Here is a 56673-nt window from a genome sequence, read left to right on the forward strand (position 1 = left end):
GCCAGAACACCACGCCGTAGCGGCGCAGCAAGGTCATCGCCACATGCTCCAAGGTCTCTGCCGAGTGCGCGCCGGCGGCGGTCGCGGGGCGCCGGATCAGCGCCCAGCGCCCGGCATCGTCCATGCCGCCGACAAACGCCCCACGCCCGCGCCGGCTGCTGCGCGCCTGGCGTTTGCTCGCCGGCGTGGTCAACGCCCGCAGCCCGGCAAAACTGTCGGCATTCACCAGGCCGGCACCGACCAGTTCCTGCAAGGCGCTTTCCAGCTCGCTGCGCAGCAGATGGGCTTCGTGCACCAGCTCATCAAAAAACAGCGCGCCATGTTCGCGCAGGGCCAGGTGGACTTTCTGCGCCTTGGGCGACAGCGTCGTGCTGTCGGTGAGTTCGGTCAGCCCGCTCCACAGCGGCACCTGGCTGCGCGGCAACAGCACCACCGGCGTGCTGCGCAGGGCGATGGCGCTGGCCTTGTTGCTCAAGCGCGTCCACACCAGCTTGCCGCTGCGGCACAACTCATCGAGCCAGGTGGAGGAATAATCCTTGAGCCGCGCGCTGAGCAAATCAGTGTCCCAGGCGGACGTGGCAGCGGCGTAGCCTTCGAACTGCCCGACGATCTGCGCCAACATCGCGCTGCCCTGGCCTCGGGTGCTCTCGGACAAGTGCTGCCAATCGAACAGGAAACGCATGAAGTCCTGCAGCGCCACCGGCTCGATTTCCCGGCGCAGGCGCTTGACCGTGTAGCGATGAATGCGCGCCAGCAGGTGGCGTTCGCACCATTGCTCTGCGTCGGCGCCAGGGCTGAAACGCCCACGCAGCACGTAGCCTTCCTGCTCCAGGCGGGCCAACGCCTGCGTGACATCAGCCACCGGCAAGGCCAGGGGCGCGGCGATCTCGATCAAGGTCAGCGGACCGAAGCCGCCAAGGCGTGCGCGCAGCACTTCCACCAGCGCTTCGTCGTAGGTCCAGGGCTCATCGAAGCCGGGGAGCAGCGGCAAGCCGTTGGGATAAATCGCCTGCAAACAGCTCAGGCGCTCGACCGCCACCCACAGGCCGTTGTGCAATGCAGAGGCGCGCCCACCCTTGGCCAAGGCGTGCAGCCACTCGGCCCATTGCGGCGTGACTTCGTGAGCGGCGATGCAGGCCAGGCTCATTAACGCCTCATGCATTTCATCCAGGCTATGGGGCGCAGGCCAGGCTTCTTCGCGGACCCCGGCGATGGCATCCGCATCCAGTGCGCCAAGGTCGTCGGTGCTCTGCGGGTCGCTCCAGCGCCGGTTGAGCACGGCCTGGGTGCGGCGTTCTTCCAGCGGGGCATCGTCGAGAAAAGTGTAGGGGCGCGCGCTGAGGATTTCCGCGGCCATCGGCGAGGGCGCCGGCAGGTCACGGCTGATCAAGCGCACGTCGCCGCCCTCCATGCGCCGCAGCAGGGCCAGCCAACCGTCGCTGTCCATGGCTTCGTGCAGGCAGTCATCGAGGGTTTGTTCCACCAGCGGATGCGCGGGCACTTCGCGTTCGCCGGCAAGGTTTTCCAGGCAGGCGATCTGGTCGGGGAACACGCTGGCGATCAGGTCTTCGCTCTTCATGCGCTGGATTTGCGGCGCGACCTTGCGCCCGCCGGTATAACGCGGCAGCGCCAGGGCCACGCCGGCATTCCAGCGCCAGCGCACGCCGAACAGCGGCGCGTCCAGCACCGCCTGGATCAGCAGGTGTTCGGCGCTGTGGCTGTTGAGATAGCGCCACACTTCGTCCAGCTCGAAACTGTGGCTGGTGGACAGCGACAGCACGATGGCATTTTCGCTGGCCGCCGCCTGCAGCTCGAAGTTGAACGTACGGCAAAAACGCTTGCGCAGGGCCAGGCCCCAGGCGCGGTTGATGCGGCTGCCGAACGGCGTGTGGATGATCAGTTGGGTGCCACCGGACTCGTCGAAAAACCGTTCCATGATCAACGTGTCCTGGGACGGCAACGCGCTGAGGGCCAGGCGCGCACGGGCCAGGTAGTCGAGGATCTGTTCGGCGCTGGCGCGGTTCAGGCCGAGGGTGTCGGTGAGCCAGTCCTGCGCCGGTTGCAGGTCACCGGGGCTGGCGCTGAGCAGCGAGTCCAACTGCCCCTGCAAACGTGCCACGGCCGCCGACAATTCATGGCTGCGCCCCGGTGCCTCGCCGAGCCAGAACGGAATGGTCGGTGGCTGGCCGTGGGCATCCTCGACGCGCACCTTGCCGGCCTCGACCCGCAAAATCCTGTAGGACGTATTACCGAGCTGGAAGATATCCCCGGCGATACTTTCCACCGCGAAGTCTTCGTTGACGCTGCCGATGTTCAGGCTTTGCGGCTCCAGCAACACGCTGTAGTCGGCATTGTCCGGAATGGTGCCGCCGCTGGTCACGGCAGTCAGCCGGGCGCCCCGGCGGCCGCGCAGGGTATGGGTCACGGCGTCGCGGTGCAGGTAGGCGCTGCGGATGCCCTGGCGACCGTTGTAGCCGTCGGCGAGCATCTGCAGCAGCGCCTGGTAGTGGCCCTGATCCAGTTCTGCATATGGCGCGGCGCGGCGGATCAGCGCCAGCAGCGCCGCTTCCGACCACTCCTGGGCGCTGACCTCGGCGATGATCTGCTGGGCCAGCACGTCCAGCGGCGCCACGGGAATGTGCAACGTGTCGAGTTCACCCCGGCGTACGCAGTCGAGCAGCGCGGCGCATTCGATCAGGTCATCACGGGTGGTGGCGAACAGACGGCCCTTGGGCGTGCCGCCAACCTGGTGGCCGGAGCGCCCGACCCGTTGCAGAAAGCCGTTGATGGATCCTGGCGAGCCGATCTGACACACCAGGTCGACGTCACCGATATCAATCCCCAGCTCCAGCGAGGCGGTGGCGATCAGCACTTGCAGCGCGCCGGCCTTGAGCCGTTGCTCGGCGTCCAGGCGCAGTTCCTTGGCCAGGCTGCCGTGGTGGGCGGCGACAGCGTTCTTGCCCAGGCGCTCGCTCAAGTGCCGGGCCAGGCGCTCGGCCAGGCGCCGGGTGTTGACGAAAATCAGCGTGGTGCGGTGTTCGCGGGCCAGCGCAGCGAGGCGATCGTAGACCAGCTCCCAGACATCATTGGCCATCACTGCCGACAGCGGCACCGGCGGCACTTCGATATCCAGGTCGCGGGGGCGGGCATGGCCGATGTCGACGATGTCGCACGAGCGGCCCGTGCCGACCAGAAAGCGCGACACGGCCTCGATAGGTTTCTGCGTGGCTGACAGGCCGATGCGGGTCAGCGGTTCGCCGCATAAACCCTGCAGGCGCTCCAGGCTCAAGGCCAGGTGGCTACCGCGCTTGCCGGCGGCGATCGCGTGGATTTCATCGACGATCACCGTGCGCGTGCTGGCCAGCATTTGCCGGCCGGAGTCCGAGCCCAGCAGGACGTAGAGCGATTCCGGGGTGGTCACCAGGATATGCGGCGGGCGCTTGCGCATCAGCGTCCGGTCTTTTTGCGGGGTGTCGCCGGTGCGTACGGCGGTGCGGATCACCAGCGGCGGCAAGTCCATGGCCTGCAGGTGCTCGGTGATTCCGGCCAGCGGGGTTTGCAGGTTGATCTGGATATCGTTGGACAGCGCCTTGAGCGGCGACACGTACACCACCAGCGTTTCGTCCGGCAGCTGCCCGCCGTGGGCCAGGCCCTGATGGACGAGGTCGTCCAGCACCGCCAGGAACGCGGTCAGCGTCTTGCCCGAGCCGGTAGGTGCGGCGATCAGGGTCGAGCGGCGTTGACGGATCAGCGGCCATGCCTGGGCCTGCGCGCTGGTCACCGAGGGGAAGGTGCTGCGGAACCAGGTGCTGACGGCGGGGTGGAAGCCGTCCAATACCGTGTCCGTTGATTCGGGAAGGTTCATGACTCTTATATGCAACCCATGAGGTCAAGTTGCAACCCCCGCACTTTATCCGTGACGGTTGCGCTACAAACCCGCAAAATGCAACGATTCTGGAATACACCTACGGCTGGCTCACGGGCCTGCCGACAATAACCATCGTTCCAAACAGACCGGGCCTGCTCAATCTATGCGAATGCGCCTTATGTTACTGGGCGGCGGGAATGCCCTCGGGCAGGCGCTGATTCGCCTCGGTGCAGAGGAAGACATTGGTTTCCTCGCACCCAAACCGCCCACCGACGGCTGGGATGCCGCAAGCCTCACCCAATTGCTCGACGACACCCGTCCCGATGCGTTGATCAACCTCGCCTACTATTTCGACTGGTTCCAGGCCGAGGCTGTCAGCGAAACCCGCCTGGCTGCCCAGGAGTTCGCCATCGAACGCCTGGCCGAACTGTGCCAGCACCACAACATCACCTTGCTGCAACCGTCCAGCTACCGCGTGTTCGATGGCTCCCGCGCCACCGCCTACAGCGAAAAAGACGAGCCGGTGCCCTTGGGCCTGCGCGGCCAGGCATTGTGGCGTATCGAGCAGAGTGTGCGCGCCACGTGCCCGCAGCATGTGCTGCTGCGCTTTGGCTGGCTGCTGGATGACAGCATCGACGGCACCCTCGGGCGCTTCCTCGCGCGGGCCGAGAAGCCGGATGAATTGCTGATGGCAGATGACCGTCGCGGCAACCCGACGCCGGTGGACGACGCCGCGCGGGTGATCATCTCGGTGCTCAAGCAACTCGATTGTGCCGCGCCGCTGTGGGGCACTTACCACTACGCCGGGCATGAGGCGACCACACCGCTGGCGCTGGGCCAGGCGATCCTGACCGAGGCGCGCAACTTCCACCCGCTGGCTATCGAAGCACCCACCGCCCAGGCCCATGCGGCCCGGCCGGATGCCGGCGACGAACCGCAGCACGCGGTGCTGGCCTGCAAGAAAATCCTCCACACCTTCGGCATCAAGCCACGGGCGTGGCGGGCGGGGTTGCCAGCGTTGCTGGATCGGTTCTACCGGCACGGCTGACCCAATCCCAAAACCAACGTGGGAGCGGGCGGGTGTGGGAGCCGGGCTTGCCCGCGATAAAATCGCCTCGGTCTGTCAGTTGCACCGAGGCGATGCTATCGCAGGCAAGCCAGCTCCTGCACCCGCCCGTTCCCACATAGGTTATGCAGCGTGAGTGGAACCTGAGTTAGAACTTGTAGCCGATGCCCACCATGTACACCATCGGGTCCACATCAACGTTTACCTTGGCGCGAGTGCCAGGTGCCACGGCGTTGTTTTCCACGGTCGCCTTGGTGCTGATGTCGATGTAGCGCGCCTGGGCGTTGATCATCCACTTGTCGTTGATCATGTAGTCCGCGCCGATCTGCGCCGCCCAGCCCCAGGAGTTCTCGGCCTTGAAGTTGCTGAAGCCTTCGCCCTGTGCGCGGCTGCCGACGTGTTCGTCGTAGATCCAGGTGTAGTTGATACCGGCGCCCACATACGGTTGGAACGCAGACTTGTTGTCCAGCGGGTAGTACACGACGCTCAGGGTCGGCGGCAGGTGTTTGAGGGTGCCGAGCTTGCCGTTGGCCGGGCTCAGGGCGGTGCCTTTGATCTTCACGTCGTGCTCGAACGGGGTGGCCGCCAGCAGCTCGATGCCCACGTGGTTGGTCAGCATGTAGGCAAAGTTCAAGCCCAGCTGGGTGTCGCTGCTCATGGTCGCCTTGCCGCCCAGGTTGGTGCCCGCCAATGGACCCTGGTCAACCTTCACGTGACCGCTGTCGGCTTTCGGGTTCACGGTGATTGCACCGGCGCGCACCAGAATATCGCCCGCTTCGTGAGCGTGGACGACCGGGGCGGCGAGGGCGAGCGCGAAGAGGGACGCGCCGAGCAGAGACTTGTTCATGGGAGCTCCAAAAGGACGTTTAAAAGTTGTACGTCCAATGGTAAAGATCGTTCCGCTCGATCTTTTGACTCAGCTCAATGAAAGGTCGATCAGCGCTATTGCGGCAGTTCGTAGATGTAAATCTTCTCGGCGTCCATCTGGTAGCCGGCGTCGGCCAGCTCGCTGGTGGACGGTTTGACCTGCATCGCGCCTTCGATCCAGTACGGCTGGTACAGTTCATCGAGCTTCACGCCGACTTCGCTTTTCACATGCACGATCTGGTTCGACGGCGGCGGCGGCACATGGATGCACGCGCCGAAATACGGCACCAGCAAGAACTCGGTGGTGCGGCCCGCTTCGCTGACTTCCAGCGGCACGATATACCCCGGCAGACGAATATGCTGGCCATCGAGGCCCTGTACCACCGGCGCGTGGGGCATTTCCTGCTTGGCCGCTGGCGCCGACTCCAGCGCGTCGGCCATCCCGGACAAGTTGTGCAGCGGCTGCATGTTCGGTATTTCCGGTTCGGCATCCGGCGGGATCAGCTCCGACCAGGTCAGCTCTTTAGGCTCAGCGGCCCAGGCCGGCAGGGCCATCAGCAGAAACAGTGCAAACAGGACGCGACGCATCAAAGCCTTCCTCATAAACGTATGGACAGGCCATCGGCCAGGGATTGTCGATAGGCGCGCCACGCGGGCACGCTGCCCATCAACAGCGCTGCGCCGAGGATACCGGCCAGCAGCGTCCATTCATATTCGCTCGGCCACGACATCGGCAGGTCCAGGCCGTAATTGGCCTGCAGATACCCGCGCGACGCGGCGATGCACACGTACAGCAGGCCGACCCCCGCGATCACGCCGGACAAGGCCAGTGCAAAGGCTTCGAAGATCAGCAAGGTCGCGATATGCCAGGGCCGTGCGCCCACCGAACGCAGGATCGCCATTTCGCGGCGGCGTTCGTTGAGGCTGGTGAGGATCGCCGTGAGCATGCCGATCAGCCCGGTCAGCACCACGAACAGCGAGATCACGAACAAGGCTTTTTCGGCGGTGCCCATCATGCTCCACAGCTCCTGCAGCGCCACGCCCGGCAGGATCGCCAACATCGGCTCGCCACGGAACTCGTTGATCTCGCGTTGCAGCGCGAAGGTGGAAATCTTGTTGTTCAGACCGAGCATGAACGCGGTGATGGCCTGCGGGGTGAGGTCCATGTTGCGCGCCTGGTCGGCGCTGATGCGGCCTTTGCCCTGGGCGGGCACGCCGTTGTGCCAGTCGATGTGGATCGCTTCCATGCCGCCCAGGCTGATATGCAGCGTGCGGTCCACCGGTGTGCCGGTGCGCTTGAGGATGCCGACCACGGTGAACGGCTTGTCATCGTGTTTCACCAGGCTGACCACTGCCACGCCGTGGGCCAGTACCAGCTTGTCGCCGAGCTTGTAATGCAGCGCATCGGCGACTTCGGCGCCGAGCACCACCTCGAACGGGTCAGTGGCGAAGGCGCGGCCGCTGGCCAGTTCAAGGTTCTGCTTGCGGCCGTACTGGTAGTGCTCGAAGTAGGATTCGTTGGTGCCCATTACGCGGTAGCCGCGGTGGGAGTCGCCCAGGGAAATCGGGATGGCCCATTTCACCTGGGGGCTGGCGGCGAAGTGCTCGTAGCTGTCCCAGCGGATGTTGTTGGTGGCGTTGCCGATGCGAAACACCGAGTAGAGCAGCAGGTTGACCGAGCCGGAGCGCGCGCCGACGATCAGGTCGGTGCCGCTGATGGTGCTGGCAAAGCTGTTGCGCGCCTCAACGCGCACGCGTTCCACCGCCAGCAGCAGGCACACCGACAAGGCGATGGCGAAGGCGGTGAGGATCGCGGTAAAGCGGCGGTTCGCCAGGCTGGCCATGGCTAGACGGAACAAATACATCTCAAACCTCTGCGGGCGTGGCGGCACGATTGAGTTCGGCCAGCGACAGGTTGCGGTCGAACAGCGGCGCCAGGCTCTGGTCATGGCTGACAAACAACAGGCTGGCGCCGGCCTCGCGGCATTCGGCGAACAGCAACTGGATGAAGGCTTCGCGGGCGTCGTAGTCCAGGGCCGAGGTGGGCTCGTCGGCGATCACCAATTCTGGCTGGCCGATCAACGCACGCGCGGCGGCAACGCGTTGTTGCTGGCCGATCGACAGCGAGTCGGCGCGGCGCTCCAGCAAGTCCCGGTCCTTCAAGCCCAGGTGCGCGAGCAGGGTGGCAGCAGCCTGGTCGACACTGCCGTGGCGCTGGATCGCCCGCTGCGCACGCAGCTTGGAAAAGTGGCAGGGCAGCTCGACGTTTTCGCGCACCGACAGGAACGGCAGCAAGTTGAACTGCTGGAAGATGTAGCCGGTGTGGTCGACGCGAAAGCGGTCGCGGGCGCCGGCCGAGAGTGCGGTCAGCTCCTGGTCGAGCAGGCGAATACTGCCGCGGCTGGGCTTTTGCACGCCGCCGAGCAGGCCGAGCAAGGTGGTTTTGCCACTGCCGCTCGGGCCCTTGAGAAACAGGGTTTCCCCTGCTTCCAGGCGGAACGCGGGGATGTCCAGCAACTGTGGGTGGCCGGGCCAGTTGAAGCCCAGGTCAGACAGTTCGATTAACGCTTGGGTCATGGGGAGTCAGTGGTCTGGTTTGATTTGGATGATGACACCGATCAGGTGTGGAAGCTGGCTTGCCTGCGATGCAAGCGACGCGGTGTGGCAGAAACACTGCATCGATGCTATCGCAGGCAAGCCAGCTTCCACCTTGACTGAGGCATGAACTCAAAATTTCAGGGTAGCTGCCTGTGCCGTCGCTTCCACACCTTGCTGGCCACTCGGGCCGATCAGTTGTACCTGGATTTTCTGCGTGGCAGGGAAAGTCTTGAACACCTGGCTCAGGTCCAGGTTGCTCAGGGCTGTCGGCGTGGCGCAGGTGAATTGGTAATGCGCGTGGATTTCGCTGTGGTCGTGATGATGCTCGTGGGCGCCGTCTTTGGCGTCGTGATCGTCATCATCGTCGTCGTGGTCAACTTCGGGTTTGTCGCCGAACAGTGGGCTGTTGAGTTCCTGGGTGCTCACGACGCAACCGGCACTTTTGGGCAGGTTGAACAGGGCGACAGGGTTTTCCAGCTGCTTGCGTGCAGCGGCGACCTTGGCCTTGTCTGCAGCGGTGGTGGCCTGGTGTTCGAAGCCCACCAGGTTCATCGCCGGGCTGTCCAGCTCAAGCTCCAGGGCCTGGCCGTCGAGTACGGCATTGAGGCGACCGACGCCGTGTTCGTGGGCACCCAGGCTGCCGTGCTCGTGTTCATGGTCGTGCTCGTCGGCAGCATGGGCGATGGCGAGTGGCAACAGGGCAAACGGCAAAGCAAGCAGCAGACGGCGCATGAGAAGGCTCCAGAACATGAAAGTTTTGTTATGTGATCTTATAACAATAGTGCCGAGAGTTTGACCGCCCGCTTGGCGTTGCGCAAGCCGCATGGGAGCATGCCCGTCAGAAAAGTGCAGGAGTAAGGACGATGTTGCGAATTCGTGGAACCGTCGGCGACCTGCCGGTGGACTTGACGCTGGAACTGGATGACGGCGATTGGGCGCGACTCGGCGCGCAGTTGCAGGCTGCGCCCGTGACGAGTGCGGCTGCCGCGCCGGTGGCGCCGGCCAAGCACAATGACGACCAGTGGCAGGGCGCCCAGGACCTGTTGCGCAACGCCGGCCAGCTGAACGGCCTGGAGTTGCTCGACCAGCTTGAAGGTTTGGCGGGCGACGCGTCGGCGGGCAAGCGCCTGCTGGTGCGCCTGCGCCATAGTGCCAAGGTCAAGGTGAGCAGCGGCGGGGATACGCCGCTGTACAGTTGGATCGGCGATTAGTACAGCGCGGCAAACAGCTTGCGGCGGTACGCGGTCACCAGCGGGTGATCATTGCCCAGCAGTTCGAACACCTGCAGCAAGGTCTTGTGCGGCAAGCCTTCGCTGTAGCTGCGGTTGCGGATAAACAGCTTGAGCAAGCCTTCGAGCGCCGCGTCGTACTGCTGGCGCGCCAGTTGCTGGATGGCCAGTTGATAAGCCGCTTCGTCGTCCTGCGGGTCTTGCGCCAGGCGGCTTTTCAAGTCGGCAGCGTCCGGCAGGTCGGCGGCCTGGCGCAGGAAGGTGATTTGCGCCTTGGCCCCGGCGAGGGCGGCCTTGTGATCGTCGCTCTTGACCGCGTCCAGCACGGTCTGGGCTTCACCCAGCTCACCGCGCTCGGCCAGGCAGCGCGCATACAGGATCAACGCCGCGGCGTTGGTATTGTCCTCGCCCAGCAGCGCCACCAGCACCGCTTCGGCATCGCTGATGCGGCCGTCGGCAAACAGCGCCTGGGCCTGCTCCAGCGGATCTGCCGCGGCCGGTGGTGGCATCTGCACATGCGGCTCCAGCATCGCCCGCACCGCCGACTCCGGCTGCGCCCCGGCAAAACCGTCGACCGGCTGGCCATCCTTGAACAGCACCACGGTCGGCAGGCTGCGAATGCCAAACCGCGCGACGATATCCTGCTCGGCATCGCAATCGACCTTGGCCAGCAGCAACTCGCCCTGATAGCTCTCGGCGATCTGCGCGAGCATCGGCATCAGCGCCTTGCACGGCGCGCACCACTCGGCCCAGAAATCCACCAGCACGGGTTTTTCGAAGGAGTTCTGGATCACTGCCTGATCAAAGTTGGCGGTGGTGACATCGAAGATGTACGGCGTGGGCTCACTCATGGGGCGTCTCGAATAAAGCGGGAATGGGGCAACTATAAGGGCTGGCGCGATTGGCTGAAAGCGTGTCCAGCAGGCGAATGCGCTCACCTGCAGGCGCTGGCTTGCCGGCGATGGCCTCAAGAACGCCGCGAATGGTACAGGCTCACCTTGCGAAACTCCCAAGGCTCCGCCAAATCCGGCAACGTCAGCGCATCCAGGATCTCCAGCCGCCGGTAATCCGGATGCTGGAAATCGCGCACGCGCGAATCCGCCACCAACGCTTCGCGGCCTCGGCTCAGGAACTGGTCCAGCAGCGGCAGGTTGGCCCGATCATAGAGGACGTCGGCGACCAGGATCAGGTCGAAGCGGTCGGCTTCGGCGAAAAAGTCCTCCGAGTAGCTCAGCTCTACGCCGTTGAGCTCGGCATTCGCCCGGCAGGACGCCAACGCCAGCGGATCCAGATCGCAGGCCACCACTTCCAGCGCTCCGGCCTTGAGCGCCGCAATCGCGGCCACACCGGAGCCGGCGCCGAAGTCGAGCACGCGTTTTCCCGCAACCCATTGCGGGTTCGCCGCCAGGTAACGTGCCAGAGCCAGGCCGCTGGCCCAGCAAAAGCTCCAGTAAGGCGGCTCGTGCAGGATGCGTCGGGTTTCTTCGGGGCTGAAAGCGCGGTCCATGTTGTCGGCGTCAAGCAACCACAACGACAACTCGGTGCCCGGCAAAGGGCAGGGCACCAAGTGCGCGTCGCCGATCAGCTCGCTCAGCGCTGCTTGCAGGTCCAGCGGTGGCGTCATGGTGCCTTGACGAGTTGCAGGGGGCCGGTGGTCTGGGTGATCGGCTGGGTGATGCGCACGGCGGGCAGGTGCAGGATCAACTGGCCGGACTGGCTGGCGCGACCGCGCAATTCAACCCGCGCACCGGCCGGGAAGGCTTCGGGGTTGTAGCGCAGGCGGAAGGCGAGCGGCTGGCCGTTGCCGGTCAGCACACTGCTGGCCAGCAGTTGTTGCGGGCGCGAACGGTCATCGATGACCAGCAGCGCCATCTCGACTTCGGCGCCGGCCGGCACGTTGGTCAGGCTGCCGCTGATTTCACGCTGGTAGGCGGGCAGGGGGCCGAGGTCCTCGATGCCTGGGACTTTTTTCTCTTGCGCAGGCGTGGGTTGAGGCGCGGCCGGCTTGGGGGCTTCGCTGCTGCAGGCGACCAGGAAACTGAACAGGGTAAGCAAAACAAGTGGTCGTAACTGCATGTACGGCTCCAGAAAGGACAAAATCCGTGGCTTAAAAAATATGAAACATAATAGTCAGCCTATATACCGTAAAGGCTATGGCTTGTCTTGCCACGGGGATGCGCTACCATGGCCCTCCCTTTTTTTGTTGCCTGCCACCATGCACTGTCCCTTCTGCGGTGCCAACGACACCAAGGTCATTGACTCGCGTCTGGTCGCCGAGGGCGATCAAGTGCGTCGCCGGCGCGAATGCCTGGCCTGCGGTGAACGTTTCACCACCTTTGAAACCGCCGAACTGGTGTTGCCACGGCTGATCAAGTCCGACGGCAGCCGCCAGCCCTTCGACGAAGAAAAACTGCGCGCCGGTATGCAGCGCGCCCTGGAAAAACGCCCGGTGAGTGTCGAGCGGCTGGAAGCTGCGCTGGTGCATATCAAGCACAAGCTGCGTGCGACCGGCGAGCGCGAGGTCAAGAGCCTGGTGGTTGGAGAGCTGGTGATGGGCGAGCTGCAAAAGCTCGACGAAGTCGCCTATATCCGTTTCGCTTCGGTGTATCGACGCTTCCAGGACCTCAATGAGTTCCGCGAAGAGATCGACCGCCTGGCCCGTGAGCCGGTCAAAGAATGAACCCACCTTCTGCTGAACAGGCCGTCCTCGACGCCCATTACATGGCCCGCGCCCTCGAATTGGCGCGCAAGGGCCTGTACACCACCCATCCCAATCCTCGGGTCGGCTGCGTGATTGTGCGCGATGGGCAGGTGGTTGGCGAAGGCTGGCATGAACGCACCGGCGAACCGCATGCCGAGCCCAACGCCCTGCGCGCCGCCGGTGACAAGGCGCGCGGCGCCACCGTGTACGTGACCCTCGAACCTTGCAGCCACCATGGCCGCACGCCGCCGTGTGCCGACGCACTGGTGAGCGCCGGCGTCGCGCGGGTGGTCGCCGGGATGCAGGACCCGAACCCGGAAGTGGCCGGGCGGGGCATGCAGCGCCTGGCTCAGGCGGGTATCGAGGTGCACAGCGGTGTGCTCGAGGCACAAGCGCGTGCGCTGAACCCCGGGTTTCTCAAGCGCATGGAGCATGGCCTGCCCTTTGTGCGGGTCAAGCTGGCGATGAGCCTCGACGGTCGCACCGCAATGGCCAGCGGCGAGAGCCAATGGATCACCGGCCCGGCTGCCCGCGCCGCCGTGCAGCGTCTGCGCGCCGAAGCCAGCGTGGTGCTGACCGGCGCCGACACAGTGCTGGCCGACGGCGCCCGCCTGACCGTGCGCGCCGCCGAGCTGGGCCTGGATGCGGACACTACGGCACTCGCCCTGTCGCGTCCGCCGCTGCGCGTGTTGATCGACGGGCGCCTGCGGGTGCCGCTCAATGCGCCATTCTTCAAGGCGGGCCCCGCGCTGGTGATCACCTGCGTGACCCCGGAAAACCAGTTTCCGCGCGGGCCCGAGTGCCTGGTGGTGCCGGGCGTGGACGGTCAGGTCGACCTGCGCTCGGCACTGGTGGCGCTGGCCGCCCGTGGCGTCAACGAAGTGTTGGTGGAGGCCGGCCCGAGCCTGGCCGGTGCGTTTGCCCAGCAGGGGCTGGTCGACGAGTATGTGATTTTCGTCGCCGGCAAGTTCCTTGGCTCCGCCGCGCGGCCTTTGCTGGACTGGCCGCTTGAGAAACTGGCCGACGCCCCCCAACTCAAGATCACTGAAATGCGCGCGGTAGGCGACGACTGGCGAGTCACTGCCGTCCCGCTTCAACCCGCGAGCGTATAATTCTGACCGGGCGCTCAAGTGCCCGCACCGTTTTCCAGGAGAAGGCCATGTTCACCGGCATTATCGAATCCATCGGCAGCATCCGCGCCATGACCCCCAAAGGCGGCGACGTGCGCCTGCTGGTTGAAACCGGCAAGCTCGACCTCGGCGACGTCAAGCTGGGCGACAGCATCGCCGTCAGCGGCGTGTGCCTGACCGTCATCGAACTGCCGGGCAACGGCTTTGCCGCCGATGTCAGCCGGGAAACCCTGGACTGCACCGCGATGAACGACCTGAAGGCCGGCAGCCCGGTCAATCTGGAAAAAGCCCTGACCCCGACCACCCGCCTCGGTGGCCATCTGGTCAGCGGCCACGTCGACGGCGTCGGCGAAGTGGTTGCCCGCAGCGAAAACGCGCGTGCCGTGGAATTTCGCATCCGCGCGCCGAAAGAGCTGGCCAAGTACATCGCCCACAAAGGCTCGATCACCGTCGACGGCACCAGCCTGACCGTGAACGCCGTGAATGGCGCCGAATTCGAACTGACGATTATTCCCCACACCCTCAGCGAAACCATCATGGCGTCCTACCAGCCGGGTCGCCGGGTGAACCTGGAAGTCGACTTGCTTGCCCGTTACCTGGAGCGCCTGTTGTTGGGCGATAAGGCCGCAGAGCCAACTGCCGGGAACATCACTGAAAGTTTTCTGGCCGCTAACGGCTACCTGAAATCCTGACCAAGGGGGTGCCGCGTGGCGCTCAATAGCATCGAAGAACTGGTTGAAGACATCCGCCAAGGCAAGATGGTCATCCTGATGGACGACGAAGACCGCGAGAACGAAGGCGACATCATCATGGCCGCCGAGGCCTGCAAGCCCGAGCACATCAACTTCATGGCCAAGCACGCCCGTGGGCTGATCTGCATGCCCATGAGCCGTGAGCGCTGCGAACTGCTCAAGCTGCCGTTGATGGCGCCGCGCAATGGGTCGGGCTTCGGCACCAAGTTCACCGTGTCGATTGAAGCGACCACCGGCGTCACCACCGGTATCTCCGCCGCCGACCGCGCGCGCACCGTGCAAGCGGCTGCCGCGAAAGATGCCAAGGCTGAAGACATTGTCAGCCCCGGCCATATCTTCCCGCTGATGGCCCAGCCGGGCGGGACCCTGGCGCGCGCCGGCCACACCGAGGCGGCCTGCGACCTGGCGCGCATGGCCGGGTTCGAGCCGAGCGGGGTGATCTGCGAAGTGATGAACGACGACGGCACCATGGCCCGTCGCGCCGAACTCGAAGCCTTCGCCGCTGAACACGGCATCAAGATCGGCACGATTGCCGACCTGATTCACTACCGCATGATCCACGAACGTACCGTTCAGCGGATTGCCGAGCAGCCGCTGGACAGCGAACTGGGCCAATTCAACCTGGTGACCTACCGTGATTCGGTGGCAGGCGACGTGCACATGGCCCTGACCCTGGGCACCATCTGCGCCGACGAACCGACCCTGGTGCGGGTGCACAACATGGACCCGCTACGCGACCTGCTGATGGTCAAGCAACCCGGCCGCTGGAGCCTGCGCGCCGCCATGGCGGCGGTTTCCGAGGCTGGCAGTGGTGTGGTGCTGTTGCTCGGCAACCCGGTGGATGGCGACGTCCTGCTCGCGCATATTCGCGAAACCGCCGAGCATGCCCAGGTCAAGACGCCGACCACCTACAGCATCGTCGGCGCCGGTTCGCAGATCCTGCGCGACCTCGGTGTGCGCAAAATGCGCCTGATGAGTGCGCCAATGAAATTTAATGCGATATCCGGTTTCGACCTGGAAGTTGTAGAATACGTGCCCTCCGAATAAAGGCCGGCGATTCCTGCCCCTTGTTCGCGGTTAAATCATCACTGAGGGACGCACTTTTCGCGTCCCGGCTCTTTAAGAGATTTGTCGAATGACCCTGAAGACCATCGAAGGTACCTTCATCGCCCCCAAAGGCCGCTATGCCCTGGTGGTTGGCCGCTTCAACAGCTTCGTGGTTGAAAGCCTGGTAAGCGGTGCCGTGGACGCCCTGGTTCGCCACGGTGTGAGCGAGAGCGACATCACTATCATCCGTGCGCCTGGCGCCTTCGAAATTCCACTGGTTGCGCAAAAAGTTGCACAACAGGGTGAATACGCGGCGATCATCGCCCTGGGCGCGGTCATTCGTGGCGGTACTCCGCACTTCGAATACGTGGCGGGCGAATGCACCAAGGGCCTGGCCCAGGTGTCCATGGAGTTCGGCGTGCCGGTTGCGTTTGGCGTGCTGACCGTGGATTCCATCGAGCAAGCCATCGAGCGTTCCGGCACCAAGGCCGGTAACAAAGGCGCTGAAGCTGCCCTGTCCGCCCTGGAAATGGTCAGCCTGCTGTCGCAGTTGGAGGCCAAGTGATTTCCGACGAGAGCGATCAGTTCAACCCTCAGGAGCCACGTCCTGCGGATGCCGGCAAGCCCTCCAAGAGCGAGAAGCGTCGCAAGGCGCGTCAGCTCGCGACCCAGGCGCTGTACCAGCGTCACCTGGCGGGCGCTTCGCTGAACGAAATCGAGGCACAGTTTCGTGTCGACAACGACTTTACGTTCGCCGACCAGAGCTACTTCCACGACATCCTGCACGGCGTCCACGCCAACCTGACCGAGATCGATACGGCCCTGGCACCTTGCCTGGACCTGACCATCGAGGAACTGGACCCGGTTGAACTGTGCGTCATGCGCCTGTCCACCTGGGAACTGCTCAAGCGCGTCGACGTGCCGTACCGCGTGGTGATCAACGAAGGGATCGAGCTGGCGAAAGTCTACGGTTCGACCGACGGCCACAAGTTCGTCAACGGCGTGCTCGACAAGCTGGCCCCGCGCCTGCGCGAAGCCGAAGTGAAGGAACACAAGCGCTAAGCCGCGCTTGAGTTCCCATGGGTGAGTTTGAGCTGATCCACACCTACTTCGCCGCCGCGCCGTGCGCGCAGGGCGGCGAAGGCATTGCCCTGGGGATTGGCGATGACTGCGCCCTGCTGGCGCTCCCTGCCGGGGAGCAGCTGGCAATCTCCACCGATACGTTAGTGGCCGGCGTGCACTTTGCCGACCCCTGTGACCCGTTCCTGCTCGGCCAGCGCTCGCTGGCCGTGGCGGTGAGCGACCTGGCCGCCATGGGCGCCCATCCCCTCGCGTTTACCCTTGCCCTGACGACACCGACGGTCGATGCCGATTGGCTGCAGCGCTACGCCCAGGGTTTGAACGCCATGGCGCAACGCTGCGGTGTGGGCCTGGTGGGCGGCGACACCACACGCGGGCCGTTGAGCCTGACCCTGACCGTGTTTGGTCGTGTACCCGCCGGGCAGGCGCTGACCCGCAGCGGTGCGCAGCCGGGCGACCTGCTGTGCGTGGGCGGTGAGCTCGGCAATGCCGCCGGTGCCTTGCCGCTGGTCCTGGGGCAGCGCAGCGCCGACGCGGCCATCGCCGATCCGCTGCTGGCCCATTACTGGTCGCCGCAGCCGCAGTTGGCCCTGGGGCTGGCGTTGCGTGGCAAGGCTACGTCCGCGATGGATATCTCCGACGGGCTGCTGGCCGATTGCGGGCATATCGCCAAGGCATCGGCTGTCAGCCTATTGATCGAGCGCGAGCGGTTGCCGTTGTCGGCGCCGCTGCTGGCGTTTGTCGGTGATGACGCCGCGCGCGTGGCGGCCTTGAGCGGCGGCGACGATTATGTCCTGGCGTTCACCCTGCCACCTGTCGAGTTGGCGCCGCTGCTGGCCGGCGGCTGGCCGATCCATGTGATCGGCCGGGTCGAGGCGGGGCAGGGCGCGACGCTGCTGGATGCCGCCGGGCAGGACATCACCCCGGCCGTTCGCGGCTATCAGCATTTTCGCGAGGCGCCCTGAGTCGGCGAGCTGCGCTACCCTCTATAGCGTTATCACGGATGCAAGGCTTTGCAGGAGGTCGTCACCATGGATGTGCGCCGCTGGCTGCTGATACTGCTGTGTGCTGTTGCGGCGCTGACCCAGGCGCGGGAAGTGCCGGTGGTGCCCGGCAAGGTGCTGCTGGCGAGTGAGGCCTGGGACGACTACACCAACGCCGACGGCAGCGGCTTGGCCTGGGATGTGCTGCGTCAGGTGTTCGAGCCTGCGGGGATCAGGCTGCAGACCCGCACCGTGCCCTATACCCGTTCGGTCGGCCTGACCCAGCGTGGCGAGGTGGACGGCTGGGTCGGTTCCTATCGCGAAGAAGCCCAAGGGGTGTTGTACCCGCACTGGAACTTCGATTCCGATCATATCTACGCCCTCGGCCTGGCCAGCACCGCGACGCCGACCGTGGCCACCCTCGGCAATTACCGCCTGGCCTGGGTGCGCGGCTACAAGTACGAGGAGTACTTGCCCAATGTGCACCGTTTCGACCAGATCCAGCGGCGCGACGGCATTCTGCCGATGCTGCTGCACGGCCGGGCCGACTTCTACATCGATGCCCTGACCGAAGTTTCCTACGTCCTCAAGCAGGCCGACGACCCGGCGCGCTTCAGGCTGACGCATATTGCCGAACTGCCGTTGTATGTCGGGTTTGCCGACAACGAGCGTGGACGGGGGTTAATGGCACTGTTCGACCAGCGCATGGCGACCCTGGTGAAAAATGCCGAGCTGAAGCCGATTTTCGAGCGCTGGAAACAGCCGTATCCGTTCTGACTGGCATAGAACCGGGATGAAGGCCAATCGAACCGATTGATCTTTATCAGCGATAATTCAGCTTAAGCGTCTGTAGGAACCTGCTGTTACAATGGCCGCCACTGTAAAAACTGAAATCAGGAGCACACGGTGCCCGTCGTTTTCGTCGCTGCTTCCAAGCTGCCTACCCCTTTTGCCACGTTCACCATGAACGGCTTTCTCGAAGAAGCCACCGGTCGCGAGCACGTTGTGCTCAGCCTGGGGGATATCGCTGATGGCGCGCCGGTTCTGGGGCGCGTGCACTCCGAATGCCTGACCGGTGACGCGCTGTTCAGCCAGCGCTGCGACTGCGGTTCGCAACTGGAAGCCGCGCTGCAGGCTATCGCCCGTGAAGGCCGTGGCGTGCTGCTGTACCTGCGTCAGGAAGGCCGTGGCATCGGCTTGCTGAACAAGATCCGCGCCTACGAGCTGCAGGATGGCGGCGCCGATACCGTCGAGGCCAATGAGCGCCTGGGCTTCGCCGCCGATCAGCGTGACTACGCGATCTGCCTGCCGATGCTCGAGCACTTGGGCGTCAAATCCCTGCGCCTGATGACCAACAACCCGCGCAAGGTCAAGGCCTTGACCGAGATGGGCATCACTGTGGCCGAACGCGTGCCGCTGCACACCGGGCACAACCCGCATAACAAGCTCTACCTCGCGACCAAGGCCAGCAAGCTCGACCATATGATGGGCAACGAGCATCAGGGCGAGGTCGATCGCGCGTGACCCGCGGCCAGGTGAAACGGCGACTGTCCTTCAACTGGTGGCAGTACCTGGCCCTGGCGCTGCTCCCGCTGTTCGTGATCAACCTGGTGTTTGGCCAGGCCGAGTCCCTGCTGCCGGTGCTGGCGATGCCATTCTTTATCGCCGGCGTGGCCTCGATGTTCCTCAGCCTGCGCTACTTTCACGGCTATAAACACGCGCTCATCGCCACCGCCAAAGCCCTCGATACCGCCGAAGAGCCGGCTGCCTGGATCACCCTAGCGGCTCGCCGGCGCACGGCGTTGCTGGTGGCTGCCATACCCGCGTGGATCGGTGCGCTGGCGGTGTTCGTCGGCCTGGAAGCGGTGCCGCTGTTTCTGCTGGCGCTGTCGACCCTGGTGCTCTTTTACCTCTACCGCATTCCCCGTCAACTGGGATGAAGCGCCACTGGCTGGCGGTCCTGCTGCTGGCGCTGAGTGCCCCGGCGTGGGCGGCCGAGCGCGTGGTGAGCCTGGCGCCATCCTTGTCTGAAATCGTGGTTGAACTGGGCGCTGCCGACCTGCTGGTCGGCGTGCTCGATGGCGGTGAGCGCCCGGAAGCGCTGGCCAACGTGCCGTCGGTTGGCAAGTACGGCCAGTTGGACATGGAGCGCCTGCTCAGCCTCAAGCCCGACCTGATCCTGCTGTGGCCCGGCAGCGTCGGCCCGGCCCAGCGCGAGCAGCTGCAGCGCCTGAACATCCCGGTTTTCGTCGCCGAACCGCACAGCCTCGAACAACTCACTACCCAGGTCCAGACGATTGCCGAACAGCTGGGCCGCGCCGAGGCCGGCCGGCAACTGGCCGTGCAGTTGCGCCAACGCCTGGCCGAATTGCGCCAGCGTTATCAACGTGCCGCGCCATTGCGGGTGTTTTACCAGGTGTGGGACCAGCCGCTGTACACCGTGGGCGGCGGGCAGATCATCAGCGATGCGTTGAATGTGTGCGGCGCGCGCAATGTGTTCGACGATCTCAAGCTGCCCGCGCCGCAGGTCAGCATCGAGTCAGTGTTGCAGCGTGATCCCGAGATGATCCTGGTGGGTGATCCGGCTCAGCTGCAGGCCTGGAAGGTCTGGCCGGCGATGGCAGGACGGGTGCGCGTGGTGCCGGATAAAGGCTTGGAACGGCCGAGTGGGCAGATGCTGGAGGCGGTGGGGCGGTTGTGTGAGGTGATTGCGCCGAGCCGGCGATGAGGCCTGCACAGACGCCTCACATCTCAGGCGTCCAGGTCACCCCAAACATCCACACCCGGCCTTCTTCGCGATAATCGTGATTGTTCAGGAACGCCGGGTCGTTGTAGCTGTACATCGCGCGGGCGTACGTCTTGTCCAGCAGGTTATCGACCTTCACCGACAGCAACGCTTCACGGTTCAATGCCCAACTGCTGCGCAGCCCCAGCAGCGCATAACCGCCCAGGCGATTGCGATTGTCTTCATCGTCGTAGCTGCTGCTTATCGCCTGCCAGCTGGCACCCAGGCCCAACTTATCGAATTGACGATCCAGGTCCAGGCTCACTGTGCGCCGCGCCCGGCGGGCCAGGGTGTGGCCGCTGTCGCGGTCGCGCGGGTCGATGACGGCGAGGCCAAGGTTGCCTTGCCAGCCGAACAGGTCCTGCTTGAGCGCCGCTTCAAACCCGTTGATGCGCGCCGACGCCACGTTCTGCGGCTTGCCGGTGCGATCGAGGATGATCGCATCGCTCAAGTCGGTGCGGTACAGCGAGGCTTCCAGGCGTGTGCTGTCAGTCAATTGGCTGCGCCATTGCAGCTCGTAGCTCTTGGAGGTTTCGGGTTGCAGGTCGGGGTTGCTGTATTGCGTCTGCGGGTAATACAGGTCGTTGAAGGTCGGCGCACGGAAGCCTTCGCTGTAGCTCAGCAGCAGGTCGTTGTCGGGGTTGACCGGCACGGTCAGGGTGCCGCTCCAGCTGTTCTGGCTGCCGAATTGCTGGTTCTGGTCGCGGCGCAGGCCCAGCTCGGTGGAAAACCACTCCCCGCGAAAGCGATGCTGCACAAAGGCGGCACGGTTCCAGCGGCTGTTTTCGGTAAAGGTGGTGGAGCCGTGGAAGCGGTCTTCGTACCAGTCGCCGCCGAGGATCAGGCTGTTTTGCTCATTGATCGTCAGGTCGTTCTGCCAGTTGACCGAGTCGCGATAGGTGTTGAATACACTGGAGTCATCGCTGAGGGTATCGCGCTTGGTATCGCGATTTTCGCTGTGGCCCAGCTCCAGGCGCGATTGCCAGTGCTGATTGAGCGTGGCATCGACATAGCCGCTGGCGCTGCTGACGGTGTAATCGGTGTAGGGCTTTTGCCCAACGGTCTGGCGAGTCGCGACGTCGTAGCGGCCGAAGCTGTTGTCGTACTCCGATTTACCGCGGTTATCCAACAGGTTGAAACCCGCCTCCAGCGTGTCGCTGAACGCGTGGCTGAGGTTCAGGCTGAGGGACTGATTGCGGTAGGCATCATGATCGCCATCGCTGGGAAACGATTGGTGGGTCGAATTGATGCCCGCGGTTTCATCCAGGCTCGCACCCAGGTTGAAGCGCGTGTGCTCGTCGCCGCCGGATACGCCGAGACTGCGCTCCCACGTGCCGTTGCTGCCAAACCCGAGCTTCATGCGCGGTTGCAAGCCTTGCTCGGCGTTGCGCCGGGTAAACACCTGGATCACCCCGCCAATCGCGTCGCTGCCGTAGATCACCGAGCGCGAGCCGCGCAGCACTTCCACCCGCTCGATCTGGTCGACATTCAAGTACTGCAGGCCGCTGTCGCCGGAGGTGGTGTTGGCGATGCGCTGGCCGTCCACCAGCACCAGGCTTTGTGCGGATTTGGTGCCGCGAATATAAATGCCCGGCAAGCTGCCACGGCCACCGGTGGGCGCGACTTGCACGCCGGGCACGCGGCTGAGCAGGTCGGTGAGGCTGGTGGGCTGCAGGCGGTCGATGTCGTCGCGGGTGAATACGGTGTTGGCAGCGCTGCTGTCGTTGCGCGCCTGGACCTGGCGGTTGGCGCTGATGATGACGTCGGGAAGTTTCAGGGCGTCGTCGCGCTCGAAGGTATCGGCGAGCAGGTCGTTGGCGGGCAGGAGAAGGAAGGGCAGGGCGAAGCGAAGGCGACTCATGGGCTGTCCATTGCATTTGAACACGGCACGAAACCAATGCAGGCGCTGGTTTGCCTGCGATGCAGGCACCTCGGTTTTTCAGTGAGGCCGAGGTGATGCTATCGCAGGCAAGCCAGCGCCTACAGGTGATTCGGGGTTACAGGCCGAGCAGTGCCAGGCGCTCGCGCACCGATGCTTCGATGCCGGCCTCATCCAACCCGCACTCAGCGAGCATCTGCGCCGGCTTGGCATGTTCGACGTACACATCCGGCAAGCCCAGGTGCAACACCGACTTGAGGATGTTCTCGCGCGCCAGGAACTCGCTGACCGCCGCACCAGCGCCACCCATGATGGCGTTTTCTTCGACAGTCACCAGCAGCTCGTGGCTGCCGGCGATTTCGCGCACGAGGGCTTCATCCAAGGGTTTGACGAAGCGCATGTCGACCACGGTCGCGTCGATTTTCTCGGAGACTTTCAAGGCTTCGGCCAGCTGCACGCCGAACACCAGGAACGCAGTCTTGCTGCCTTGGCGACGCACGATGCCCTTGCCGATCTCGATTGGCTCGAGGTCTTTCTCGATCACCGCATTCGGGCCGTTGCCACGCGGGTAGCGCACGGCAGCCGGGCCGTTGTACAGGTGGCCGGTGCTGAGCATCTTGCGCAATTCGTTTTCGTCGCTCGGTGTCATCACCAGCATGCCGGGGATGCAGCGCAGGTAGGACAGATCGAAGCTGCCGGCGTGCGTCGGGCCGTCTTCGCCGACCAAACCGGCGCGGTCGATGGCGAACAGCACGTCGAGGTTCTGCACCGCCACATCGTGGACCAGTTGGTCATAGCCGCGCTGCAGGAAGGTGGAGTAGATCGCGACCACTGGCTTGGCGCCTTCACAGGCCATGCCGGCGGCGAAGGTCACCGCGTGCTGCTCGGCAATCGCCACGTCGAAGTAGCGCAGCGGGAAACGCTCGCTGAAGGCCACCAGGTCGGAGCCTTCCTTCATTGCCGGGGTAATGCCCACCAGGCGCGGGTCGGCGGCGGCCATGTCGCACAGCCATTCACCGAACACACCGGAATACTTTGGCCCGCTGGCTTTTTTCGGCGCGGCGGCGGGTGCATCGACGGGTTCGAGCTTGGTGATCGCGTGATAACCAATCGGGTCGACTTCCGCCGGGGCGAAACCCTTGCCCTTCTTGGTGACGATGTGCAGGAATTGCGGGCCCTTGAGGTCACGCATGTTGCGCAGCGTGGCGATCAGGGTCGGCAGGTCATGGCCGTCGATCGGGCCGATGTAATTCCAGCCCAGCTCTTCGAACAGGGTGCCGGGGACCAGCATGCCCTTGGCATATTCTTCGGTACGGCGGGCAATTTCCCACGCGCCGGGCAGACGCGAGAGCACTTTCTTGCTGCCTTCGCGCATGCTGGCGTAAGTACGGCTGGAGAGGATCTTGGCCAGGTAGTTGGACAGGCCGCCGACATTGCGCGAGATCGACATGTCGTTGTCGTTGAGGATCACCAGCATGTTGGCGTCCACTTCCGGCGCGTGGTTCAGCGCCTCGAAGGCCATGCCGGCGGTCAACGCGCCGTCGCCGATCACGGCAATCGCCTTGCGGTCGCTGCCTTGCAGGCGGGCGGCAATGGCCATGCCCAGCGCTGCACTGATCGAGGTGCTGGAGTGGCCGACGCCAAAGGTGTCGTACTCGCTCTCGGAGCGACGCGGGAAGGCCGCGATGCCGTCCTTCTGGCGCAGGGTGCCCATGCGCTCGCGACGGCCGGTAAGGATTTTATGCGGATACGCCTGGTGGCCCACGTCCCACACCAGCCGGTCGTCCGGGGTGTCGAATACGTAGTGCAACGCGATGGTCAGCTCGATGACGCCCAGGCCGGCACCGAAATGCCCACCGGTCTGGCCGACCGTGTAGAGCAATTCCAGGCGCAGTTCATCGGCCAGGGTTTCCAGCTCGGCTTCACCCAGTCGACGCAGGCCGGCCGGCGTGGCAGCACGGTCGAGCAGGGGCGTGGACGGGCGCTTGCGGGGAATCTCTTGGAACGTCGTGGGCATCAGGCGAATCGTTATAGGTATAGAAGAGGCGGCAGTTTACCTCAAGCATCGCAAACTGCCCACGCAGAGCGCCGAACTTGGCTGATATGCGGCTGCAATAGCCGCCGTTATCAGTGGCGGCGTTCGACGATATACCGCGCCAGGTCACGCAGCGGCTCGGCCGCCGCGTCGAAAGGTCGCAGGGCGTCCAGGGCCTGGTCACGCAGCTCCAGGGCATAGGCCTTGGCGGCTTCAAGGCCGAGCAACGCAGGATAAGTCGGTTTGTCCCGTGCGATATCCGCACCTTGGCGCTTGCCCAGGGTGGCGGTGTCACTTTCTACGTCGAGAATATCGTCCTGCACCTGGAACGCCAGGCCGATGGCCCGGGAATAGGTGGTCAGGGCCGCCAATTGCGCGGCTTCGGCACGCCCGCTGGCCAGGGCGCCGAGGTGCACGGCGGCTTCGATCAGCGCGCCGGTCTTGTGGCGGTGCATGTGCTCGAGGGCTTGCTGGTCCAGCTTGAGGCTGACCGAACCCATGTCGATCGCCTGCCCGCCCACCATGCCGGCCGGGCCTGCGGCGTGGGCCAGGGCGGTGACCATGCGCAACCGGATCTCGGCGTTGACGCTGCTCAGTGCCGGGTCCAGCAACGCGCTGAACGCCAGGCTCTGCAGGCCATCGCCGGCCAGGATCGCATAGGCTTCATCGAACGCTTTGTGGGTGGTCGGCTGGCCGCGACGCAGATCGTCGTCGTCCATCGCCGGCAAATCGTCATGCACCAGGGAATAGGCGTGAATCAGCTCCACCGCACAGGCCGCGCCATTCGCCTCTTCGGCAGGCGCCCCCAGGGCTTCGCAGGCCGCGTAGGCCAGCAGCGGGCGCACACGCTTGCCGCCATTCATCACGCTGTAGCGCATGGCTTCATACAGGCGCGTCATTTCCGGGCTTGGCGCAACAAACAAGGGCTCCAGCGCCGCATTTACCCGGGCTTGGCTACTGGCCTGATACGCGTCGATCATTCCGGCTGTTCCGCATCGAAAGGTTCTTCGGCCAACTCCCCGTCACGTTCCAGCAGGACCTGCACCTTCTGCTCCGCCTGCGCCAAGGCGCTCTGGCAGTCGCGGGTCAGGCCGATACCTTGCTCAAACGCCGTCAGCGAGTCTTCCAGCGACAGCTCGCCGTTCTCCAGACGCTCGACCAGGGTTTGCAGGTCGGCGAGGGATTGTTCGAAATCGAGTGCAACTTTTTTGCGGGCCATGGCGGCTATTCCGGTAGACGGTAAACCGGCGCGACACTAGCAGACATGGGGATTCTGGGCAAATGAGTGGGGTGTCACTCGCCCCCTGTATTGACCTGATAACGCGTGCTGCGGCCGCCTCCGGGGAGGCGGACCAGGCAGTTTTTTTCCAGCAGGTCCGCCAGGTGTCGCGTCGCTGTCGCCTTGGAGACCTTTGCCACCGCCTGGTACTGCGCCGCGCTGATGCCGTGCTCGAAGCCCTTCTCACCACTGTCGAGCAGGCGATTGAGGACCTTGATCTGTTCAGCCGACAAAGGACGGTCGCGGTGTTGCTGCCAGAAACGACTTTTTTCCAGCACCCGGTCAATCCGCGCCATGGCCTGCTGCACGCTGCGTAACAGGGTTTTAAGGAACCACTCCAGCCAGGCAGTGATATCCAGGGAGGACTTCTGGCTGGATTCCAGCGCGTTGTAGTAGCCGGTGCGGTCTTCGAGGATGCTGGCTGACATGGCATAGAAACGGATGGCCTGGTGTTCACCTTGGGCCAGTGCCAAATCGGTGATAGCGCGTGTCAGGCGACCATTGCCGTCATCGAAGGGGTGCAGTGTGACAAACCAGAAGTGCGCGACGGCGGCGCGTACCAATGGGTCCAGTTCCGGCTGATCGCGGCTGGTTTCGAACCACTCCAGGAAATCCGCCAGTGCCTGCTCCAGTCCCAGACGTGGCGGGGCCTCGAAATGCACGGTCGGCCGATCAAGCCGGCCCGACACCACTTGCATCGGCTCATCTCCCCTCAAGGATCCAATACTGAGCGTTCGAGCGGCATAGCTCGCTTCCGGGGCCGGGAACAATAAGTGATGCCAGTTCAGTAGGCGGGCGAGGGTAAACGGCTGGGTGAATTGTTGAGTGGCATCCATCATCAACTCGGCGAGGCCTTCGCTGCGGCGGCTTACCTGACCGTCTTCCATCGCTTCCAGGCCCATCCGCCTTGCCAGGGACGAGCGCACTGAGCCGACATTCAACTGCTCACCCTCAATCGCCGAGGACGTCAGGATATTTTGCAGCAGCGCATCCAGTTCATTCTGTGCGCTGACTGCCTGGCTGACGGAGCCGAGCATGCCCAACAGCTTGCCTTGGGCTTGTCCGCATTCGCGCAGTAAGGCCGCGAGGCGACCGGGTTGCCAGTGGAAGTGAGGCCAGTCGGCGTGTTGCCAGATCCAGTGCGGATGAGCCATGGTGGAATGCCTGGGGTGCGTGAGCCGAATAGAGAGGTTATTCAGCTCATTTGGTGAGCCGATTGTGCTGCGGATTCGGCTCAGGGTCTAGTCTGGTGATCGGTGTTTTCTGTAGTTTTTGTGATGTGAAGTTTTGACTTATGCTTCTTGGAGCATATATCGATCAGCAACCAATAGAAGATTACATACCTGGCATCGCTCACCATAAAGCAGTAGCTTTCTCGTCCAACTAGGTTGATATTTTGTACGTATAGAGTGTTTTAGAAACGGCAGCGCCATTCAATGCATGGGGCTTTGTAGTGTAGAGGGTTTTAATAGTGTGAAGTCGATATCTCCCTTAAATGAAATGCAAGCAATCCAATCTGGATTTCTCTGAAGAATATATGTGTGTCGTGGTATTTTGGAGAAGACTCTGAGTGCTTCTTCTGGTTGTTGGATATTTATGCAATACGCTTCGTCACAAACCGAATCACCCACAATAATTATCTTATTGTCGGCGATTTTTATTATTTTCCTGGCCAATCGTGAGGTTGCCAAGTTCGGGAGGTTGTCCGCAAACTTAATGCTTTTGTGCAGTTTGTTTCAGGCAATCTTGCTTCCTGAAAAAGGTATGTTTTCATTAGGTTCTCTAACAATGGAAGCGTGGTCATTTGTGGGTGGAATATCAAAGGCAATATTCTGGGATTTCAGCTCCGTAATTAGCTCGTAATCAAAATAGCTAATTTTTTTTGCGAACCTTCCAAGCAGATCGTAACGGTAAGTAGCGGTTTGCTCATTAGGAGTATTGATCAGTGTTTCATACGTTGGGTGGTCGCTAAAATTTGAATTTTTGATCTGGAAAGGCTGTTGCGTTTTCAATCATATCTTTTCAACGCTGTATCCTTCTGAGGTTACTATAAAAATAATCTCTCTGCTCGTGGTTGCTTTGAAGCAATAAGTTTCCGTATTTTGCAGAGGGGTAATGCATTTTGCGTCTTCTAAAAGCGTAGGGTCTCCTTCTTTAAAAAGGCCATCTGTTTCGGTTCCAATCGCGCTAATGCCTTTGAATGCTACGGGGTTGTGAAAGGTGATTAGTAGAAGTTCATCTTGCTGGTTGGTAAAAACCATCAGTAATTCGTTACGCTTGCACGTTACTTGTTGAATGGTTCCCTTCGAGACTTCCGGTACTTCTGTTTCAGGTGTTTTTTTATTCAAGGGTTGATCGGGTTTCCAAAATTTCAAGTCGGAAAAATGTCTCTCTATATCATCCAGTTCGTCATCGCCGAGAGAGTCGTCAAAGTGTTGAGAAATTATCGTGCGTACCTTTGACAATCGTTGGGTAACGGCACAGTCATCGATAAAGTCAGTGGTCGCTTTGCGATACTCTTCCAGCGCGCCAGGTTTTTCAGCATAAAAGCTGCCCATTTTGTGTAGGGATATAAGTATGTATTCAATTTCTTTAAGGGCGTCAAGTGCTTCTTTTCCGGTAAGAACTATTTTTTGATTTTGCTCTAGCATTACTTTCTCCTCGTAAAGGTAGGGTTGTTTAATGTCAGGTTACCTTTTACGGTTAGTTCCATGGTGCTGTATCTGGGGTTTTTTACCAGTTCTAATTGTGACTCAGGTACGTCCGTTTCAATGTAATCTCGGCCTTTGCTTTTGTCGATCTGATATTTTTCCTGTGCATCTCTAGGACTTAGCACTTTGCTCTTTGCAGGTTCGAGATAGACTCTGTTGTTATCTTGGGCCAATATCACTCCTGTTTTTTCAATTCCTTTTGAGCCTGCTCTGCTTGTGTAATGCCGTACTCTGACGGTGGTGTCTTGTTTTGACGCGGGAGCGGGGAGCGTTGGCTCGCCATTGTTAGCTTTTGCGTGCTTTGTTGGGCTCTCAGCGTTGTAGGATGGTTCACATCCATCCCCACCTGGGCAGACGCTCAGTCCCAGGGGATCCACCCACCCAGTAGGGTTGGGCGCGTACAAGTAGGCATTGATCCCGCCGCCCAACTTCACCGGGTCCGGCGTCAGGTAGCGACCAACATCCGGATTGTAGTAGCGATGACGGTTGTAGTGCAGCCCGCTTTCCTGGTCAAAGTACTGACCCTGAAAACGTAGCGGGTTGTCGATTGTGCCTTTGTCGAGTCGGCTGATCTGGCCGTAGGCGCGGTAATGCGCGGACCAGACGATGGCGCCGTCGGGGTCGGTGAGTTCCTGCGGCGTGCCAAGGTGGTCGAGTTGGTAATGATAGGGCTTGGTATCTTTTGGGCCGAAGCCTTCCAACAAAACCAGCGGGCGAAAGCTGTCCGGTTCATAGAGATAGCTGCGATGGCGATCCGCATGGTGCTCGGCAATCAGCCTGTCGCCTTGCCAGAAAAACTCCGTCGTTATGCCTTCAACGGTTTTGCTGATGCGTCGCCCAAACGGGTCATAGCGATAGCTGGCGGTTTGGCCGTTGGGTTGGGTGAGGCCTATCAGCCGATGCTGGCAGTCGTAGCGGTATTCGGTGACGAGTTGATGGCCTTTGCCACGCCGCTCGCGGATGAGATTGCCGAAGGCGTCATAGTCGTAGTGGCGGTCGCCCTGGATCATCAGGCGGTTGCCGGCAACGATGTCGGGGCCGGGGCGGTCTTGCATGAGCAGGGTGCCGGCCGGGGTGTGGCCGAAGCGTTCCTGCAGGTCTTGGGAATGGTCGGCGCGGGTGAGGCGGCCTAGTGGGTCGTAGTGGTAGTGGTGTTCGCCTTTGCGGGTGTCGAGCAGGCGGGTGAGGTTGCCGGATTTGTCGTAGTCGTATTGGCGTTGGTAGAGGGTGTGCTGCTGTTGACTGACGGCATGGGCGTGCAGGCGCTGCTGGTCGTCGTAGTGGTAGTGGCTGATCAACTGGCCTTGTTGGCGTTGGTGTTCCTGGCCGGCTTTGAATAGGTGAGCACTAAGGACTTCACCGTTCAGTTCGACGGTGGACAGGTGGCCGCCCTTGGCGTGATTGAGCCCCACGCGATTGTTGTCGGGCAGACGCAGGTGTTGCAGCTGCCCGCAGGCATCGTAGCCATAGCGCAAGGTGCCCCAGCCTTGGTGTTCGGCGGTGAGGCGGTTTTGCGCATCGTATTCGTAGGCGAGCGCCCAGTAGCCGTCCTCGACGCTAAGGAGGTTGCCTTGGCGGTCGTAGGCATAATCGACGACGCTGGCATCGGGAAGTACTTTTCTTACGAGACGGCCAGCGTGATCTCGCTCATAACGGGTAACCAGCTGACTGCCATCGTCGCCGTGCTCGGTTTTTTCCTGCAGTTTGCCGTTGAGGTCGTAGGCATAAGCCGTCCGTTGGCCGTCGAAGCCGACTTCCTGCTGGATCAGGCCATTGAGGTGATAGTCGAGTGTGTAGGTCTCGCCAACCTCGTTTTCGATCTCGGTGAGCAATAACCGCACGTTGTCGTAACGGTATTTGACCTGAGTGCCATCGGCATTGATGCGCCGGCTGATCAGGTGCAAGCCATCGGCGTATTCGTAGCGGGTGACATGCCCCAGCTCATCACGCTCGGAGGTGATCTTTCCGTAGGGGTTGTAGCTGTATTCCCGTGCCGCACCACCTGGCAACACGACACGAGTTAGCCGCCCGACGCTGTCCCACTGATACTCGGTCAGCGCCCCATGCTCATCCTCACGCGCCACCTGCCGCCCGATGTCGTCATAGCGGTAGCGCTTGACCCCGCCATTTGGCAGTTGTTCTTCCAGCAACTGACCACGCTCATTCCACACCAGCCGATGGCAGCTGTTGTCGGGAAACCAGACCCCGGTCAGTTGTCCCTGCTTGTCGTAGCTGTAGTCCGTTACGTTGCCGTCGGGATCAGTCTTACGAACGATATCGCCCTGATCATTACGCTCGTATTTCCAGGCAGCTTCACCACGCCTTACCACCCGTACGAACCCATTGTCATGCTCGTAGGACGTCGGCTCATCGTCCCCCGGAAACACCGCCACCAAGCGTCCGGCTTCGTCGTACTGATACGCCGTCACCGCGCCCAGCGGATCCTGCTCGACCGTCAGCCGGCCTTTTTCGTCGTAGGAGCTGAAATGCTCGGCACCATCCGGATCAATGCGCTGCACCAGGCGCGCACGCTGGTCGTGCACGTAGACTTCCTGGCTGCCATCAGCGTTAAACACCGTGACCTGCCCGTGGTCATCCCAGGCATAACGCGTGTCCATCTGCGAAAAGCTTGCCCAGTGGCGAACACAGCGCGCGGCCTTGCCAGCGCGTTCCCATGCCCAAAAGAAACCTGCGCCACCGGCCAGCTGCCGCTCAAGAATGACGTGCTGATCGTCGTACCGATAAACCTCGCTTTCGCCGACGGCATTGGTCGCCGAGACCAGTCGTCCCAGGTCGTCATAGACGTAGGAAACAACGTTGTGCTCGGTCATCCACTCGAAAGGGCCATGGCCCTTGGCGCGCTGGATCTGATAGTCCACCGCCACGATGCGACCCAACTCATAACGCAGGAACAGCGAACGCCCGACACCGTTATCCAGCCGCTCAATGCGCCCCAAAAGATCCCGGACAATGCGCAGCCGGTTGTCATACGCATCGCTGATCGCGGTCAGTATGCCGTCACGAAAGTGGTAGAAGCGCGACGCCTGCGCCAACACCAGTTCGTCCGGCGAAGCGCCTAAATAGATTGCCGCTTCGGCCAGGCTATTGGTGATTGCAGGTCGAGCAACAGTCGGCATCGGAAACGAAGTAATGAGATTCTCATGGTCCGTCCACACGACGGAGTCGCCCGACACCGCGAGCCGATGCGCCAGCGAATGACTCCAGCCAAACCCCAGCCCGCCATCCACTTCCACCGCACTGGTGCGGTACAACCGTGTCCACTCGAACGGCAAGATCCCGTCTAAAACACCATCGGTGAGGGTGAGCAATTCCTCCCCGGTAACCATCGACACCGGGCAGCCGTTGGTGACGGTCTTATCCGAAGCCGCTGCCGGATCCCCGTTCGGGTTTTTCCCCGAAACAGGCACATCATCCACACGCTCTTTTTGCTTCAGCACCGCGTTCTGCCGCGCCCGCCAGCGCATCTGCAGCGTGCCTTGCTTCACCCCGCCGACCACGCCGCGAACCGCTACCGCCTTGTAGCGATCCACCGCCTGCATGAATTTCGTCAGAATCTCCAGCACGCTCTGAACAAAACCTACAGCCGCCTTAACAATCTGTGCGCCATACCTGGCCAGCCGCAGGCTCAAATACGCCACAGCCGCCGCTGGCAATGCGATGGTCAGCACCGCGCCAATCACCAGGTCAATCAGCAGCGACACCACAAACCCAGCGGCCACTTGCGCAATCTCACTGGGCGGCAATGCGTCCAACCAGATCATCGCCGTGCGCACCAGCAGGAACAGCGCCGCCTCATCACTGGCGAGCAACATCGCCTGTTCCATGACCTTGGGCGCATCGGTGGCGATTTGTGCGAGCTTGGCCGCTTCAGCCCCCAGCTGTTCGACGTACTTCAACGGGTCTGCAAGCATCGCCTGCACCAGCTGGATGCTGTCCCACACGTCCCGGATCGCGGCCCAGCTGCCTGCCAGCACGCCGCTGCCAATCGCAGTGGCCGTGGACTGCTGCCAATGCGGCTTGAAGCCTTGCCACTGTTCGCGAAGCCACCGCTCCAGGTCCGCCATCAGCCCGGCGTAGGAGGCGAAGAGCGCATCCACCTGCTCCTCGGAAACTGCGCCCTGTACCCGCACCTGATAGCGCCCGCCCGCGGCGCAGTGGTGTGAGCCCTTGCCATGCTCATCCAGCATGACCCGCGTGGAACTGCCGTCATCCAGCCCGATCACCTCGACCGGAATGTCGCCAATCGGCACGTCATACACCGAGTCGAATTTGCTCTCTATCTTCAGCTCGCCGCCCAACGGGCACACGGCAACACTGCCGATAAAGTTCGGGTCGCTCATGCTCACGGTTGTCTGCGAGTCACCGACGCGCACCACCCGATCCATTCCCAGCAACGACGGCATATCCGCCGCATGGCTCATCGAATCCAGCGCCTGCGAATACCAGGCGCCCATCTGCTGGCGATAAGTCACCAGGCTCTGATGAAAGCCATCCAGCTCATGTTCGATAGAGGCAATGTGGGAAGCGTTGGTCATCCGTGACGTCTCGGCAGAGGGCAAGGCGTCGGAGTCTGCCGCAGTAAAAAGCGGCTGGATGAACGGCGGGGAAAATCAGAAAGGGCTTACTACTGAAGCGTAAAAGTCAGCGCTAACTCGCAGCCGATTGCTACCTCCAATGGCGACCTTGCTCATTGACGAGCAGTGCCCGCTACTTCTTTTAGCGGGGTTTCAAATTCCATCCGCTGCGTCTGCATTCTTTGCAACGCGGCAATTGGCGTGGACAGCTCTCGCTTATTGCGGGCGATGGCAAGTGTCGTGAGGGCGCAGCGCGTATAGGTGAGACTCAAGGCGTGCCTGAAACAACGAAAGCCTGCTTTTCAGGGCAGGCTTGTCGCGAATCTCGGCTGACTTACTGCTGATGAGCCGTCAGCGCCGCATACCCATTCATCAAGTTGCGATAGTTCGGAATACGCTGCGACAACAGATTCCCCAGGCCTTCAATGTCGTTGCGCCAGTCGCCCTGCAACTCACACGCTACCGAGAACCAGTTCATAAGCTGTGCACCGGCCTGTGTCATACGGCTCCATGCGGCCTGCTGCACTGTGGTGTTGAATGTGCCGGACGCATCCGTCACCACGAACACCTCGAACCCTTCCGCCAGCGCCGACAAGGTCGGGAACGCTACGCACACATCCGTGACCACGCCGGCGATGATGATCTGCTTGCGGCCGGTGGCCTTGATTGCCTTGACGAAGTCTTCGTTGTCCCACGCGTTGATCTGACCAGGGCGAGCGATATACGGCGCGTCCGGGAACATCGCTTTCAACTCTGGTACCAGCGGGCCATTGGGGCCTTGCTCGAAGCTGGTGGTGAGGATCGTCGGCAGATTGAAGAACTTCGCCAGGTCGGCCAGGGCCAGCACGTTGTTCTTGAACTCGTTGGGCGAGAAGTCCTGAACCAGGGAGATCAGGCCGGTCTGGTGGTCGACCAGCAGTACGATGGCGTCGTCTTTGTTCAAGCGGTTGTAGGTTGCAGTGCTCATGGTTGAATCCTTTTTTGTTTAGGTTGGTTGGGCGTTGCGTTCAACATGGGCACAGATTAATGGGTGGGCTATGGGGGATAAATCGGCTGTGACAGGTAATACCGTCAACTCAGAAGAGACAATTGTCGGGCGGGCAAGAGGACAGGTCTTTTTAGTGACATGAAAATGTAAGGAGAAAAATCTCACGCGTGAGCTATTGAGTACGGCAAAAATAGCCTGTAGATTTTCTCACGCGTGAGTTTTTCACACCGAGGTCAGTACCATGAAAAGCAGCTCTCCATCGAACCCGCCCGCCGGGTTCGATTCCGATCCAGCAAGCCTTCAGGGAGAGCGCTTGAAGCCGTCTGCGAAAAAACCATCGAGCTTTTACATGAAGCAGATGCGCGCAGGCCTGGCGGCCGCCGGCTACGTGAAACACGAAACTTGGGTGCTTCCCGAAAACCGAAGCCTGCTCAAGCAGATGGAGAAACAGCTTCGCCAGCCGATTCTGGCTGGCTCATTCATGTCGGAGAATTTCATGAGCGCAGGTACCAACTGGAATATCGATCGCCTCTTCACGGCCTTCCAGGCCTTGGATGAAGTGGTCTCCAACGACATTACGCTTTCTCTCGTTCAAGGCTCCGAGTCCAGCATCAAGCTGGAAATGAACGACTTCGGTGGCTTGCCGATTTACATCGCGGTGGTGGGCGAGCAGATCATCGTGGATACCGTGCTGGTCGATGTCGAGTCCATCAATGACGTCGCGAAGTTCAATGACGCAGTGTTGCGCAGCCGGGAAATGTTCCCGCTGTCCTCGATCGGTATCGAATCCATGCCGAACGGGCAGGTGGTCTACAACATGTTCGGCGCGTTGAGCTCCGACTCCAGCCTGACCAATATCGTGACCGAGGTGAAAACCCTCGTCGACAACGTGCAACGCGCCAGCGAAGCCTTCGAACGTTTCTTCAATTAAGTATTCGGGAGTATCCAATGACTCAGTCCATCTGGAGCAAACTGTTCACCGCGCTGCGTGGCGGTGCCAGCGAAGTCGGCGAATCGATCGTCGACCAACAGGCCCTGCGCATCCTCGATCAGGAAATTCGCGATGCCGACACCGCGCTGGCCAACGCCAAGCGTGAGCTGGTCAGCATCATGGCCAAGCACAAATTGGCGACCGATCGCGTCAGCGAGTACGACGCCAAGATCAAGGACCTGGAAGCCAAGGCGGTTGCGGCCCTGCAGGCCAATCGTGAAGACCTCGCCCTGGAAGTGGCCGAAGCGATTTCGACCCTGACCAACGAGCGGGAAGTAGAGCACAAGCAGGCCACCGAGTTCGGCGGCTACGCGGACAGCATGCGCAAGGACATTACCAAGGCTGAAAGCCGGATCAAGAGCCTGCGCCAGCAGGTGGACATGGCCAAGGCTCGCGAAAGCGTGCAGAAGGCCCAGGTCAGCGCGTCCATCGCCAGCGGCGGTGCCAACGGCAAGCTGGAAACTGCCGTCGGTACGCTGAATCGTCTGCAGGCCAAGCAGCAGCAACGTGCTGCTGAACTGCAAGCCCAGGATGAACTGGCCGAAGCGTCGACCGGTACCGACCTCGAGCGCAAGCTGCGCGAAGCCGGCATCACGCCGGACGAAGGCAGCGCCAATGCGATCCTGGAGCGTCTGAAGCAGAAGTCGGCCGAGTAAGCGAAGAGCGAACACTGCAGCTGTGGCGGGGAGCAAGCTCACTCGCCACGGCTGCAGGGCTCTTTCTTAACGGACTGGCTTTATAGGCTCTGCCCTTTTTTACGTTGAGGTCAGGATGGACGCCCTGAAGGGTTTCAAGACAATCGCCGGGCTGGCGCTGTTCATGGTCGCGCTGCAACTGCTCAATGTGGCGACCGGTTACAGCCTCATGGCGTTCGGGCTGGTCCCGAGAACGCTGCAGGGGTTGTTCGGCATCCTCGCCTCACCGTTTTTGCACGGGTCTTTCGCCCACCTCAGCGCGAACCTGATTGCCTTTTTGATCCTGGGCACGTTGGTGATTATCGAAGGGCTCCACCGGTTCGTCAGCGTCAGCGCGATCATCATCCTGCTGGGCGGCGCGCTGGTCTGGCTGTTCGGTTTTGCGGGTGTGCATGTGGGGGCCAGCGGTTGGGTATTCGGGTTGTGGGCCTACCTGTTGTCTCGCGCCTGGTTTCACCGAAGCTGGAGCAACCTGTTAACGGCGGGTGTCGTGGCGGTGCTGTATGGCGGGCTGGTCCTGGGTTTCCTGCCTCGACAGGGCATCTCCTTCGAAGGGCATCTGTTTGGTGCATTCGCCGGATTTATTGCAGCCAAGGTACTTCTCTCCAAACTACGCAGCAGGTTTAATGCCGGCTGAGCGCACTTGAGCATCCAGATGTCGAGGCGATGACGTCATCAGGAATCAAGTACCCAGGGAGTCAGGGACTGAAATGTCGATTTTTCTTCTGTTGCGCCTGTACGCCTCGTCCCTCTTTCACCGCTTCGGTTGGGCAGGCCTGGTCATTGCCCTGGGCGTCCACCTGAGCACGGCTTACCTGGGCCTGGTGTATCTGGGCGAACAACACCTCACCGCTCCCGCCACATTTGTTTACTTCTATCTCACCACCACGCTGACCGTCGGCTATGGCGATCTTGCGCCGCAGACTTCGGCGGGGCGCGTGTTCGTGGCGACCTGGGTCATGCTCGGCGGTATTGCGCTGCTGACAGCCGCCATCGGCAAAACCACCAGCAGTGTCATCGATGCATGGAGAAAAGGCATGAAGGGCAAAGGCGATTTCACCGGCAAGGTCGGCCATACCGTGCTTATTGGCTGGGAAGGCGCGTCCAGCGAACGGGTCATTGAGTTGTTGCTGCAAGACGAAACCTCGAACGACAACCTGATCGTCATCTGCGACTGCACCCTCGACGAAAACCCGATGCCGGGCAAAGCAGCGTTCATCCGTGGTGACAGCCTGTCCTCCACCGCGCTGTTGCAGCGTGCCGGTGTGCCCGGTGCCGAGCGTGTGCTGGTGCGAACCCCGTCCGACGACCTGACGCTGGCCACCGTGCTGGCGGTGAATCAGTTGAACCCTGTCGGGCATGTGGTCGCGCACTTCAATGAAAGTGAGATTGCCGCACTGGCCAGCTCCTACGCACCCAGCCTGGAATGCACGTCGAGCATGGCCATCGAGATGCTGGTGCGCGCTTCCCAGGATCCGGGCTCGTCGGTGGTCATTAACGAGCTGCTGTGCGTGGGGCAGGGCGCCACCCAATACCTGATGAAATTGCCTTCGACCTTCGAAGCCACCTTCGGCGACCTGTACACGCGGATGAAAGAACATCACAACGCCACCCTCATCGGCTATCGCGCCAAAGGCGCCCAGCAACCGTCGATCAACCCGCCGAGCGCCACGCGCGTTGAAGGCGGCGAACTCTTCTACATTGCCTCCACCCGCCTCAAGGAAATCTCCAATGGGATGGTTTAAACAGTTGATGGGGCTTGAGGCCCCGAACGCGAACCCACAGTCGAACCGGCCCGCCGCCGAAGCCCTGCCGACCACCGGTCCGCTGGGCCTGGCTCCAGGCAAAGGCGTGATGTTCGACGCCACCCTGAAGTTGTTGCTCGACGGGCATACCTCGGTGGTGATCCCTGGCACCCAGGAAATCTGGAGTAACGGCACCGTCGACCTCGGGCAGTCGACCTGGCTGTCGCGCTATTACATGAACGACGAAGATTACTGGCTGCAGGTGCACACCACAGGCGACATCGCCGGGCAGGTCGAGTCCGTCATCCTGTTCAACTACCTCAGTTACGTCACTATCAGCAGCGAAGCCGAACTGCGCCGGCTGGCGGGGCCCCAGAGCCTGATCGGGTTGCCGACCTACACCCACAACGGCGTCGAATACACGCGCGTATGGGGCAGCGAGGAGGGCCAGACCGAGCTGGTGGCAATGAGCGAACTGGTGATAAACCCCGAGAATTCCTACAGCGTCGAACACCGCTCAATGCTATACGCCCGTGACACAGGCCTGACCGATCGACGCGAGTTCCTGCTGTTTTCCGTCGAAGAAGACGCGGAAGGCACCATCAGCCTGAGCACCTCGCTGGGCATTTCGCTGTACACAACCGACTTGAATGCGCTCTAAAAAAGGAAGCAGTCCATGCTAGAAGCTCTCTCCATTTCCCTGAACAAAGCCGCCGTGCTCGGATTTGTCACCTACATCCTCGGTGCGGCCGTCCTGTTCATGCTGTTCCAGTTCATCTACACCCGTGTGACCCCGCACAAGGAGTTCGAGCTGATCCGTGCGGGTAACGTGTCCGCGGCGGTCGCCCTGGGCGGCGCCATTGTCGGTTTCGCCATTCCGGCCAGCAACGTAATTGCCTACTCGATCAGCATCCTCGACTTCGTCGTCTGGGCGGTGATCGCCGCCGTCGTCCAGCTGTTGGCGTTCCTGCTGACCAGCCTGGTGCTCAAAGGCACGTCCGAACGCATCAAGAACGGCGAACTCGCGGCCGGCATCTATGTGGCCGCCGTGGCCATCAGCGTCGGCATGTTGAATGCCGCGTGCATGACGCCTACCCAGAACTGATCGCGCACGGAGCTCCCGATGAAACGAAGCAAGTACGTCCAGCTGTCGCTGGCAGCGTCGGTCGCGATGGCGATATCCGGCTGCGGCCCGACGGAAAAAACCTACGATTTGCAGAAGAAGTACAACTTCCAGTCCGTTCAGCAGTGCGCCGATGAAAAACTTCCGGTGGACGTCTGCTCGGACGCCTACATGACGGCCATGGCCGAGCATCGCCGCATTGCGCCGGTGTACGACAACCAGGCCGATTGTGATGCCGATTTTGTCGCCGACTGGTGCCAGCAGGACTCCACCGGCAAATTCATCCCCAGGCTCGGCGGTTTCGAGCTGACCGCCGAAGGGCAGGTGACGCAATCCCAGGTCGACGCAGCCAATGCCCAAGTGGCCGGTTCCCAGGCGAACAGTGGCGGTTCGGGTTTCTCCACCAGCAGCCTGCTGACCGGGCTGCTGATCGGCAACATGCTGAGCAACAATCGCAACAGCTACCGCTCCGAGCCGGTGTACCGCTATCGCGATGATCGCGGCGACTACGCCTCCTCGACGCTCAATCAGCGCGTCTCGAAGGGCGCCACGTTTGGCCGCTCGAACCAGGCCCGCTACGGCAGCAGCAATTACACCAACACGCTGCGCTCCTCCAGCAAGTCGAGCTCCGTGGCCTCGGCCACCTCCCGTGGCGGCTTCGGCAGCAAGGCCAGCGCGCGCAGCGGCTGGGGCGGCGGGTCGAGCAGTTAAGGAAGACGGGCCATGAAGAAGATCCCTTGCGCAGAGCGCCATGACTGGAAACAGACCGCCGACAGCCTCGGCTTTCTGTTCCATACCATCGACGACGAACCCTACTGGGACGAGACCGCGTACTACCAGTTCACGCTCCAGCAAATCGAGCGCGACCTCGAAGACCCGACCACCGAGATTCATGACATGTGCATGGACCTCGTCGCCCGCGTGGTCCACAGCGAAGAACTGCTCGAACGCCTGAGCATTCCCGCGCCCTTCTACGACATGATCCGCACCTCATGGCTGGAAGGCCACCCGCACCTGTACGGGCGCATGGACTTCTCCTACAACGGCACCGGCCCCGCCAAGTTGCTCGAGCTCAACTACGACACCCCGACCAGCCTCTACGAAGCCGCGGCGTTCCAATGGGGCTGGCTGGAACAATGCATTGAACGCGGCCTGCTGCCCAAACACGCCGACCAGTTCAACAGCATCGACACCAAACTGCACCAGGCTTTCGCCCAACTGCAGGTCAACCAGCCGTTCTACTTCGCCTCGATGAAAGACTCGGTCGAAGACAAAGGCACCACCGACTACCTGCGCCTGGTCGCGGAAAAAGTCGGCATCGAATCACGCCACATCGACATCGAAGACATCGGCCTGACCAGCGATGGCCGCTTCGTCGACCTCGAAGATCGCTGGATTCCCCACCTGTTCAAACTGCACGCCTGGGAGTTCATCTTCCACGAACCCTTCGGTTCGGCGATTGCCCAGAGCGACACGCAGTTTTTTGAGCCGGCCTGGAAATCGATTATTTCCAACAAAGGCATCCTGCCGCTGTTGTGGGAATTCAACAAAGGCCACCCGAATTTGCTCGCGGCCCATCTGGATACAGAGCCAGGTAAAGCTGTGCCGAAGGGCTGGGTGCGTAAGCCGTTCTTCTCGCGGGAAGGAGCGAACATCGAGTTGCAGACGGCTGATGGCCTGATTGTGAAAGAGGACGGCCCCTACACGGATGCGCCGTTTATCCTCCAGGAGTTCGCACCGCTGCCACGGTTTGGGGACAGCTATACGCTGATTGGGTCCTGGGTGATTGGGGATCAAGCCGCCGGCATCGGCGTGCGGGAAGACAACAGTTTGATTACCAAGGATTCGAGTCGGTTCTTGCCGCATTTGATATTGGATTGAGGCTGGAGCTTGAAGAGCCAGCAGGGCTGATCGGTTTCATTTGCAGGACGTTTCCGAGAATCCCAACCGCATTGCGCCAGCGGGAGTGCAGGCATTAAAAAGCCGGCTTGTGGCCGGCTTCTCGGGGACTGCCTCAGCTTGTTTTTGACAAACCTCACCAGCCTTCAAATCGCTCAGCCAACATCGCGTCTGGCTGAATAGTAGGGGCATCCGCGGGAACTCCTCCGCTTCGCCAGGCAAGGTGGATAGCGCAAAGCCACCCCCTGCCAAATGTGCGGCGCATGATACCCACATTCACTTCAAATGCCCACCTCCGGATCCGATTTAGAGCCTTCCCAGCCCAGCAGGTGTTCGTCCAGCGGTACCGGTCGGCGGTTGTTCAGGGTGGACCACCAGAACACCCAGCCCACGATGGTGAAGTTCTGCTCGAACCGCTGTTCGTGTGTCAGGTATTCGTCCGGGTGTTCGCTGGCGTTGTGGCTGCGCATGCGCAAGCCACCCCCGGGTCGGTTGTAGAGGTATTTGATGCGCAGCATTCCGTCGTGTTCGACCGCGTAGATTTCGCCATCGATGATTTGGGTGCGGCCTTTGTCGATGGCGAGGGTGGCGCCTTGCTGGATGATGTCGATCATGCTGTTGTCGACCATGTAGGCGCCCAGCGCGCGGTCGGCGTTGACGTTGAGGGCTTGCAGGGTCTGCAGTGAGATACGGATGCATTCGGTGGAGGTGAATGAAGCGTGGAGGGCGATCTCCACGTCGATTTTTTCCGGGCGGCAGGCGGGGCCTGTGAGGTATTTTCCGGTTTCTTCGCGGGCAGGGAGTCCTTTCCTGGCGTCCGGGCCTTCCAGCAGGAAGTTGGCCGGTGGGTGTTTGGGGCCTTCGCCGGTGCGTAGCCAACGGCTGGAGATGCACAGCAGTTCTGCGATCTCGTTGAGTCGGCCCATGGGTACACCGCGTTTGAACCAGTTGTTCACGTGTTGAGGCGTGACACCACGGTTCTTGGCGAAGTCGGAGGCGGAAAGATGAACTTCCCGCAGTAGCGCTTTTAAGCGGTCACCTGATGTATTCATAAACGCAAGTTTACTGGTCGGAAAAACAGATCAAATAAACTATGCGTTGACTGGCGTACGTAGGTTTTTACTTAGTTGTAGTCTGATACTTCCGATGGTTAATTAACTTAAACAGCGTTTATAAAGTGTTCAACTTTGAGTTTAATTTTTCCCACAAAAAAAGCCCCGGATAATCGGGGCTTTTTCAATTGCCGAGGCAATGAGGAGTCGGTATCAGCCTTTGTAGGCAGCGACCGACTTCAGGATCTCGGCGCGGGCGGCGTCTGCGTTGCCCCAACCGTCGATCTTCACCCATTTGCCTTTTTCGAGGTCTTTGTAGTTCTCGAAGAAGTGTTTGATCTGCTCCAGCAACAGCGGCGGCAGGTCGGTGTATTCCTTCACGTCCACATACAGCTGGGACAGCTTGTCGTGGGGTACTGCGATAACTTTGGCATCGCCGCCGCCATCGTCGGTCATGTTCAGGATACCGACTGGACGGGCGCGGATAACCGAACCTGGGGTCACTGGGTAAGGGGTGACCACCAGCACGTCGAGGGGGTCACCGTCGTCGGCCAGGGTGTTAGGGATAAAACCGTAGTTGGCCGGGTAGAACATCGGGGTGGCCATGAAACGGTCAACGAACAGGCAGTCGCTGTCTTTGTCGATTTCGTATTTGATCGGCGCGTGGTTGGCCGGAATCTCGATGGCGACGTAGATGTCGTTCGGCAGGTCTTTGCCAGCCGGAATCTTGCTGTAGCTCATTGGGCGTTGCCCCCGTTAATTGGCCAAGAAACTTGGCCGGATTGGCCTAAAAGTGGCGGCGATTATAGGCATATTCCGCCGCCGATGCCATGCGCCAGACGTCGTACGGTTATTCGTCCTGCGGCTGATAGCGTGGGTCGCTGGCTTGCAGTTGAACGAGGCGGGCCAGCGGATCCTGGCGGTAAAAGCGGCTGAGTTGGGCGTACACCTGTGGATAACTGTTGACCAGTAAATCCGGGGCGCTGAAGAAATATTCGCTGGTGACGGCAAAGAATTCCGCCGGGTTCTCGGCGGCATAGGGGTCGATCTCGGTCTCGACGTCCGGGTTGGCGTCCAGTTGACGGTTGAGGTCATCAAAGGCGCTCTGCATCACGCTGGCCCATTCCTGCACGCGCATGTCGTGATGCAGCGGCGGCAGGCCATTGGCGTCGCCGTTGAGCATGTCGAGCTTGTGCGCCAGCTCGTGGATCACCAGGTTGTAGCCTTCCCACTGACCGCTGGCCAGCACGCCGGGCCAGGCGAGGATGACCGGGCCTTGCTGCCAGGCTTCGCCGCTGTGTTCGCCGTCCCACTCGTGTTCGATGCCACTGCTGTCGCGATGGCGCTGGGGGCTGACGAAGTCGTCGGGGTACAGCACGATCTCATGGAAGCCCTGATACCAGTCGAGATCGCCGAGGTTCATCAGCGGCAGTTGCGCCTGGGCGGCGAGCAGCAGGCGTTGTTCCTGGTGCAGCTCGACGCCGGGCAGGGCGGTCAGGTGTTTTTCGGCGAGGAACACCACGCAGGCTTCGCGCAGCCATTGGTCCTGCTCGGCGCTGAGGCCGTCGAGGAAGGTCAGGTGGTGGCGCACCCGCTGCCAGGTGTCATCGGCAATCGGGTGCTTGGCCAGCAGGCGCCGGCGGCGCCAGGCGCTGAGGGACCACATTGCCGGTCAGTGCGGCTTGGCTTCGGAGGACGCGCGGCCAAAACGGCTGCGGAATACACCAATGATCATCGGCACGAGCGACAGCAGAATGATGAACACCACCAGCAGCGACAGGTTTTTCTTGATGAACGGCACGTTGCCGAAGAAGTAGCCCAGGGTCACCAGGCCGCCGACCCAGAGGATGGTGCCCAGTACGCTGAAACCGAAGAAACGTGCGTAAGGCATCTTGGCGATGCCGGCGACGAACGGTGCGAAGGTGCGCAGGATCGGCAGGAAGCGCGCCAGCGTCACGGTCTTGCCGCCATGGCGATCATAGAAGTCGTGGGTTTTCTGCAGGTAGTCGCGGCGGAAGATTTTCGAGTTCGGGTTGTTGAACAAGCGTTCGCCGACCGTTCGCCCAATCACGTAATTGGTGCTGTCGCCGAGAATCGCTGCGAGCATCAGCAGGCCGCCCAGCAATACCGGGTCCATGCCGCCGCCTGCCGCCACGGCACCCGCGATAAACAGCAACGAATCACCCGGCAGGAATGGCATGACCACCAGGCCGGTTTCGCAAAAAATCACCAGAAACAGAATGGCGTAGATCCACGGACCGTAATTGGTTACCAGCAGGTCGAGGTAGACGTCGAGATGCAGGATAAGGTCAAGCGGGTTGAAATCCATGGATGGCACCTGTGTGAATGGCCCGACTCAGCAGGCCTGTGCGGAAGCTCGGGTAAGTAAGGCTACAAGTGTATGCCGCATTTCTTACAACCCTGAAAGGTCCGCATTATACGGATTGAGCTGTGAAAAGCCTGTTGGTTTTGTAGCGGGGGATGTCGCACAGAGGCTGGGTTACGGTCTGAATGTTATCGAATGTCCGATTGTCGCCGCTGGCCTTTGTGGGAGCTGGCTTGCCTGCGATGCAGGCACCTCGGTGTTTCAGTGAGACCGAGGTGATGCCATCGCCGGCAAGCCCGCTCCTACAGGGGATTTGTGGGGTTTGGGGTCAATCTTCGCTGATCGGCAATGTGTAGTTCTTGAACTCGGTGTCCTCGCGAAACCCGATCGACTCGTAGGTCTTCTGCGCCACTTCGTTGTCACTGCTGGTCGACACCCGCAACCGCACGGCCTGCGTTTCCTTGGCCATTTTCTTCGCGGTGCGCATCAAGTTGTCCGCCACCAGTTGGCGACGAGCGTCCTCGGCGACGTAGATGTCATTCAGGATCCATACGCGCTTGAGCGACAGTGACGAAAAGCTCGGATACAGTTGGCAAAACCCAAGCAACTTCTTGTCGTCATCATCGGCGAGGGCCAGGTAAATCACTGACTCTTTGCGGCGCAGGCGTTTTTCGAGGAAGGCGCGCGAGGAATCCGGGAAGGGCAGGGCCCCATAAAACTCGCGGTATTTGACGAACAACGGGGTCAACAGGTCCAGGTGTTCCAGGGTCGCTTGAGTGATCCGCATGCCAGGCCTCAACTTCCAAATGGGGTATGACCACACACGCGGCCGTAACTCGATGCTGCCTAAAGGCGTGAAAAAGCGCAATCGTGCCGGTATCAGTCCGTGGGCGGGCTGAGTAGGAAATTGCCTTTCATCAGGTCAGGGTCATTGGATTCAATGGTCTGAACCTGCGCCTCATCCTTCAGATTGACCCCCGACAGCTGCCGGCGACACGCTTCTCGCATCAAGTACAGCAGGCGATGGGCCGCCATGCCATAACTCAACCCTTCCAGGCGCACATTGGAGATGCAGTTGCGATAGGCATCAGTGAGACCGACCTTGGGGTTGTAGGTGAAGTACAGGCCCAGGCTGTCCGGCGAACTGAGCCCAGGCCGCTCGCCGATCAGGATCACCACCATCTTCGCACCGAGCAGTTGCCCGATCTCATCCGCCACCGCCACGCGGCCCTGTTCCACCAGAATCACCGGTGACAGTGACCACCCTTCGGCGTGGGTCTGTTCCTCCATACGTGTAAGAAACGGCAGGGTATGTTTATGCACCGCCAGTGCCGACAGGCCGTCGGCTACCACGATTGCCAAGTCGACCCCGCCGGGGTTGGCCGATGCATGATCGCGCAGTAATTGGGCCGACTCGTCACTCAAGCGCCGACCCAGGTCCGGGCGTTGCAGGTACGTATGGCGGTCAACGGCGGCGCTGTGCAGCAACAGGCTGTGACGTCCGCGCTCGGCCAGCTGGCTGCTGAGGCCGCCATGGTCGAAGGGCAGGTGCACCGCGTCCCGCGCCTGGGCGTGGGCAAACTGGAAGTCCAGTTGTGCGCCGGTGGGAATGCTCGTGCCAGTGCGGCCGAGGGCAATGCGCGCCGGCGTCAGGCGGCGCAGTTCGAGCCAGGGGTTGTCAGGCAGGTCGAGTTGCACGGGCGGCTCCTTCATCCCAGTTGCGCCAGGGCGTGGCGAAACGCCGGTGGCAGGCTGTTGCCGAAATGCACCTTGCCGTCGGCTTGCGTGAAGATGCCCATTTTCGCCAGCCACTGCTCAAACTCCGGCGCCGGTTTTAAACCCAATGTTTGCCGGGCATAGAGGGCGTCGTGGAAGGAGGTGGTCTGGTAGTTGAGCATGATGTCGTCGGAGCCGGGGATGCCCATGATGAAGTTGATCCCGGCCACGCCCAGCAGGGTCAGCAGGGTGTCCATGTCATCCTGGTCGGCTTCGGCATGGTTGGTGTAGCAGATGTCGCAGCCCATCGGCACGCCGAGCAGCTTGCCGCAGAAGTGATCTTCAAGGCCGGCGCGGATGATCTGCTTGCCGTTGTACAGGTACTCCGGGCCGATAAATCCTACGACCGTATTCACCAAAAATGGCTTGAAATGCCGGGCCACGGCGTAGGCACGCGTCTCGCAGGTTTGCTGGTCGACGCCAAAATGCGCGTTGGCCGACAAGGCGCTGCCCTGGCCGGTTTCGAAATACATCAGGTTCTGCCCGAGGGTGCCGCGATTCAGGCTCAAGCCGGCGTCGTAACCTTCCTGCAGCACGCTCAGGCTGATACCGAAACTGGCGTTGGCCGCTTCGGTGCCGGCAATCGATTGGAACACCAGATCCAGCGGCACGCCGCGGTTGATGGCTTCGATGGAAGTGGTGACGTGAGTCAGCACGCAAGCCTGGGTCGGGATTTCGTAGCGCTGGATGATCGCGTCGAGCATTTCGAGCATGGCGCAGATCGAGGCGATGCTGTCGGTGGCCGGGTTGATGCCGATCATGGCGTCGCCGTTGCCGTAGAGCAGGCCGTCGAGGATGCTCGCGGCAATGCCGGCCGGTTCATCCGTGGGATGGTTGGGCTGCAGCCGCGTCGACAGGCGTCCGCGCAGACCCATGGTGCCGCGAAACTGGGTGACCACGCGGATCTTCTGCGCCACCAGCACCAGGTCCTGCACGCGCATGATTTTGGAGACGGCAGCGGCCATTTCCGGGGTCAGCCCCGGCGCCAGGGCGCGTAGGCTTTGTTCATCGGCGGCGTCGCTGAGCAGCCAGTCGCGCAGGCCGCCGACGGTCAGGTGGCTGACCGCGGCAAACGCCGGTTTATCGTGGGTGTCGATGATCAGCCGGGTGACTTCGTCGCTTTCATAGGGGATCAGCACCTCTTCGAGGAAGTGCTTCAGCGGGATATTCGCCAGCGCCATTTGCGCCGCGACACGTTCGCCGTCGTTCTGCGCGGCGACGCCGGCGAGAAAGTCCCCGGAACGCGCGGGGCTGGCCTTGGCCATCACGTCCTTGAGGCTGTCGAAGCGGTAGGTCTGTGCACCCACCGCGTGGGAAAAGCTTGCCATACAGTGTCTCCTGGATGACGCGGGCCCGATGTGAGGATCGAACCCGTGTCGAGGTTTACGGCTATCAGTGCAAGGCGGCCTCTGCGGCCTGGATCGCCGCGAATTCCTCTTCGGGCGTGCCTGCTACCAAGTGATGCCGGCTGTAGAAAGCAAAGTAAGCAATTAATACTCCATAGATGATCGCCGCGCCAATCACCACCCGCGGATCCACCAGAAAGCCCGCCACGACGGCCACACAGGCCAGCACCAGGGCAATGCCGGAGGTGAAGATGCCGCCGGGCGTGCGGTACGGACGGTCCATTTTGGGGCGACGGATGCGCAAGGTGATGTGCGCGGCCATCATCAGCACGTAGGAAATGGTCGCGCCGAACACCGCCACCAGGATCAGCAAGTCGCCCTGGCCAGTCAGCGACAGGCCGAAACCGATGATGCCGGGGATCACCAGCGCCAGAACGGGGGCCTTGCTCTTGTTGGTCTGCGACAGCTTGCGCGGCAGGTAGCCGGCGCGAGACAAGGCGAAGATCTGCCGTGAATAGGCGTAGATAATCGAGAAAAAGCTGGCGATCAGCCCAGCCAGGCCGACCAGGTTGACGAAGCTGCCCATCCAGGTCGAACCGCCGTACGACAGCGCCAGCGCCTCGACCAGCGGGTTGCCGGATTTGACCAGCGCATAGGTGCCGGCGCCGCCCGGGGCTATCACCAGGATCAACAAGGCAAAACTGGTCAGCACCACAATGGCGCCAATCAGGCCGCGGGGCAGGTCGCGCTTGGGGTTCTTGGTTTCTTCGGCGGCCAGTGGCACGCCTTCCACCGCGAGGAAAAACCAGATGGCATAAGGAATTGCGGCCCACACGCCGACGTAGCCGAACGGCAGGAAGGTGCTGGCACCCTTGGCCTCGGTGACCGGGATGTCCAGCAGGTTGGCGACATTGAAGTGCGGCACCATCGACACCAGAAACACGCCGAGGGCGATCGCGGCGATGGCGGTAATCACAAACATCAACTTCAAGGCTTCGCCGACACCAAAAATGTGGATGCCGATAAAGATGATGTAGAACGCCAGGTAAATCATCCAGCCGCCGATGCCGAACAGCGACTCGCAATAAGCGCCGATAAACACCGCGATGGCGGCGGGGGCAATCGCGTATTCAATGAGGATGGCGGTGCCCGTGAGGAACCCGCCCCAGGGGCCGAAGGCGCTGCGCGCAAAGCCGTAGCCGCCGCCGGCGGTAGGAATCATGGACGACAATTCGGCCAGGGAAAAACACATGCACAAGTACATGGTGGCCATCAGCAATGTGGCGAGAAACATGCCGCCCCAGCCACCCTGGGCCAGGCCGAAGTTCCAGCCGGCGTAATCGCCGGAGATTACATAGGCAACGCCAAGGCCGACCAGCAGGACCCAGCCGGCAGCGCCTTTTTTAAGTTCGCGTTGTTGGAAGTATTGGGAGTCGACTTTTTCGAAGTCGACGGAAGACCCGGACGCCGGAGCGCTATTCGGTTCGCTAGGCATGATGGAATCCCTTTCTTATTGTTTTTTCCCGGCTTACTTAAGTAAGCCGAATGAGTAGCAAGGTCTTGTGAAGATCAAGTGTGGGAGCGGGTTGTCGGTTAGAAGAAGCCCAGTGGATTGATGTCGTAGCTCACCAGCAGGTTTTTGGTCTGCTGATAGTGGTCGAGCATCATCTTGTGGGTCTCACGGCCCACACCGGATTTCTTGTAGCCGCCGAACGCGGCATGCGCCGGGTACAGGTGATAGCAGTTGGTCCACACGCGGCCGGCCTTGATCGCGCGGCCCATGCGGTAGGCGCGGTTGATGTCGCGGGTCCACACGCCGGCGCCCAGGCCGAACTCGGTGTCGTTGGCGATGGCCAGGGCTTCGGCTTCGTCCTTGAAGGTGGTGATGCTCACCACCGGGCCAAAGATTTCTTCCTGGAACACGCGCATTTCGTTGGTGCCCTTGAGCAGGGTCGGCTGGATGTAATACCCGCCGGCCATGTCGCCGGTGAGCTGCTCGACCTTGCCGCCGGTCAGCAGTTGCGCGCCTTCGCCCTTGGCGATTTCCAGGTAGGAAAGGATCTTGTCGAACTGCTGCTCGGACGCCTGGGCGCCGACCATGGTGTCGGTGTCCAGCGGATCGCCACGCTTGATCTGCTCGATCTTTTTCATCACCACTTTCATGAAGTCGTCGTAGATCGACTCTTCCACCAGGGCGCGCGAGGGGCAGGTGCACACTTCGCCTTGGTTGAAGAACGCCAGCACCAAGCCTTCAGCGGCTTTTTCGATAAAAGTCGGCTCGGCTTTCATGATGTCCGCAAAGAAGATGTTCGGCGACTTGCCGCCCAGCTCAACGGTGGACGGAATGATGTTCTCCGCCGCCGCATGCATGATGTGCGAACCCACGGGGGTGGAGCCGGTGAAGGCGATCTTGGCGATGCGCTTGCTGGTGGCCAGGGCCTCGCCAGCTTCTTTGCCGAAGCCGTGCACCACGTTCAGTACGCCCGGTGGCAGCAGGTCGCCGATGACTTCGAGCAACACGTTGATGCCCAGCGGGGTTTGCTCGGCAGGCTTGAGCACCACGCAGTTACCGGCGGCCAGGGCCGGGGCGAGTTTCCACGCGGCCATCAGCAGCGGGAAGTTCCACGGGATGATCTGGCCGACCACGCCGAGTGGCTCGTGGAAGTGGTAGGACGCGGTGTGTTCGTTGATTTCGGCGCTGGTGCCTTCCTGGGCGCGGATGCAGCCGGCGAAGTAGCGGAAGTGGTCGGCGGCCAGCGGGATGTCGGCGTTGAGGGTTTCACGCACGGCCTTGCCGTTGTCCCAGGTTTCGGTGATGGCCAGCAGTTCGAGGTTCTGTTCGATGCGGTCGGCGATTTTCAGCAGCACCAGCGAGCGGTCCTGGGCCGAGGTCTTGCCCCAGGCGTCGGCGGCGGCGTGGGCGGCGTCGAGTGCCTTGTCGATGTCTTTGGCAGTGGAGCGCGGGAATTCGGCGATGGGCTTGCCGTTGACCGGCGAGGTGTTGGTGAAATAGTTGCCATCGACCGGCGCAACGAATTCGCCACCAATGTAGTTGCCGTACTTGGCCTTGAACGAAACGATCGCGCCTTCGGTACCGGGGTGTGCGTAACGCATGGTGGATTCTCCTGGCTTTTATGTTTATTGGAGTACAGCGCGCAAAAGCGCTTGATTAAGCGTAGAGCAAAGGTTGGGCCAGTGCTTTGTGGGCCAGGTAAATCAAGGGCTTGGGGTTTGTTGCAAGGCGTTGCTGTGACATCTTCGGTACAGCCTGGGTGACAGTTTGTGCCATGGGCGGTACAGCCGGTGACCGACGGGTCGCCCCGGGATTGCATTGGCCGGATGCCTGGGGGATGCTGGTTGTTCTCACGCAGGGAGAATAATAAGAAATGCACAACGATCATTTCAGTCGCCATGCCCAGCAAGTCCTCACCGTGGCCCATGGCCGCGATCCGTCCAGCGACCCGTCCATCGCCCGCTCCTGGCTGCGGTGCCTGGAGGACTACCACCTCGACCCTGCGCAAACCATCGCCCCCACCGTGCTCGAGCATGGTCGTCTGCTGGAAAGCCGCGAACGCTTGCAACAGGTATTGCAGATCGCGGGCAGCGAGATGAACAGCCTGCACCAGCAGCTCTCGGGTGCCGGCCATGCCGTGCTGCTGACGGACGCGCGTGGCGTGATCCTCAACTGTGTCACCGCGCCGTCCGAGCGCAGGATCTTCGAGCGCGCCGGGCTGTGGCTGGGCGCCGATTGGAGTGAGGCCTGCGAAGGCACCAATGGCATCGGCACCTGCCTGGTGGAGCGCCAATCCCTGACGATTCACCGTGATGAGCATTTTCGTGGCCGGCATACCGGGTTGACCTGTTCGGCGAGCCCGGTGTTCGACCCTCACGGTGAGCTGTTGGCCGTGCTGGATGTGTCCTCGGCCCGCGAAGCCGTCTCGCGCCAGAGCCAGTTCCACACCATGGCGCTGGTCAACCTGTCGGCGAAGATGATCGAGAGTTGCTACTTCCTGCGTCACTTTGAGCACCACTGGTTGCTGCGCTTTCACCTGCAGGCCGAATCCGTGGGCCTGTTCAGTGAAGGGTTGCTGGCGTTCGACGGCGAAGGGCGCATCTGTGCGGTCAACCAGAGTGCGCTGAACCTGCTGGGGCAGGGGCGCGGTGGTCTGCTGGGGCAGCCGGTGGAGGCGTTTTTCGAGTGTTCCCTGGATCAACTGCTCGGTCGCGCCAGCGCCAATGCCACCGCCAGTTGGCCCTTGCGCACGCGGGATGGCCGGCATCTGTTCGCCGCCCTGCGTGGGCAAGCGCGCAGCCAGCCCACGCCGTTGCTCAAGCCGGAACCTGCGCGGCCGCGCCTGCCCGGTATCTACCTGGGCGATCCGGCGCTGCAGAATGATTTTCGCAAGGCGCTGCGGGTATTCGAGCGCGACGTGCCCTTGCTGATCAACGGCGAAACCGGTTCCGGCAAAGAGGCGTTCGCCAAGGCGGTGCATCAGGCCAGCCAGCGCGCCGACGAAGCTTTTGTGGCCCTCAACTGTGCCGCCATCCCGGAAAGCCTGATCGAAAGCGAGCTGTTCGGCTATCGCGGCGGCAGCTTCACCGGCGCGCGCAAGGAGGGTATGCAGGGCAAGCTGCAACAGGCTGACGGCGGTACGCTGTTCCTCGATGAAATCGGTGACATGCCGCTGGCATTGCAGACCCGTCTATTAAGGGTGCTGGAGGACCGCATGGTGGTGCCCCTCGGCGGTGAGCCTCAGGCGGTGAACGTCAGGATTATCAGCGCAACTCACCGTGACTTGCTCGGGCGCGTGCAGGACGGCAGTTTTCGCGAAGACTTGTACTACCGGCTCAATGGCCTGGAAGTCGCGTTGCCGCCGTTGCGCGAGCGCAGTGACCGGCCTCAGTTGCTCGACTTCCTGCTGGCTGAGGAATCAGCGGGCCAGTCGGTCAGCCTCGAACCCGCCGCACGCCAGGCACTGCTGGCGTTCGCCTGGCCGGGCAACGTTCGGCAAATGCGCACGGTATTGCGCACGCTGGTCGCCCTTTGTGATGACGGGCGTGTGGGGCTGGAGGACTTACCCGCGTTGCTGCGCCAGGCGCCTGCGCACAAGGTCACCGAGTTGCCACTCGATGATGCCGAGCGCCAGACCTTGCTGGCGGCGCTGGAGCGTCAGCACTGGCACATGACCCAAACTGCCGAGCACTTGGGGGTAAGCCGCAATACTCTGTATCGCAAGTTGCGCAAACATCGGATCACGCGGTTGGCCGGGGTATAAGTTCGGTGTTTTTCGACGGTTCTTGTAGGGAGGATGTTCTGCAGTTATCAGTCATTAAGTGCTTTTATTGTTAAGTTGGAATAACCCGTTCAAGTTGTATTGGGCTGCTCTGACAGGAACTGTTAAGTGGCACGGGGTTACTCAACTTGGGTAACGCCAAGTGAACTTTCAAACAATAAAAACTTAATGGGTATCCCTAATGAAAATTGCACCGCCTGCTGTTTCTTTCATTCCTCCACAGCCCGTATCGATAGAAGAGCCGCCCGCGCGAACCGTGGAGCAACACGCCGACGCTGCCGATCAGCCATTGATGCGCAGCAAGAGGGCGATAAAGGGTTTTTCCTGGTTCGGACGAAGGCCTTCAGCGCCACCCTCCCTGCCGTCGCCTGGCAGCATTGCGCCTGCGCCCATCCCCCGGCCGCCGACACCCGCGCCCAAGCCTTTGCCCAAGCCCGGCCCTTCCGTGAAACCGGGCCAGCCGCTGTCGGTGGACAAGTTCAAGGAGGCCGGGCAGGCCATCGTGCATGCCAACAAAATCAAGGTGAGTGACGAATTGCTCATGACTCAGTTGCGCAAGCAGGCGCCGATCAGTGTTGCCGAGGCCGCCAAGCGAGTGATCGACGCGAATAGCCTGGTCAAGGCCGGCGTTATATCCACAGGCCCCAATGCCAGCCGCGTTGCCCGTGACGCGTTCATCAGTGCGGGGATCACCGGCTTGGTCAGTGCGCCGATCAACGTCGCGGCCTACGCAGGCTCTGTCGCTTCGGGGGAGTCCATCAAGTCGAGCTATGCGCCCGGGGTGCTGCCGCCACCGTTTTTGCCGGGGGCTGCCAGCCCGCCGAAGGCCACGGGCGGATCCGCGCCCGTGCAATCGACCCCGTCATCGGCAGATCCGATCAGTGCACAGTTGGATGAGGTTGAAATGAAATTGCTGGGCATGGCCACGACGGTCATGTTCACGCTCGGGGATACAAGCAGTGTATTTACCAAGGATGACACCTGGCCGACTGATAATGTCGGGCGCCTGGGTAATCTCGAGAAGTTGCTCGGTGTATCGGAACAACACCTGAAAAAAGCCACACGGCAGAACGGTCTGGTGTTCAAACCCTATAAGCCCGGGTTGCCCATCCCCACTGAACCGAAAGATCGCCTCGACCTGATGGAAAAGAAGTTTGCGTGCATGACCGAGGCTTATGAGAAGTTGCGGTTCCTGGCCGCGATGAAAGACAGTCAAAATAAAGCCTAAGCCAGCGCCTGAACACAGCCCGGGCCGAGTGTAGTACCCAGGTGCTCTTCGCTCGGCCTTTGGCCGTATAAAAGGTGCGATTTCGCCCTCCCTGCGCTAACCTGCCTCGATGTTTTACGAGGTCGACTATGCACATTCATATTCTGGGTATCTGCGGTACGTTCATGGGGTCAATGGCGGTATTGGCCAAAGAGCTGGGCCATCACGTCACGGGCTCCGACGCCAATGTCTACCCGCCCATGAGCACGCAACTCGAGGCCCAGGGCATTGCGCTGACCCAAGGCTACGACCCGGCGCAATTCGACCCGGTACCGGATCTGGTGGTGATCGGCAACGCCATGGTGCGCGGCAACCCGGCGGTCGAGTACGTGTTGAACAAAGGCCTGCCTTACGTCTCCGGCCCGCAGTGGCTGGCTGATCACGTGCTGCAGGGGCGCTGGGTGTTGGCTGTCGCCGGCACCCACGGCAAGACCACCACCAGCAGCATGCTCGCCTGGGTCCTGGAGCACGCAGGCATGAGCCCGGGCTTCCTGATCGGCGGTGTGCCGCAGAATTTTTCGGTATCGGCGCGCCTGGGGGACACCCCGTTCTTCGTGATCGAGGCTGACGAATACGACAGCGCCTTCTTCGACAAGCGCTCCAAGTTCGTCCACTACCGCCCGCGTACGGCGATCCTCAATAACCTTGAGTTCGATCACGCGGACATCTTCCCCGACCTGCCGGCCATCGAGCGCCAGTTCCACCATTTGGTGCGCACCATTCCGAGCGAAGGCCTGGTGATCCACCCGACCACCGAGCCGGCGCTGCAACGTGTGATCGACATGGGCTGCTGGACCCCGGTGCAAACCACCGGTGCTGGCGGGCAGTGGCAAGTCAAATTGCTCAGCGAAGACGGTTCGCGCTTTGAAGTGCTGTTTGAAGGCGAGGCCCAGGGCATTGTTGAGTGGGACATGACGGGCCAGCATAACGTCGCCAACGCCCTGGTGACCCTGGCGGCTGCGCGGCATGTCGGCGTCGTGCCGTCCATGGGCATTGCCGCGTTGAGCGCCTTCAAAAGCGTGAAGCGCCGCATGGAGAAGGTCGCCGACGTGAATGGGATTACCATCTACGACGACTTTGCCCACCATCCAACGGCCATTGCCACCACGCTGGACGGCCTGCGCAAGCGCGTCGGCGATGCTCCGATCATTGCGATTGTGGAGCCGCGTTCCAACTCCATGAAGCTCGGCGCACACCGCGACGGCTTGCCGGAAAGCGTCAACGATGCCGACGAGGTGGTCTGGTACGCCCCCGCCAACCTCGGCTGGGACCTGCCGGCGATTGCCGCGCTGTGCACGGTGCCGTCCACCGTCTGTGACTCCATCGACGGCATCATCGAACACGTCAAGCATCAGGCCAAGCCGGGCACCCACGTGGTGGTCATGAGCAACGGCGGTTTCGGCGGCCTGCATGGCAAGCTTGCCGAGGCGCTGAAATGAGTGGCCCGGAGCGCGTCACCCTGGCGATGACCGGTGCATCCGGCGCGCCCTATGGCCTGCGCCTGCTGGACTGCCTGGTGCGCGAGGACCGTGAGGTGCACTTCCTGATCTCCAAGGCCGCGCAATTGGTGTTGGCCACCGAGACCGATGTCGCGTTGCCCGCCAAGGTGCAGATGATGCAGGCGTTCCTCACCGAGTACACCGGTGCGGCGGCGGGGCAGATCAAGGTTTACGGCAAGGAAGACTGGATGTCGCCGGTGGCCTCGGGCTCCGGCGCGCCGGCGGCGATGGTGGTAGTGCCGTGTTCCACCGGGACCTTGTCGGCGATTGCCACGGGCGCCTGCAACAACCTGATCGAGCGCGCGGCGGACGTGACCCTGAAGGAGCGTCGCCAATTGATCCTGGTGCCGCGTGAAGCGCCGTATTCGAGCATTCACCTGGAGCACATGCTAAAGCTGTCGAACATGGGCGTGACCATCCTGCCGGCGTCGCCGGGCTTTTATCACCAGCCACAGACCATCGATGACCTGGTGGACTTTGTAGTCGCGCGGATTCTCAACCTGCTGAACATCCCTCAGGACATGTTGCCGCGCTGGGGCGAGCACCATTTGAGCAGCGATGAATAAGGCACTGTGGGTGATAGTGGCGTTGCAATTGGCGGGCTGCGCCACCGCACGCACGCTGGACGCCGCGCAGCCCGGCGCGCCGGTGGTGTATGCCGGCACGCGCCTGGATTTGTATGCGATCAACGGCGGCTGCTGCGCCAAGGACCGCTTCGGTGCCGAAGCGCCGAGCTATCCGCACGTCGACCTGCCGGCCAGTGCGTTGCTCGATACCTTGTTGTTGCCACTGTCGGTGTTGACGGTGCTTGGGGTTGGGTTTAACGCCACAGGCGGTCTTTAAGCTGGATGTTAAAGACACCACAAAGCCAATGTGGGAGCGGGCTTGCTCGCGAATTCGGTATGCCAGTCAACTAATAAGGTGACTGATCCACCGCCTTCGCGAGCAAGCCCGCTCCCACATTTGAAACTGCGCCAAGGGTTTAGATCAGGTTACTTGCCGAGCTTGCGCAGCTCATCCGACTCCACCACCCGCACCCCATCCTGCTCTTCCAGCGCCAGGCGCCACATGGCCCGGGCCAGTTCGCAGACTTCAATGCCGTGGTACTTGCCCGGAATCAACCGCGACAATGGCCCGGCCAATTGCTCGGCCAGGCGCGGCTCCAGGCGTTCGCCCAGCAGCAGCGACGGCCGCACGATGGTCAGTTGCGGCCAGTCCTGCGCCTTCAGCGCCTGTTCCATTTCGCCTTTGACGCGGTTATAGAAAATCGAGGATTTCGGGTCGGCGCCGATCGCGCTGATCACGATCAGGTGCCGTGCGCCCATTTCCCGCGCACGTTTGGCGAAGGCCACGACCATGTCCAGGTCCACGGCGCGGAAGGCCTCTTCAGAGCCGGCCTGCTTGATGGTGGTGCCCAGGCAGCAGAACGCGATATCCACCCGGCCGCTCAGTTGCGGCAGGAAGACCGCCGGGTCGCCGACCGGGTTTTCCAGGTGTGGGTGCTCGGCCAGCGGCTTGCGGCTCGGTGCCAGCACGCGGGTCACGGTGGGCTCGTTGAGCAGGCGGTCGAGCAGGTGTTCGCCGGTGAGCCCGGAGGCGCCGGCGAGCAAGATATGCTGCGGTGTCAGGTACATGGTGTTTCCCCCTTGTTACACATTACAGCTTAGTTGCCTTTGGCTTCCTTGCTATTCATTGAGACGCTTTCGAGCGCCTTTCGTGCCTGCTGCTTGCGTAATAATTGCCAGTGGGCGATGACGCCCTTGGGGGCCCAGATCTGCGGCTCGGAGGCTTCGAAGTTGTCCGCCTGTTCGCGTTCGGTCACATGCAGCTGCGCGAGCTTGAACGCCTGCTGCAGGTCATCGGTCTGGTTGAAGGCTTGGGCGAAGAGGGCGTCGCCAAAGTAGGTGAAGTCAGCTTCCTCGGAGCAGCCGAAGGACACGCGATCGGCGCGCGAGGCGGTCATGATCAGCGTGTGTTCATCTTTCAGCGCCGGGATAAACCCGCCGGAGTAGCAGGCGGAAATCACGATGATCTTGTCGCGATTCTTCAGCGGCGTGAGCACCGCCG

Annotated in this window: 55 protein-coding genes (2 of these 55 running past the window's edge); 26 read left to right on the top strand and 29 right to left on the bottom strand. The window is 61.7% G+C overall.

The genetic code is table 11. The annotated features are described in order from the left end of the window. On the bottom strand, positions 1-3865 hold the 5' portion of the coding sequence (locus AC07SI_RS12795) for an Lhr family helicase (protein ID WP_495005817.1). Its footprint begins 383 nt before the window's first position; only the first 3865 of its 4248 coding nucleotides appear in the window; the start codon lies at positions 3863-3865; the stop codon falls past the left edge of the window. Between the two features lie 166 nt (positions 3866-4031). On the opposite strand from AC07SI_RS12795, the gene AC07SI_RS12800 reads away from it, so the two are divergent. Beyond that, positions 4032-4916 carry a sugar nucleotide-binding protein gene (locus tag AC07SI_RS12800; RefSeq protein WP_083221509.1) on the top strand — a complete coding sequence of 295 codons (885 nt, stop codon included), beginning with the start codon at positions 4032-4034 and terminating at the stop codon, positions 4914-4916. A 166-nt stretch (positions 4917-5082) separates the two neighbouring features. On the opposite strand, the gene AC07SI_RS12805 is transcribed toward AC07SI_RS12800, so the two are convergent. From AC07SI_RS12805 to AC07SI_RS12825, 5 genes are all read right to left on the bottom strand, one after another. Next, positions 5083-5781, bottom strand: coding sequence for an OmpW/AlkL family protein (locus AC07SI_RS12805; protein WP_106802505.1), 699 nt, complete (start codon positions 5779-5781; stop codon positions 5083-5085). A gap of 95 nt (positions 5782-5876) precedes the next feature. Continuing rightward, positions 5877-6389: a DUF3299 domain-containing protein gene (locus AC07SI_RS12810; protein WP_106802506.1), complete on the bottom strand. Its 513-nt coding sequence runs from the start codon at positions 6387-6389 to the stop codon at positions 5877-5879. 11 nt (positions 6390-6400) lie between these two features. Next, complete coding sequence (locus tag AC07SI_RS12815) at positions 6401-7666, bottom strand: ABC transporter permease (protein ID WP_065909957.1); 1266 nt, start codon at positions 7664-7666, stop codon at positions 6401-6403. 1 nt (position 7667) lies between these two features. Beyond that, entirely contained in the window at positions 7668-8378 is a 711-nt protein-coding gene (locus AC07SI_RS12820) for an ABC transporter ATP-binding protein (RefSeq protein ID WP_213554463.1), read from the bottom strand. A gap of 150 nt (positions 8379-8528) precedes the next feature. Next, complete coding sequence (locus AC07SI_RS12825) at positions 8529-9131, bottom strand: DUF2796 domain-containing protein (protein ID WP_495005818.1); 603 nt, start codon at positions 9129-9131, stop codon at positions 8529-8531. 131 nt (positions 9132-9262) lie between these two features. Here AC07SI_RS12825 and AC07SI_RS12830 point away from each other — a divergent pair, with 131 nt between their 5' ends. Next, on the top strand, positions 9263-9610 hold the full coding sequence (locus tag AC07SI_RS12830; RefSeq protein ID WP_106802509.1) for a hypothetical protein: 348 nt from the start codon (positions 9263-9265) through the stop codon (positions 9608-9610). On the opposite strand, the gene trxA is transcribed toward AC07SI_RS12830, so the two are convergent. The 3 genes from trxA to AC07SI_RS12845 form a co-directional block, all read right to left on the bottom strand. Continuing rightward, positions 9607-10479 (bottom strand): thioredoxin, encoded by an 873-nt coding sequence (gene trxA / locus AC07SI_RS12835; protein ID WP_065909965.1) that lies wholly within the window; start codon positions 10477-10479, stop codon positions 9607-9609. The two genes, AC07SI_RS12830 and trxA, sit on opposite strands and share 4 nt — an antisense overlap. Before the next feature lie 116 nt (positions 10480-10595). Next, positions 10596-11252 (bottom strand): class I SAM-dependent methyltransferase, encoded by a 657-nt coding sequence (locus AC07SI_RS12840; RefSeq protein WP_495005819.1) that lies wholly within the window; start codon positions 11250-11252, stop codon positions 10596-10598. Further along, positions 11249-11704 (bottom strand): YbaY family lipoprotein, encoded by a 456-nt coding sequence (locus AC07SI_RS12845; protein ID WP_065909967.1) that lies wholly within the window; start codon positions 11702-11704, stop codon positions 11249-11251. Before AC07SI_RS12845 ends, AC07SI_RS12840 begins: the two co-directional genes overlap by 4 nt. A 139-nt stretch (positions 11705-11843) precedes the next feature. On the opposite strand from AC07SI_RS12845, the gene nrdR reads away from it, so the two are divergent. The 11 genes from nrdR (at position 11844) to AC07SI_RS12900 (ending at position 20049) form a co-directional block, all read left to right on the top strand. Further along, positions 11844-12308 (top strand): transcriptional regulator NrdR, encoded by a 465-nt coding sequence (gene nrdR, locus AC07SI_RS12850; protein WP_016978538.1) that lies wholly within the window; start codon positions 11844-11846, stop codon positions 12306-12308. Then, positions 12305-13441, top strand: coding sequence for a bifunctional diaminohydroxyphosphoribosylaminopyrimidine deaminase/5-amino-6-(5-phosphoribosylamino)uracil reductase RibD (ribD, locus tag AC07SI_RS12855; protein ID WP_495005820.1), 1137 nt, complete (start codon positions 12305-12307; stop codon positions 13439-13441). The genes nrdR and ribD overlap by 4 nt, the downstream gene beginning before the upstream one ends. Before the next feature lie 47 nt (positions 13442-13488). Next, on the top strand, positions 13489-14151 hold the full coding sequence (locus AC07SI_RS12860) for a riboflavin synthase (RefSeq protein ID WP_065909971.1): 663 nt from the start codon (positions 13489-13491) through the stop codon (positions 14149-14151). Positions 14152-14166: 15 nt separating this feature from the next. Then, positions 14167-15258, top strand: coding sequence for a bifunctional 3,4-dihydroxy-2-butanone-4-phosphate synthase/GTP cyclohydrolase II (gene ribBA / locus AC07SI_RS12865; RefSeq protein WP_065909973.1), 1092 nt, complete (start codon positions 14167-14169; stop codon positions 15256-15258). An 88-nt stretch (positions 15259-15346) separates the two neighbouring features. Further along, on the top strand, positions 15347-15823 hold the full coding sequence (gene ribH / locus AC07SI_RS12870; protein WP_003176356.1) for a 6,7-dimethyl-8-ribityllumazine synthase: 477 nt from the start codon (positions 15347-15349) through the stop codon (positions 15821-15823). After that, the gene (gene nusB, locus AC07SI_RS12875; protein WP_044269051.1) at positions 15820-16320 is read left to right on the top strand and encodes a transcription antitermination factor NusB; all 501 of its coding nucleotides are present in this window, start codon (positions 15820-15822) and stop codon (positions 16318-16320) included. Before ribH ends, nusB begins: the two co-directional genes overlap by 4 nt. A gap of 17 nt (positions 16321-16337) precedes the next feature. Beyond that, complete coding sequence (thiL, locus tag AC07SI_RS12880) at positions 16338-17303, top strand: thiamine-phosphate kinase (protein WP_495005821.1); 966 nt, start codon at positions 16338-16340, stop codon at positions 17301-17303. Between the two features lie 66 nt (positions 17304-17369). Beyond that, a complete protein-coding gene (locus AC07SI_RS12885; protein WP_495005822.1) occupies positions 17370-18098 on the top strand; it encodes a substrate-binding periplasmic protein in 729 nt (242 codons plus the stop codon). 129 nt (positions 18099-18227) lie between these two features. After that, the gene (gene ribA / locus AC07SI_RS12890) at positions 18228-18845 is read left to right on the top strand and encodes a GTP cyclohydrolase II (protein ID WP_065909979.1); all 618 of its coding nucleotides are present in this window, start codon (positions 18228-18230) and stop codon (positions 18843-18845) included. Then, positions 18842-19261, top strand: a complete 420-nt coding sequence (locus tag AC07SI_RS12895) for an MFS transporter (RefSeq protein WP_065909981.1) — start codon at positions 18842-18844, stop codon at positions 19259-19261. Before ribA ends, AC07SI_RS12895 begins: the two co-directional genes overlap by 4 nt. Beyond that, positions 19258-20049 carry a cobalamin-binding protein gene (locus AC07SI_RS12900; RefSeq protein ID WP_495005823.1) on the top strand — a complete coding sequence of 264 codons (792 nt, stop codon included), beginning with the start codon at positions 19258-19260 and terminating at the stop codon, positions 20047-20049. The genes AC07SI_RS12895 and AC07SI_RS12900 overlap by 4 nt, the downstream gene beginning before the upstream one ends. A 16-nt stretch (positions 20050-20065) precedes the next feature. Here AC07SI_RS12900 and AC07SI_RS12905 read toward each other — a convergent pair whose 3' ends face one another. The 9 genes from AC07SI_RS12905 to ycaC all read right to left on the bottom strand — a co-directional run bounded on the left by AC07SI_RS12905 (position 20066) and on the right by ycaC (position 33572). Beyond that, positions 20066-21967 (bottom strand): TonB-dependent receptor domain-containing protein, encoded by a 1902-nt coding sequence (locus AC07SI_RS12905; RefSeq protein ID WP_495005824.1) that lies wholly within the window; start codon positions 21965-21967, stop codon positions 20066-20068. A 136-nt stretch (positions 21968-22103) separates the two neighbouring features. Then, positions 22104-24002: a 1-deoxy-D-xylulose-5-phosphate synthase gene (gene dxs / locus AC07SI_RS12910; RefSeq protein WP_495005825.1), complete on the bottom strand. Its 1899-nt coding sequence runs from the start codon at positions 24000-24002 to the stop codon at positions 22104-22106. Positions 24003-24112: 110 nt separating this feature from the next. Beyond that, positions 24113-25000 carry a (2E,6E)-farnesyl diphosphate synthase gene (ispA, locus tag AC07SI_RS12915; protein WP_495005826.1) on the bottom strand — a complete coding sequence of 296 codons (888 nt, stop codon included), beginning with the start codon at positions 24998-25000 and terminating at the stop codon, positions 24113-24115. After that, positions 24997-25239 (bottom strand): exodeoxyribonuclease VII small subunit, encoded by a 243-nt coding sequence (locus AC07SI_RS12920; protein ID WP_003176346.1) that lies wholly within the window; start codon positions 25237-25239, stop codon positions 24997-24999. Before AC07SI_RS12920 ends, ispA begins: the two co-directional genes overlap by 4 nt. A 74-nt stretch (positions 25240-25313) precedes the next feature. Continuing rightward, positions 25314-26453 (bottom strand): Fic family protein, encoded by a 1140-nt coding sequence (locus AC07SI_RS12925; protein WP_495005827.1) that lies wholly within the window; start codon positions 26451-26453, stop codon positions 25314-25316. Between the two features lie 582 nt (positions 26454-27035). Next, positions 27036-27311 (bottom strand): hypothetical protein, encoded by a 276-nt coding sequence (locus AC07SI_RS12930; RefSeq protein ID WP_141697329.1) that lies wholly within the window; start codon positions 27309-27311, stop codon positions 27036-27038. After that, positions 27312-27950: a hypothetical protein gene (locus tag AC07SI_RS12935; protein WP_065909991.1), complete on the bottom strand. Its 639-nt coding sequence runs from the start codon at positions 27948-27950 to the stop codon at positions 27312-27314. Then, a complete protein-coding gene (locus tag AC07SI_RS12940; protein WP_495005828.1) occupies positions 27950-32566 on the bottom strand; it encodes an RHS repeat-associated core domain-containing protein in 4617 nt (1538 codons plus the stop codon). The genes AC07SI_RS12935 and AC07SI_RS12940 overlap by 1 nt, the downstream gene beginning before the upstream one ends. A gap of 373 nt (positions 32567-32939) precedes the next feature. Next, a complete protein-coding gene (ycaC, locus tag AC07SI_RS12945) occupies positions 32940-33572 on the bottom strand; it encodes an isochorismate family cysteine hydrolase YcaC (protein ID WP_065909998.1) in 633 nt (210 codons plus the stop codon). 370 nt (positions 33573-33942) lie between these two features. Here ycaC and AC07SI_RS12950 point away from each other — a divergent pair, with 370 nt between their 5' ends. The 8 genes from AC07SI_RS12950 (at position 33943) to AC07SI_RS12985 (ending at position 40028) form a co-directional block, all read left to right on the top strand. Then, the gene (locus AC07SI_RS12950) at positions 33943-34524 is read left to right on the top strand and encodes a YjfI family protein (RefSeq protein ID WP_106802519.1); all 582 of its coding nucleotides are present in this window, start codon (positions 33943-33945) and stop codon (positions 34522-34524) included. A 17-nt stretch (positions 34525-34541) separates the two neighbouring features. Next, positions 34542-35240, top strand: a complete 699-nt coding sequence (locus AC07SI_RS12955) for a PspA/IM30 family protein (protein ID WP_106802520.1) — start codon at positions 34542-34544, stop codon at positions 35238-35240. 115 nt (positions 35241-35355) lie between these two features. Then, entirely contained in the window at positions 35356-35916 is a 561-nt protein-coding gene (locus AC07SI_RS12960; protein WP_495005829.1) for a rhomboid family intramembrane serine protease, read from the top strand. A gap of 73 nt (positions 35917-35989) precedes the next feature. After that, complete coding sequence (locus AC07SI_RS12965; protein WP_106802522.1) at positions 35990-37024, top strand: ion channel; 1035 nt, start codon at positions 35990-35992, stop codon at positions 37022-37024. Further along, a complete protein-coding gene (locus AC07SI_RS12970; protein ID WP_495005830.1) occupies positions 37011-37685 on the top strand; it encodes a DUF2491 family protein in 675 nt (224 codons plus the stop codon). Before AC07SI_RS12965 ends, AC07SI_RS12970 begins: the two co-directional genes overlap by 14 nt. Before the next feature lie 15 nt (positions 37686-37700). Beyond that, complete coding sequence (locus AC07SI_RS12975; protein WP_065910015.1) at positions 37701-38129, top strand: DUF350 domain-containing protein; 429 nt, start codon at positions 37701-37703, stop codon at positions 38127-38129. An 18-nt stretch (positions 38130-38147) separates the two neighbouring features. Then, entirely contained in the window at positions 38148-38858 is a 711-nt protein-coding gene (locus tag AC07SI_RS12980; RefSeq protein WP_065910018.1) for a DUF1190 domain-containing protein, read from the top strand. Between the two features lie 12 nt (positions 38859-38870). Further along, positions 38871-40028: a glutathionylspermidine synthase family protein gene (locus AC07SI_RS12985; protein WP_495005831.1), complete on the top strand. Its 1158-nt coding sequence runs from the start codon at positions 38871-38873 to the stop codon at positions 40026-40028. A 299-nt stretch (positions 40029-40327) separates the two neighbouring features. Here AC07SI_RS12985 and AC07SI_RS12990 read toward each other — a convergent pair whose 3' ends face one another. The 9 genes from AC07SI_RS12990 to exaC all read right to left on the bottom strand — a co-directional run bounded on the left by AC07SI_RS12990 (position 40328) and on the right by exaC (position 49660). Then, positions 40328-41098: a LexA family transcriptional regulator gene (locus tag AC07SI_RS12990; protein WP_213554262.1), complete on the bottom strand. Its 771-nt coding sequence runs from the start codon at positions 41096-41098 to the stop codon at positions 40328-40330. Positions 41099-41311: 213 nt separating this feature from the next. Beyond that, positions 41312-41839, bottom strand: coding sequence for an inorganic diphosphatase (gene ppa, locus AC07SI_RS12995; protein ID WP_003219382.1), 528 nt, complete (start codon positions 41837-41839; stop codon positions 41312-41314). Between the two features lie 109 nt (positions 41840-41948). Then, positions 41949-42764, bottom strand: a complete 816-nt coding sequence (locus AC07SI_RS13000) for a M90 family metallopeptidase (protein WP_065910024.1) — start codon at positions 42762-42764, stop codon at positions 41949-41951. A 6-nt stretch (positions 42765-42770) separates the two neighbouring features. After that, entirely contained in the window at positions 42771-43427 is a 657-nt protein-coding gene (locus tag AC07SI_RS13005) for a DedA family protein (protein ID WP_065910026.1), read from the bottom strand. A gap of 325 nt (positions 43428-43752) precedes the next feature. Then, positions 43753-44211, bottom strand: coding sequence for a GNAT family N-acetyltransferase (locus tag AC07SI_RS13010; protein WP_065910028.1), 459 nt, complete (start codon positions 44209-44211; stop codon positions 43753-43755). 92 nt (positions 44212-44303) lie between these two features. Beyond that, the gene (eutC, locus tag AC07SI_RS13015) at positions 44304-45137 is read right to left on the bottom strand and encodes an ethanolamine ammonia-lyase subunit EutC (protein WP_495005832.1); all 834 of its coding nucleotides are present in this window, start codon (positions 45135-45137) and stop codon (positions 44304-44306) included. Next, positions 45134-46528 carry an ethanolamine ammonia-lyase subunit EutB gene (locus AC07SI_RS13020; RefSeq protein ID WP_065910032.1) on the bottom strand — a complete coding sequence of 465 codons (1395 nt, stop codon included), beginning with the start codon at positions 46526-46528 and terminating at the stop codon, positions 45134-45136. The genes eutC and AC07SI_RS13020 overlap by 4 nt, the downstream gene beginning before the upstream one ends. 64 nt (positions 46529-46592) lie before the next feature. Further along, positions 46593-48041: an ethanolamine permease gene (eat, locus tag AC07SI_RS13025; protein ID WP_065910034.1), complete on the bottom strand. Its 1449-nt coding sequence runs from the start codon at positions 48039-48041 to the stop codon at positions 46593-46595. A 98-nt stretch (positions 48042-48139) separates the two neighbouring features. Then, the gene (gene exaC / locus AC07SI_RS13030; RefSeq protein WP_065910036.1) at positions 48140-49660 is read right to left on the bottom strand and encodes an acetaldehyde dehydrogenase ExaC; all 1521 of its coding nucleotides are present in this window, start codon (positions 49658-49660) and stop codon (positions 48140-48142) included. Between the two features lie 272 nt (positions 49661-49932). Between exaC and AC07SI_RS13035 the strand changes: the two genes are divergently transcribed. The 5 genes from AC07SI_RS13035 to AC07SI_RS13055 all read left to right on the top strand — a co-directional run bounded on the left by AC07SI_RS13035 (position 49933) and on the right by AC07SI_RS13055 (position 55449). Continuing rightward, on the top strand, positions 49933-51822 hold the full coding sequence (locus AC07SI_RS13035) for a sigma-54-dependent Fis family transcriptional regulator (RefSeq protein WP_495005833.1): 1890 nt from the start codon (positions 49933-49935) through the stop codon (positions 51820-51822). 199 nt (positions 51823-52021) lie between these two features. Further along, entirely contained in the window at positions 52022-53068 is a 1047-nt protein-coding gene (locus AC07SI_RS13040; protein ID WP_495005834.1) for a hypothetical protein, read from the top strand. Between the two features lie 128 nt (positions 53069-53196). Then, positions 53197-54546: a UDP-N-acetylmuramate:L-alanyl-gamma-D-glutamyl-meso-diaminopimelate ligase gene (gene mpl, locus AC07SI_RS13045; RefSeq protein ID WP_262134440.1), complete on the top strand. Its 1350-nt coding sequence runs from the start codon at positions 53197-53199 to the stop codon at positions 54544-54546. Next, positions 54543-55172, top strand: a complete 630-nt coding sequence (ubiX, locus tag AC07SI_RS13050) for a flavin prenyltransferase UbiX (RefSeq protein ID WP_065910043.1) — start codon at positions 54543-54545, stop codon at positions 55170-55172. Before mpl ends, ubiX begins: the two co-directional genes overlap by 4 nt. Then, entirely contained in the window at positions 55165-55449 is a 285-nt protein-coding gene (locus AC07SI_RS13055; protein WP_065910045.1) for a YceK/YidQ family lipoprotein, read from the top strand. The genes ubiX and AC07SI_RS13055 overlap by 8 nt, the downstream gene beginning before the upstream one ends. Positions 55450-55598: 149 nt before the next feature. Here the strand turns inward: AC07SI_RS13055 and AC07SI_RS13060 are convergent, their stop codons facing one another. After that, positions 55599-56240: an oxidoreductase gene (locus AC07SI_RS13060; protein WP_065910047.1), complete on the bottom strand. Its 642-nt coding sequence runs from the start codon at positions 56238-56240 to the stop codon at positions 55599-55601. Positions 56241-56269: 29 nt separating this feature from the next. Continuing rightward, positions 56270-56673, bottom strand: partial view of a C13 family peptidase gene (locus tag AC07SI_RS13065; RefSeq protein ID WP_065910049.1) — the final stretch only. 1315 nt of this gene lie beyond the right edge of the window; 404 of the gene's 1719 nt are visible here — the last part of the coding sequence; its start codon lies off the right edge, out of view; it ends in the stop codon at positions 56270-56272.

It is taken from the genome of Pseudomonas sp. GW821-FHT05D12 (assembly GCF_059419825.1).

Coding starts and splice junctions, on each gene's coding strand:
- AC07SI_RS12920 (WP_003176346.1), bottom strand. CDS start 25,239: ATGGCCCGCAAAAAAGTTGCACTCGATTTCGAACAATCCCTCGCCGAC.
- AC07SI_RS13060 (WP_065910047.1), bottom strand. CDS start 56,240: ATGTACCTGACACCGCAGCATATCTTGCTCGCCGGCGCCTCCGGGCTC.
- AC07SI_RS12860 (WP_065909971.1), top strand. CDS start 13,489: ATGTTCACCGGCATTATCGAATCCATCGGCAGCATCCGCGCCATGACC.
- AC07SI_RS12815 (WP_065909957.1), bottom strand. CDS start 7,666: ATGTATTTGTTCCGTCTAGCCATGGCCAGCCTGGCGAACCGCCGCTTT.
- eat (WP_065910034.1), bottom strand. CDS start 48,041: ATGCCTAGCGAACCGAATAGCGCTCCGGCGTCCGGGTCTTCCGTCGAC.
- AC07SI_RS12980 (WP_065910018.1), top strand. CDS start 38,148: ATGAAACGAAGCAAGTACGTCCAGCTGTCGCTGGCAGCGTCGGTCGCG.
- ycaC (WP_065909998.1), bottom strand. CDS start 33,572: ATGAGCACTGCAACCTACAACCGCTTGAACAAAGACGACGCCATCGTA.
- AC07SI_RS12970 (WP_495005830.1), top strand. CDS start 37,011: ATGGGATGGTTTAAACAGTTGATGGGGCTTGAGGCCCCGAACGCGAAC.
- AC07SI_RS13005 (WP_065910026.1), bottom strand. CDS start 43,427: ATGGATTTCAACCCGCTTGACCTTATCCTGCATCTCGACGTCTACCTC.
- ribD (WP_495005820.1), top strand. CDS start 12,305: ATGAACCCACCTTCTGCTGAACAGGCCGTCCTCGACGCCCATTACATG.
- AC07SI_RS12955 (WP_106802520.1), top strand. CDS start 34,542: ATGACTCAGTCCATCTGGAGCAAACTGTTCACCGCGCTGCGTGGCGGT.
- dxs (WP_495005825.1), bottom strand. CDS start 24,002: ATGCCCACGACGTTCCAAGAGATTCCCCGCAAGCGCCCGTCCACGCCC.
- AC07SI_RS13035 (WP_495005833.1), top strand. CDS start 49,933: ATGCACAACGATCATTTCAGTCGCCATGCCCAGCAAGTCCTCACCGTG.
- AC07SI_RS12820 (WP_213554463.1), bottom strand. CDS start 8,378: ATGACCCAAGCGTTAATCGAACTGTCTGACCTGGGCTTCAACTGGCCC.
- AC07SI_RS12825 (WP_495005818.1), bottom strand. CDS start 9,131: ATGCGCCGTCTGCTGCTTGCTTTGCCGTTTGCCCTGTTGCCACTCGCC.
- ribH (WP_003176356.1), top strand. CDS start 15,347: ATGACCCTGAAGACCATCGAAGGTACCTTCATCGCCCCCAAAGGCCGC.
- exaC (WP_065910036.1), bottom strand. CDS start 49,660: ATGCGTTACGCACACCCCGGTACCGAAGGCGCGATCGTTTCGTTCAAG.
- AC07SI_RS12885 (WP_495005822.1), top strand. CDS start 17,370: ATGGATGTGCGCCGCTGGCTGCTGATACTGCTGTGTGCTGTTGCGGCG.
- AC07SI_RS12965 (WP_106802522.1), top strand. CDS start 35,990: ATGTCGATTTTTCTTCTGTTGCGCCTGTACGCCTCGTCCCTCTTTCAC.
- AC07SI_RS13010 (WP_065910028.1), bottom strand. CDS start 44,211: ATGCGGATCACTCAAGCGACCCTGGAACACCTGGACCTGTTGACCCCG.
- mpl (WP_262134440.1), top strand. CDS start 53,197: ATGCACATTCATATTCTGGGTATCTGCGGTACGTTCATGGGGTCAATG.
- AC07SI_RS12900 (WP_495005823.1), top strand. CDS start 19,258: ATGAAGCGCCACTGGCTGGCGGTCCTGCTGCTGGCGCTGAGTGCCCCG.
- AC07SI_RS12950 (WP_106802519.1), top strand. CDS start 33,943: ATGAAGCAGATGCGCGCAGGCCTGGCGGCCGCCGGCTACGTGAAACAC.
- AC07SI_RS12975 (WP_065910015.1), top strand. CDS start 37,701: ATGCTAGAAGCTCTCTCCATTTCCCTGAACAAAGCCGCCGTGCTCGGA.
- AC07SI_RS12905 (WP_495005824.1), bottom strand. CDS start 21,967: ATGAGTCGCCTTCGCTTCGCCCTGCCCTTCCTTCTCCTGCCCGCCAAC.
- AC07SI_RS12845 (WP_065909967.1), bottom strand. CDS start 11,704: ATGCAGTTACGACCACTTGTTTTGCTTACCCTGTTCAGTTTCCTGGTC.
- ispA (WP_495005826.1), bottom strand. CDS start 25,000: ATGATCGACGCGTATCAGGCCAGTAGCCAAGCCCGGGTAAATGCGGCG.
- thiL (WP_495005821.1), top strand. CDS start 16,338: ATGGGTGAGTTTGAGCTGATCCACACCTACTTCGCCGCCGCGCCGTGC.
- nrdR (WP_016978538.1), top strand. CDS start 11,844: ATGCACTGTCCCTTCTGCGGTGCCAACGACACCAAGGTCATTGACTCG.
- AC07SI_RS13055 (WP_065910045.1), top strand. CDS start 55,165: ATGAATAAGGCACTGTGGGTGATAGTGGCGTTGCAATTGGCGGGCTGC.
- AC07SI_RS12990 (WP_213554262.1), bottom strand. CDS start 41,098: ATGAATACATCAGGTGACCGCTTAAAAGCGCTACTGCGGGAAGTTCAT.
- AC07SI_RS12830 (WP_106802509.1), top strand. CDS start 9,263: ATGTTGCGAATTCGTGGAACCGTCGGCGACCTGCCGGTGGACTTGACG.
- AC07SI_RS12960 (WP_495005829.1), top strand. CDS start 35,356: ATGGACGCCCTGAAGGGTTTCAAGACAATCGCCGGGCTGGCGCTGTTC.
- eutC (WP_495005832.1), bottom strand. CDS start 45,137: ATGAAGGAGCCGCCCGTGCAACTCGACCTGCCTGACAACCCCTGGCTC.
- AC07SI_RS12935 (WP_065909991.1), bottom strand. CDS start 27,950: ATGCTAGAGCAAAATCAAAAAATAGTTCTTACCGGAAAAGAAGCACTT.
- ppa (WP_003219382.1), bottom strand. CDS start 41,839: ATGAGCTACAGCAAGATTCCGGCTGGCAAAGACCTGCCGAACGACATC.
- AC07SI_RS12840 (WP_495005819.1), bottom strand. CDS start 11,252: ATGACGCCACCGCTGGACCTGCAAGCAGCGCTGAGCGAGCTGATCGGC.
- AC07SI_RS12805 (WP_106802505.1), bottom strand. CDS start 5,781: ATGAACAAGTCTCTGCTCGGCGCGTCCCTCTTCGCGCTCGCCCTCGCC.
- AC07SI_RS12940 (WP_495005828.1), bottom strand. CDS start 32,566: ATGACCAACGCTTCCCACATTGCCTCTATCGAACATGAGCTGGATGGC.
- AC07SI_RS13020 (WP_065910032.1), bottom strand. CDS start 46,528: ATGGCAAGCTTTTCCCACGCGGTGGGTGCACAGACCTACCGCTTCGAC.
- AC07SI_RS12985 (WP_495005831.1), top strand. CDS start 38,871: ATGAAGAAGATCCCTTGCGCAGAGCGCCATGACTGGAAACAGACCGCC.
- trxA (WP_065909965.1), bottom strand. CDS start 10,479: ATGAGTGAGCCCACGCCGTACATCTTCGATGTCACCACCGCCAACTTT.
- AC07SI_RS12925 (WP_495005827.1), bottom strand. CDS start 26,453: ATGGCTCATCCGCACTGGATCTGGCAACACGCCGACTGGCCTCACTTC.
- ubiX (WP_065910043.1), top strand. CDS start 54,543: ATGAGTGGCCCGGAGCGCGTCACCCTGGCGATGACCGGTGCATCCGGC.
- AC07SI_RS12810 (WP_106802506.1), bottom strand. CDS start 6,389: ATGCGTCGCGTCCTGTTTGCACTGTTTCTGCTGATGGCCCTGCCGGCC.
- AC07SI_RS13040 (WP_495005834.1), top strand. CDS start 52,022: ATGAAAATTGCACCGCCTGCTGTTTCTTTCATTCCTCCACAGCCCGTA.
- AC07SI_RS13000 (WP_065910024.1), bottom strand. CDS start 42,764: ATGTGGTCCCTCAGCGCCTGGCGCCGCCGGCGCCTGCTGGCCAAGCAC.
- AC07SI_RS12800 (WP_083221509.1), top strand. CDS start 4,032: ATGCGAATGCGCCTTATGTTACTGGGCGGCGGGAATGCCCTCGGGCAG.